We start from the raw sequence: 54,267 nt of genomic DNA on the forward strand, positions 1-54,267 counted from the left end.
GGGCGGAGCGAAAATGGTGGATTTCGAGAACCGGAGCGGAGCGTACTAAAAGTACGTGAGCACCGGAAGCGCAGAAAGCCGCCGTTTGCAGCCCGCCCTGGGCTGAATCCCCACACACCCTAGGCGGCGTCACACGCTATCGATATCGATCCCGTAGGTCTGCGCCGCCGTACCCGCGAACAAGGCCGATCGTTCATCCTGCGATGCCCCTGCACAGATAATCTTGAATGCGTTCCACAGGACTTTGTAGGAGCAGCTTCCCTTGTCGGGCGGAAAATTGCTTTCGAACATCGCGCGCGACGGGCCGAAAAGCGCGATGCATGTTTCGACATAGGGCCGCCACGCGGCGGCAAGCATCGCGGAATCCGGCGGACGTTCGGCATGCTCGAAACCGAAGCCCATGAGCCGCATGCCCATACCGCCGATTTTCACCTGAACATTGGGGCAATGACGAAGCCGATCGAGGGCATCGCGCCAATCCCGGAATACGGCGTCACGCTTCCCGCTGAACCGGCCGATGCCGATCGGCGCGCCGATATGATCGAGAATGATGGGAGTGTCGGGAAAAGCCTCCGCAAGTTCCACCAGATCGTCGAGTTGGTGATGATACAGGAACGCATCGAAACTGAGCCCCAGCTTCGACAACAGACCGAATCCGCGCCTGAAATCAGGCTGACGAAGCAGGTCGCGGGGCTTGGCGGCCGATGGAGCGATAATATCGGGATCGGAATCCCAGGCCGAGACCTGCCGGATTCCGCGAAACCGGCCGCCGCCTGCCGCAATCATGGCAACCAGCGCCTCTTCGGCGTCGGGATGTCGCAAATCGACATGGCTTACGATGGCGGCGCAAAGCCTGGTCGAACCGTATGCGCCGCTCCGCCCCATCGCCGCGATGCCGTTCGCAAATTCCACTTCACCGACCGCTTTTAAATGACCGGCGCCCGTGTCTCGATACATCGACCGGCAATCGACATAAACGGTCGCGACGATGCGATGTCCGCTCCCCACATCGGCGATCAGTTGCTCCGGCATATAGCGCGGTCTGGGCGTATCCCAGACATGGTGATGCGCATCGATGATCGGCAGATCGGGATCGATCACCGGCTCATCATGCAGCGCCAGCCAGTCCTCGCGATATGCCGAATAGGTCAGGGTTGCAGCCGGCACACTCATTCAACTTTCTAACCCTGCCGCCCGAGCCCGCCAAATATTTATCAAGCCGATGGCCGTTATGTGGACATTCTTTCCCCGGAAAGATGGAGCTTCGAGCCAGACGATCTACCGTGCCCGTATCACTGGACGGAGCCGACCAAGAATGGATCGCAGTATGACAGATACGACCTATTCCGAAATTTTATACGAGCAGATCGGCGCAATCGCGCGCATTTCTCATAACCGACCGGCAGCGCGAAATGCCGAAAGCAAGTTGCTGCTGAATGAACTGAACGACGCCGTTTTGCGCGCGGGCGCCGACGCCGACATCAGAGTGATAATCCTGGCGGGGGTTGGGGACCATTTTTCCGCCGGGCACGATTTGAAAGAAGCCCAGACCTCGCGTTCCGCCTTCACCGTGGAAGAGCGGTGGGACTACGAAATTCTGCATTATTTTGAGTTCGCGCTGCGCATCTGGGATTTGCCCAAGCCGGTCATTTCCCAGGTGCAGGGCGCATGCGTCGCCGGCGGGTTCATGGTCGCCAACATGTGCGATCTGATGGTCGCGTCCGAAGATGCATTCTTTTCTGATCCGGTTTGCCAGACTCTGGGCACGGCAGCGGTTGAAATCCTGATTCACCCCTGGGTCATGGGCTTGCGCCAGGCCAAGGATATGCTGTTCACCGGCCGCCGGATATCGGCGAAGGAAGGGTTCGAGATGGGCATGGTCAACCGCCTCGTCGCCCGCGCCGACCTCGAATCGACGACGCTGGCGCTGGCCGAGCAGGTCGCAAAAGCGCCGCCCTTTGCGCTACGCCTGACGAAACGGTCGCTCAACCGGGGCTACGACATGCAGGGGTTCCGGACTGCGCTGCAGGCGCATTTCGACACTCACCAACTCTCCCACAACAGCGCGGAATTCATGGCCGCGCGTGATAAAGGACTTGGCGGCGCGATCGCGGAGGGCAAGAATAGGTGATCGGCAGGCGATCGTACCGCCACAGTCGGCGATGCCGTATCTGGAGGATGCAATGCCCGCAGACAGTGTTGTGGAAAACGAGATCGCGGCGGACGGCGTTTCAGTCCAGTTGATCAGCCACGACTGGTCGTCGCCGGTCGAATGCGAGTTCGCCGAGGCCAGCACCGATCACGTCATCGCCCTGCAATGTCAGCCACCTCAGGCAGTCTCGATGGGTCGCTATATGGAGTCAGGTGACCGGGAATTCTCACGGATCGGACGCGTATTGGTGATACCGGCCGGGCAGGCACTTCACGTCCGGGCGACCGGCGGCCCGGTGCAGGCGGTGCGGTGTGCCGTTTCCGAGCAGGCCGTGAACCGGATCGCAGGTTTTGATGCAATCTTTCGCAGACGGACGATGCGCGAGGCACTGGACATCCGCGACCGCCGTATCGCCGACACCCTGAAGCGAATGGGAGAGGAGGTTCGCCACCCGGGCTTTGCCAGTACCATGCTGATCGATTCGCTATCGACGAGCCTCATCATCGACATGACGCGCCATCTGGAAATGACCTGCGGATCGAGCGAGAATCGCCATAAAGGTGGATTGACCGTGCGGCAGCTGAAGCTGCTCTCGGATTATATCGACAGCGCGCCGCCCGGCATGACCCTGGTATCGCTCGCAAGACTGGTGGGGCTGAGCCGGCGGCACCTGAGCCGTGCTTTCCGGCAATCGACGGGCCAGACGGTTCACGAATATGTGGAGTTGACGCGGTTCCGCCGCGCCTGCGAACTCTTGAGTACAACCGATCTGCATCTCAAGGAGATTGCCTGGCGTACCGGTTTCGGTAATCCGTGCAGTTTTTCCACCGCGTTCCGAAAGGTCGGCGGAGAAGCGCCGAGCGCTTTCCGTCGCCGAATGCAGCTGAAGTAAACGGTCTGCGACATTTTGCATCGGGGAATCCTGCTGACATTGTCGGCGCTTACGCCTAGAGGGCGGAACATGGGGTCACGGATCGACAAGACGCAGCTGGGCTGGGAGCTTTTCGCGCTTCTGGCGTTCTGCGCGCTGCTCGTCCGGGCGATCATACCCACCGGCTACATGCCGACCGTCTCTTCAGACGGTATCGTGATGACGCTTTGCACCGGCAGCGGTGCGATCGAGGCGTTCGTACCCTACGACGACGATGACGGCGGCGCCCACCCCCAACCTGCCGAGGGTGCGTGCGTGTTTGCGATGTCGATGGGCGGCCTGCTGACCATCGTGCCGCTGCTGCTCGCCGCGCGCATCATGGCTTCAATCGCGCCCCGAAGCCGGGCGATCGCCGATCTTACGGTTCACCGCCTCGCGGCGCCGCCTCCCCCCGCTCACGGACCGCCCGCGCACGCCTGAACAGGCTCGCGCGGCGGACGGACTCTTTCTCGTTCGCTGCTGACCGCATGCACCGCGCCGGGTGCTCTGCGCCCCGGACCCGCACGAGATCAGAGTTCCATGCTCACCAAACGGAAGGCGAAAGACGCCTTCACCGCCGGGCTGCGACAAGTGCGTCGTTCCCTGCGACAGATTCATCTGTGGCTGGGGCTCAGCCTCGGGGCGCTTTTCGTCGTGCTCGGGCTGACCGGATCGGCGCTCGTTTTCTACGTCGAGATCGATGCCGCGCTGCACCGCGACGTTCGCGCCGACGCGAGTCTCCCCGCGCCCGGTTGGGACTCGCCTGTCTGGGACCAGGCGCTGGCGACCGCCCGCGCGCATCGCCCGGATGCCCGCGGTGAGTGGGCATTCGAGGTGACGGGAGAAGGCGGCCCGATTCCGGCACGCTATTACCCGCCCTCGCCGCACCACGGCCATCACGCCGAGCGCGAGATGCTGTGGTTTTCGTCCGACGGATCCACGATCGTCCGAAGCGATGCCTGGGGCAGCTACCTGATGAGCTGGCTCTACGAGCTTCACATGCATCTGCTCGCGGGCGAGATCGGCCGTCAGATCGTCGGATGGTCGGGCTTTGCAATGCTCGTTCTGCTCGCCACCGGCATCGCGGTCTGGTGGCCGCGCGGGCACTGGCGCAAGGCGCTCGCGTTCAAGCGCAGCGCCGTGCCGCTCCGGCGGTTGCGCGATATTCACAAGCTCTCCGGCCTGTGGAGCGCGCTCCTGCTGTTTGCGCTGGTGGCCACAGGCGCGCTGCTGGCGCTGCCCGGCATCAAGACGCAGATGTTCGCGGCGGCGCGGGCGGCGCCCGATGAAATCCCCTCACCCCGGTCCGGCGCAGCAAGCGGCCCACAAATCCCGATCACGACCGCACTCGCCGCCGCGCACGCCGCGATGCCCGATGCCCGCCTCGCCTTCATCGACGTGCCCGGCATCGGCGACAAGCCGTTCCGGATGCGCGTTCGGGTTCCGGGAGATCCGCAGCAGCGCTTCCCCGGCAGCTTCGTTTTCGTCGATCAATATTCAGGTGAGGTGCTCGGCATCCACGACGTTCGGCTGGGGAACGCCGCAACGGCGGTGAACAGCTGGATTCGCCCGATCCACGACGGCTCGATCGGCGGCCTGTGGGGACGAATCCTCGCCGTCATCCTCGGTTTCGTTCCCCTTCTGCTTTTCATCACCGGTTTTCTTCACCGCCGCCGCCGCCTCGCCGCGCGTGCCGGGTTCCATTCAACAGGGAGTCTATCGTGAAACCATCGCTCATTGCCGTCGCCGCCTGCCTCGCCGTGTCTCCTGCCTTCGCCGACGAGGCGGACCGCGAAACGATCATCGTCACCGGCCAGCGCGCGCTTGAAGACAAGACCGAGATTTCCGGCCGCCTCGGCCTCTCCATCCGCGAGACGCCTGCCGTCGTCGATGTCGTCACCCAGCAGGATTTCCAGAACCAGGGCATCCGCAGCGCGATCGAAGCGATGAACAGCGCGCCCGGCGTAGCATCGGGCAATCTGCCGGGTTCGATCGGGTCGGTGTCCATGCGCGGATTCCACCGCGCGGTGAACTATCTCTACGACGGCGTCCGCATGCCGAATTCCGACGCCGGAATGCGCAACTGGGATGCCTGGTCGTTCGAGCGGATCGAGGTCATCAAGGGCCCTGCATCGGTTACGTCGGGCGAAGGCGCGCTGGCGGGAGCGATCAACTTCGTTCCGCGCCGCCCGAGGCTCGATGATCTCGGCGGCGAAATGCTCGCCAGCTACGGCAGCTTCGATACCGCGCGTCTGGCCGGCGATGTCAACGTGCCGCTCGGCGAAACCGTCGCGGTGCGCGCCAATGCATCGTGGTCGCGCTCTTCGGGCTGGATCGACGACACCGACAGCCGCACCTTCGCGGCATCGGGCTCGCTGCTGTTTCGCCCAGGCGACCGTTTCTCGCTAACCGTTTCGGTCGACTATTTCGAGGACCGGTTCTCGACCGCCTATTTCGGCACGCCGGTCGTGTCGCGCGCGATCGCCCGCGATCCCTCGTCGGTCGTTTCCGGCAGCGCGGGGCTGGTGCTCGACAAGGCGATGCGGCGCGTCAATTTCGATGTGACGGACAGCGACGTCAGCTCGGATTCCACATGGCTGCGCGCCCGCGCCGAATATGAACTGACCGACACGCTCAGGATCGTCAGCGACACCGCTTATTACGACAGTTTCCGTAACTGGCAGGATGCGGACGAATACACGTTCAACGCGGCGACCGGCCTGATCGACCGCTACACCACGATCATCACGCACGATCACCGGTTCTGGAACCAGCGCGTCCATCTGGCTTTCGACGGCAGGGTCGGCGGGATGCGCAACCGTTTCACCGCCGGTTTCGAAGTCGGCCAGACCGATTTCTTCACCCAGCGCCGGTTCGGTTCGGCCGCGTCGGTCGATCCGTTCGATCCGGTTCGCGGCACGTTCCCGGCTGACACGCCCGCCAACTTTTCCACCCGTCAGGATGTGACGGCGGATGTCGATCAACTGGCCTTCTTTGCCGAGAATGCGCTGAACGTGAAGGACGAATGGCTGCTGGTTGCCGGAATTCGCTACGACGACATCAAGCTGGACCGGCAGGTGGAAAACGTCACCAGCGGCGCCGTGCAGACCTACGGACAGACATACGACCCGATCTCGTGGCGGGTCGGCACGGTCTACAGCGTAACGCCGCAAACGCAGCTCTTCGCGCAGTACACCTCTGCCGTCACGCCGGTCACCGGGTTTCTCTTCCTCAGCGCCGCAAATGCCGCCTTCGATCTCACCACCGGCGACTCCTGGGAAGGCGGCATCAAGACCTCGCTTGCAGACGATCGCGTACAGCTGACCGCATCCGTCTTCCATATCCGGCAGGACGACATATTGACCCGCGACCCCACCAATCCCGCCGTCGTCTTCCAGGGCGGCCGCCTGGCGTCGAAGGGCGCCGAACTGGCACTCAACTGGACCCCGACCGACGAACTGAGCCTGGCGCTGAGCGGCACGCTTCTCGACGCCGAATTCAAGGAACTGGTGGAAGCCGGCGGTGTCGACCGAAGCGGCAATCGCCCGCCGAACGCGCCCGAGCGGATTGCCGATTTCGTCGCTACCTATTCGCCCGGGGGCCTGCCGATCACGATCACCGGCAGTGCCCGGTACAACGGCGGCTTTTACACATCGAACGCCAATACGGTGAAGCTGGCCGGTTTCACCACCGTCGATGCGGCGATTGCATGGAACGCGGACTTCGGCACGCTCGCCCTGCGCGGCCGCAACCTGACCGACAAATTCTACGCCGATTGGTCGGGCTATGCTTCGGGCCTTGTCTTCATCGGCGCGCCGCGCAGTGTCGATCTGACATTCACCAGGCGCTTCTGAGGAGAGACACGTGAAGGCGCAGTTCAAGGCTTGCGCGCGCCCACACCCCGCGCCACTGTCCTGGCCATGACCCTGCAGCCCTTTCACCTCGCCTTCCCGGTTGAAGACCTTGCCGCCACTCGCCGCTTCTACGGCGATCTGATGGGGTGCCCGGAGGGGCGATCGTCGGAAAGCTGGGTCGATTTCGATTTCTTCGGCCACCAGATCGTCGCGCACCTCGCCCCCGGCAGCGCGGTGCATCGAAACCCGGTGGACGGCGATCAGGTGCCCGTGCCGCATTTCGGCATCGTGCTCGACTGGGCGGGCTTCCACGCGCTCGCGGACCGGCTCGGCGCGGCGAACGTCCGCTTCGAAATCGCGCCGCATGTGCGTTTCGCGGGCGAGGCGGGCGAGCAGGGGACGATGTTCCTGTTCGACCCCAGCGGCAACGCGCTCGAATTCAAGGCGATGCGAAACCCGCAAAACCTGTTCGCGAAGGATTGAGCATGGCCTTGAACGGCAATCACGAGCGCAGCCCCAACATCGCGCTGCTCATCGACGCCGATCAGGGCGGGCAAAAGTATCTCGATGCCGTGCTCACCGTGCTTGCGGAACTCGGCACCGTGAATATCCGCCGCGCCTACGGCAACTGGTCGAAGCCCGAGCTGGGCACGTGGGAGCCGGTGTTTCACGCCTACGCGATCATGCCGATGCAGCAGTTCGATATCGCCAAGCGCAAGAACGCCACCGACATGGCGATGGCGATCGATGCGATGGACCTGCTCTATTCCGGCCGGGTCGATGGGTTCGGCCTGATGTCGTCGGACAGCGACTTCATGCCCCTCGCCATGCGCCTGCGCCAGAACGGACTGCCGGTTTACGGTTTCGGGCGCGTGAGCACGCCCGAATCCTTCCGCCAGGCCTGCACGCGCTTCATCGATGTCGATGCGCTGATGCCGGTTCCCGACAAGACCGCGAAGGGCGAGATCGACGACCAGCTCGTGGCGCTGCTCATCGATGCCTACGACGCCGTGAAACGCGACGATCAGGGCTATGCCCGCCTTGCCGAAGTCGGCAAGATCGCGGGCAACCGTTCATCCTTCGATGTCCGCAACTACGGTTTCAAGCGGCTTTCGGAGCTGGTTGAAGCGGTGCCGAACTTCGTCACGGAACGCCGGGAAGGCACCGTCTTCATCAGACGCGTGCGCTGATCAGCGCGCCATCACAGCGTAGAGCGCAACGGCGGCCGCATTCGAGACGTTGAGACTTTCAACGCGGCTGGAAATCGGCAGCTTCGCCAGCACATCGCAGTGCGCGCCGACGTTCTGGCGCATCCCCGGCCCTTCGGCGCCGAGCACGAGCACCGTCGGCATGTCGGCCATCGCGTCCGCGAGCACCTTGTCGGCATCGCCGGTCAGGCCGATGCGCCAGTAGCCCGCCTTCGCCAGCTCATCGAGCGCGCGCGACAGGTTCGTCACCCGCACCCACGGCACGATTTCGAGCGCGCCCGAGGCCGCCTTCGCCAGCGCGCCCGATTCCGCGGGCGAATGGCGATCCTGCGTGACCACCGCCGCTGCGCCGAACGCCGCCGCCGAGCGCAGGATGGCGCCGACATTGTGCGGGTCCGTCACCTGGTCGAGCAGGAGAATCGGCCCTTCAAGGCCGATCACATCCTCCAGATGCAGGTCGTCGAGCGGCTCCACCTCCAGCACGAGGCCCTGGTGCGGCGCGTCATCGGGCACGAGGCGGGCAAGGTCCGCCGCCTGGCCGATTTCCACGGGAAGCCCTTCGGGCAGGTGAAACTTCTGGGCGATGTCGCTTGTCACCCACAGCTTGCGCGGGGTCCGGTCCGGGTTCTCGAGAGCGGCCTCGACTGCATGTTTTCCGTAGAAGCGCGGGTATTTGAACGCGCCGCCGCCCTTCGCCTTGCCGGATTTGCCCCGTCTGCCCATTGTCTTCTTTCCGTTCCGGCGCCAAGCCGCGCATGTTTCCGGCTCCTTAACCCGCGCGCTCCGTCGCTCCAAGCGTCTCTTGGGCCAGAGGGGCCCGGCCGTCAGCGCGCATGCACGGCCCCTGCACAACACGCGTTGACATCGCCCCGGCCATTCGCCATCTAGCCCGCCTTCCGCGCCCGGCTTTCTGGCCGGGCTGCCCGCCCTGTGGAGGGGTGGCCGAGTGGTTAAAGGCAGCAGACTGTAAATCTGCCCGCGTAGCGTACGCTGGTTCGAATCCAGCCCCCTCCACCATCACCCGATCCCGATCCGCTGTGCCGGCCGTTTGATCGGCCGCATGACGATGCTCGATGTGAGGCTCCTCACGCTCGGCAGTTTCAGCAGCGTGTCCATCGTCAGCTGCGCCATCGCCGCCATGTCGCGGACTTCCGCCCGGATCAGTATGTCATGCTCCCCGGTGAGCGCGACGCACTCGATGATGCGGTCGTCGCGCGCGACGCGGTCGAAGAACATTTTCGCATCGGTTTCAATGCGCTGATCGAGATCGACCATGATGTAGAGCGAAATGCTGGGGCCGAGCGCGGCCGGGTCCACCACGGCAACATAGCCACTGATGACCCCGGCCTCCTCCAGCGCCCGCGTCCGCCGCAGGCATGTCGACGGCGACATGCCGACGCGCGCCGCGAGTTCAAGGTTGCTGAGGCGGGCGTTGCGCTGCAGTTCCTTCAGGATCTGCATGTCGCCGGCGTCGAGCGTTATGGTCATAATGTTCACATTCCAACAAAAAATGATTCAAACTATCCGAATATCGCGCGATTCATGGCATTTTCGGCAAGATTGTTCAACCGACGCGGTCTAATCTTCGGGGAAGCAACGAAAGAGCCCCATGCCGCACGACCGAACGCCCCGCATCGAAACCACCGCCGAAGCGCTGGAGCGCGATCCCTATCCGATCTTCAGGGCGATGCAGTCGGGATCGCCGATCGGCTGGGTGGAAGAGCTCAACATGTGGCTGGTCGCGGACTATGCAAACGTCGAAGCGATTCTTCGAAATACGCAGGATTTCGTCACGGGAACGCCGGATTCGCTCATTTTCGACACCTTCGGCGACCATATGCTCACCACGGAAGGCGCGCAGCACGAGCGCTTCAAATCCCGCTTCCGCGCCGCCTTCAGCCCCGCCCGCATCCGCGCATCCATGGCACCCGGCACAGCCGCCTGCTCGCGCATGCTCCTCGATAACTTCGTCAATTTCGGCCACACCGAATTCCGCGCAGCCTACGCCAGCCGCCTTCCGGTGCTGTCCATCCTCATGCTGTTCAACATGCCGCTCGAAGAAGAAAAAAACCTGCGAACCTGGTACGATGGCTTTGAAAAAGCGCTGTCGAATTTCGCCCGCCATCAGGACATCCGCGCCCGCGCGCGCACTTACGTCAGCGAGTTTCACGCCCTGGTCCGCCGTCACATCGAGCGCGTGCGAACAACACCCGACGACAGCCTGCTCAGCGAGGTCGTCCACGATCCGAGCGAAGACCGACTCGACGACACGGAGATTTGCCGAAACGCATCCATCATCTTCTTCGGAGGCATCTCCACGGTGGAAGCCGTTATCCTGAACTGCCTCTACGCGCTCTGCACATACCCGGATGAGCGCGACAGGCTCCGCCGGAATCCCGACATGGCTCCTCAAGCGATCGAGGAGACGCTGCGCTGGCTTGCCCCGGTACAGTCAGCGACGCGGCATGTGGTCCGAGACATTCGCGTGGGCGAGACCGTCTTCCGCGCAGGGGACACGGTCAACTGCATGCTCGGCGCCGCCAATCGCGATCCGCGCGTCTTCGAAGACCCTGATTCGTTCAGACCGGGCCGGGCGAATGTACGCAAGCACCTGGGCTTCGCGCTCGGCCCGCATTTTTGCCTCGGATCGAATCTCGCGCGCCTGGAAGCCACGACAGCCGTGCGGCATATCCTGGAACGATGCCCCGACCTTCACCCGTCCGCAGATCACCCGATGGAGATTCGGGGCTTTGAGTTTCGTCAGCCGACGGCCCTGCACCTGGAATGGCAAACATAAAGGTTTTCGACGCAGCATCCTTTGCAGCGCGCGAACAGGCCCTTATATTCGCTACCATGAGTATCGCGAAATCCATTGCCGCCTCATCGCCGCGCCTCGTGCTCTCCCTCGGCGAACCCGTAACGACGGCCAGCTTCGGCATCGGCGAGGTGGTGCGCCACCGGTTTTTCCCGTTCCGCGGCGTCATATTCGACGTCGATCCGGAGTTCGCGAACACCGAAGAGTGGTGGGAAGCCATCCCGGAAGACATTCGTCCGGCGAAGGATCAGCCGTTCTACCACCTTCTGGCCGAGAACGACGACCAAACCTATGTCGCCTATGTCAGCCAGCAGAACCTGCTTCCCGATGAAAGTCCCGCGCCAGTGCTGCACCCCGCCGTCCCCGAGATGTTTGAGCGGATGCCGGACGGCAGTTACCGGCTGAAGAACCGGCATCGGCATTGATACCCGAAACCGTGCGCTGAATCGGTTGACATTGCCACCCGTCGCCAGTAGCTAGCTGCGCTTTCCGCAGGCATCGGCGTGTTTTTCGCGTGGGTGTCTGTTGTTCAATTTCTGGGCCTAAGGTAGCCAAAAGCCATGTTCGCAGTCGTGCGCACGGGCGGCAAGCAGTATCGCGTCGCCGCCGAGCAGAAAATCATAGTCGACCGCCTTCAGGGTGATGTCGGCGACACCGTACAGCTGGGCGATATTCTTGCCATCGGCGAGGGTGGTGAACTCAAGGATGTGGCCGATCAGGTCGTGTCCGCCGAGATCGTCGCGCAGCCCAAGGGCGACAAGATCATCGTCTTCAAGAAGAAGCGCCGCCACGGCTATCGCCGCCGCAACGGCCATCGTCAGCTGCTGACGGTGCTGAAGATCACCGCGATCGGCAAGGCAGGCGCTAAGGCGCCGAAGGCCGCGAAGGCGGAAGCCGCTCCGGCAGCTGAAGCCGCCGAGCCGGCCGAAAAGCCCGCGAAGGCCGCCAAGGCCCCCAAGGCTGAAGCCGCCGAAACACCGGCTGCCGAGAAGAAGGCTCCGGCCAAGAAGGCCGCCAAGCCCAAGACCGACGCCGAATAAAGAGGAGTTTGAACCATGGCACATAAGAAAGCTGGCGGTTCGTCGCGCAACGGCCGCGATTCGGCAGGCAAACGTCTCGGCGTGAAGCGCTTCGGCGGTCAGGAAGTCCTCGCCGGCAACATTCTCGTCCGGCAACGCGGAACGAAATTTTACCCCGGTCGTAATGTCGGCATCGGCAAAGACCATACGCTGTTCGCACTCGCCGAAGGCCGCGTCGCCTTCCACGATGGCAAGCTCGGACGCAAATTCGTAAGCGTCGATCCAATGCCGATGGCAGCGGAATAGCGAGGCGGCCCGCTTGACATACGGCCGCCGGGAAGGCGGCCCCTGAACAGGTGCATTTGCACTGGGATAGGGAGATGGGTCGCCATCTCCCTTTTTTCGTCTCTCCCTTCCCGATCGGGCAAATGGAGCGAGACATGTTTGCGCGCACGAAACGGCTGTTTCTGAGACCCGCCTGGCCGGAGGACGCCAAGGCGCTCTCCGCCGCGATCGCCGATGAGGCTATCGTCCGCAATCTCGCCACCGCGCCGTGGCCCTATGGCATCAACGATGCCCGGCAAAAGATCGCACGCGATGCCGAAGCCCCGGCACGCGAAGCGAGCTGCCTCGTTTTCCTGCGTACGAACGGTGCTGCGGAGCTCGTCGGCGGCGTCGGCTTCGGACGCTGGAACGACAGCATCAACATTCCCGAGATCGGCTATTGGATAGCGCGGAGGCACTGGGGCAAGGGCATCGCGTTCGAGGCTGCCGAAGCTGTCATTGCGGCGGCGTTCCTGAGCGCGGGCAACACCATGCTCGGCGCGGGCCATTTCATCGACAATCCGGCTTCCGGCAAGGTTCTGAGAAAGCTCGGCTTCCTTCCTACCGGCGAGATCATTCCCTATCCCTGCCTGGCGCGGGGCTGCGAGATCGATTCGGTCGAATACCGCCTGTCACGGGATCGCTGGCTAGATCGCATCGGCATGTATAGGGAAGCGGCATGAAGTTTCTCGATCAGGCAAAGATCTACCTGCGCTCCGGCGGCGGCGGCCCCGGCGCCGTGTCGTTTCGCCGTGAAAAGTTCATCGAACAGGGCGGCCCCGACGGCGGCAACGGCGGCAAGGGCGGCGACATCATTTTCGAGGCCGTTGATGGACTGAATACGCTCATCGATTTCCGGTATCGCCAGCACTTCAAGGCACCGCGCGGCGATGGCGGTGCTGGACGCAACCAGACCGGCGCTTCAGCCGATGATCTCGTTATCCCCGTGCCGGTGGGCACGCAGATTCTCGCTGACGATGAAGAGCAGTCCCTGCTCGCCGATCTTACGACCGTGGGCGAGCGCATCACCTTCCTGCACGGCGGCATGGGCGGGCGCGGCAATGCATCCTACAAGACATCGACGAACCGCGCGCCGCGTCAGTCGCAGCCGGGTATTCCCGGTGAGGAAATGTGGGTTTGGCTGCGGCTGAAGCTGCTGGCGGATGCGGGTCTGCTCGGCCTGCCGAATGCCGGCAAATCCACCTTCATCAACGCCGTTACCAATACCAACGCCAAGGTCGGCGCCTATCCGTTCACGACGCTGAAACCGCAGCTTGGCGTCGTGTTGCACCGGGACCGGGAATTCGTGCTTGCGGATATCCCCGGTCTTATCGCGGGCGCCGCCGACGGCGTCGGTATCGGCGATCGCTTCCTAGGCCATATCGAGCGCTGCCGCGTGCTGCTGCATCTCGTCGATACAAGCGCAGCGTCTCCCACCAAGGCGTACCGCACCATTGTGGATGAACTGGAGGCCTATGGCGCAGGTCTTGAAGACAAGCCGCAGGTCGTCGCGCTGACCAAGATCGATCTTGTCGATGGACGGGCGCGCGCAGCCAAGCAGCGCGCGCTTGAAAAGGCGTGCGGACACGAGGTCCATCTGGTTTCGGCTGCGACAGGCGAAGGCGTGACAAGCGTGCTCGATGCTCTGCTGAAAGAAGTCGGCGAACGTGCGCGCTCAGGGAAGAAAGAGGCGGACAAGCAGGCAGCATGGTCACCGATCTGAGCCCCTTTTCACCGGGCAACTGCAAATGTCTGGTCGTCAAGGTGGGATCGGCCCTGCTGGTCGACGAGGACGGCAGGCTCCGCCGCGAATGGCTGCAAAGTCTCGCCGCTGACATCGCCGATCGCCGCGCGCGCGGCCAGCGTATCGTTGTCGTGTCGTCGGGCGCCATCGCGCTCGGTGCGCGGCGACTCGGACTGCCGAAAGGCGGACGCGCCTGCCTTGAGGACGCGCAGGCCGCTGCGGCAACCGGCCAGATCCTGCTGAGCCAGGCGTGGGCCGAACTGCTTGCCGACAGGAACATTACCGCCGCGCAGATGCTGCTGACGCTCGGCGATCTTGAAGATCGCCGCCGGTTCCTGAACGCCGCCGCCACGCTGGAGCGCCTGCTTGGGCTCGGCGTCGTCCCGGTGCTCAACGAGAACGACAGCGTCGCGACGGAGGAAATCCGCTTCGGCGACAACGACCGCCTCGCCGCGCGTGTCGGACAGGCCGCGACAGCGGAGGGCGTACTGCTGCTTTCCAACATCGACGGGCTTTTCACCGCCGATCCGCGCAGCGACCCGGAGGCGGAACTGATCGCGCGCGTCGATGATATCGACGCTGTTCTGAAGCGCGTGACGCTGGGCGAAAGTGCCGCGATGGGCTCGGGCGGCATGGGCGCCAAGGTCGCGGCGGCGCGCATTGCCTGCAAGAGCGGTATCCCGCTGGGCATCGCGCAGGGCACCGAGATCAATCCGCTCGCGCGGCTGGAGCGAACCGGCCGCTGCACGCTGTTCGCAGCCGTTTCTCCCAGCCGCGCGCGCAAGGCGTGGCTCGCAGGGCGCCTCACCTCCGCCGGTCGGATCACCATCGACGCGGGCGCGGCAAAGGCTCTCCAGCGCGGCGGCAGCCTGCTCGCGGCGGGCGTGCGGCAGGTGGAGGGCAAATTCGCGCGCGGCGACGCCGTCGAGATCGCCGACGAAAACGGCCATGTCCTTGCACGCGGGCTCGCGGGCTACGATATCGCCGATGCGCGCGCCATCGCGGGCATGCGTACGGAAGCGCAGGCGGAGATCCTCGGCTATGCGCCGCGCTCCGCAATGGTACACAGGGATCATCTGGTTCTGCTATGAATGACATCGAAGCCCGCATTGCCGCCATGGCCCGCGCCGCACGCGCTGCGTCCCGCACGCTCGCGGCGACGCCGACCGCGCGCAAGGCTGCCGCGCTGAAAGCTGCCGCAGAGGCCATCCGCGCCGCAGCGCCCGCGATCCTCGCCGCCAATGCCGACGATATGAAGGGCGCCGAAGCGCGCGGCACATCGGGGGCTATGCTCGACCGGCTGCGGCTCGATGACTCCCGCCTCGAAGGCATTGCGGCGGGTGTCGAGGCGGTCGCGAACCTGCCCGACCCCGTCGGCGCAACGATCAAGGGCTGGACGCAGCCGAACGGACTGAAGTTCGAACAGGTGCGCGTGCCGCTCGGGGTCATCGGCATCATCTACGAAAGCCGCCCGAACGTAACCGTGGACGCAGGCGCGCTGTGCCTGATGTCCGGCAACGCCTGCATCCTGCGCGGCGGATCGGAAGCGCTAGGCACCTCGCAGGCGCTGCACGCAGCGTTCATTTCCGGCATCACCAGAGAAGGGCTTCCGGCTGACGCGGTGCAACTGGTGGACACGCCCGACCGCGCTGCCGTCGGTGCGATGCTGGGGGCCGCAGGCCTTATCGACATCATCATCCCGCGCGGCGGCAAGGGCCTCGTCGCGCGCGTGCAGTCGGAAGCGCGCGTGCCCGTGCTCGCGCACCTCGACGGCATCTGCCACGTCTACATCGACAAGGACGCCGACGCGGACAAGGCCGAGGCCATCGCGCTCAACGCCAAGCTGCGCCGTACCGGCGTCTGCGGCGCAGCTGAAACGCTGCTGATAGACGAAGCCGCACAGGAAACCGGCGCGCGCGTCGTGAAGGCACTGCTCGACGCAGGCTGCGAAGTGCGCGGCGACGATACCATCCGCGCGATCGATGCGCGTGTCGTTGCGGCCGATGATGCGGATTGGGGCACCGAATATCTCGACGCGATCATCTCCGCGAAGGTGGTGGACGGCGTCGGCGGCGCTGCGGCGCACATCGCCCGCCACGGGAGCGCGCACACCGAGAGCATCGTCACTGAAAACACCGACACAGCGAACCGCTTCCTTGCAGGCGTGGACAGCGCCATTGTGATTCACAATGCCTCCACCCAGTTCGCGGACGGCGGAGAGTTCGGCTTCGGCGCGGAAATCGGCATCGCCACGGGCCGCCTGCACGCGCGCGGCCCGGTCGCGCTCGAAGGGCTCACCACATACAAAACGCTGGTGCGCGGCAACGGGCAGGTCCGCCCGTGATGGCCGCATGACCCCGCTTTCGATCCTCGACCTGTCGCCCGTCGTTCAGGGCAGCACCATCCGGCAATCGTTCGCCAATTCAGTAGCGCTCGCGCAGGCGGGCGAACGGCTAGGCTATCGGCGTCTCTGGCTCGCCGAGCACCATGGCATGCCGGGTATCGCGAGCGCCGCGACATCGGTGCTGATCGGCCACATCGCGGGCGCGACGTCTTCGATCCGCGTCGGCGCGGGCGGGATCATGCTGCCGAACCACGCGCCGCTGCTCATCGCCGAGCAGTTCGGCACGCTCGATGCCCTCTACCCCGGCCGTATCGATCTGGGTCTCGGCCGCGCACCCGGTTCCGATCAGAAGGTGTCGCAGGCGATCCGCCGCGACCTTCACGCCGCATCGGAGCGTTTTCCGCAGGAAGTGCAGGAAGTGCTTGCCTATTTCCGGGGGGAAGGGCCCGTGCCCGCAGTGCCGGGGAACGGCGCCGACGTCGATGTGTGGATTCTCGGCTCCAGCCTGTTCGGCGCGAGTCTCGCCGCGCATCTCGGCCTGCCCTACGCCTTCGCCTCGCACTTCGCCCCGCAGGCGCTCGGCCAGGCGATCGAGGTCTATCGCGGGCATTTCAAGCCCTCCGTCCATCTCGACAAGCCGTACCTGATGCTCGGATACAACGTGATCGCTGCCGATACGGACGAAGAGGCTTCCATCCTCGCAACGTCGCAGCAGCAGGCATTCGTGAATCTGGTTACGGGCCAGCCCGGCCGCCTGCCGCCGCCTGTCCCCGGATACCGCGAATCGCTGCCGGCCGATCTTCAGGCCCACCTGACCCGCACCCTCTCCTGCTCCGCCGTCGGCAGCGCCGAAACGGTGGCGAAGCAGATGCGCGCCTTCGTGACGGAAACAGGCGCGGACGAATTGATGGTCACAGGCATGATCTTCGATCAGGATGCACGGCTCCGTTCCTACGAGATTGCCGCGCAGGCGGCAGGGCTCTAGTGGCGCGAATCGGGCTTCTCGGCGGCTCGTTCAACCCTGCGCACGGCGGCCACAGGCACATCAGTATCGAGGCGCTCCGCCGGCTCGCGCTTGACGAGGTGTGGTGGCTGGTCAGTCCCCAGAACCCCCTGAAAGACAAGGCGGACATGGCGCCGCTTGCGGCGCGCATGGCCTCCGCCCGCCGCACTGCGCGGCATCCGCGCATCCGGCCCACGGATATCGAAGCGTCGCTGGGCACCGCCTATACCGACGATACCATCACCGCGCTGAAGCGCACCTTCCCCCAGCACCGGTTCATCTGGATCATGGGCGCAGACAATCTGTTGCAGTTCAGCCGCTGGAAACGCTGGCGCGACATCGCGCGCGAAGTGCCGATTGCCGTAATGGCGCGGGGAGACTACATTGGTCGGGCACGCCGGGCTCCGGCCATGGCGTGGCTTCGGCGGCATGTCCGCGGTGAAGCGCGTGCAAAACACTGGGCTGAATGGGAGCTGCCGGCGATTGTGATCCTTTCGATCCCGCTCGATCCCTCCTCCGCCACGGCGATCCGCACACGCGATCCGGGATGGGCGAGCCGAATTGGTGCAACGAACCCGAAGGGATAAGGATTGTCTCCCAGCAGCGCCGCGGCAACGCCCGGCGACCATGAAGGCGGAAGCTCCGAAGAGCTGCACGCCCTCATCCTGAAGTCGCTCGACGACGATCAGGCCGTCGATGTCATCGACATTCCGCTCAGCGGAAAGACGCAAATCGCCGATCACATGATCATCGCCAGCGGTCGCTCCACGCGGCAGGTGGCGTCGATGGCACAGAAACTCGCCGAAAAGATCAAGTCGGACCTCGGCCGGGGCGTGCGGATCGAAGGCCTTCCCGCAGCCGATTGGGTGCTCATCGACGCGGACGACGTGATCGTTCACCTGTTCCGACCCGAGGTACGAAGCTTCTACAACCTCGAAAAAATGTGGGCCTTCGACAAAACCCCGGCGGCAGCCGCAACCGCCTGAGGTGCTCCTCCATGTCATCGCGCGCGGACGCATCGGGCGCTGCCCGGAGGCCGATCTGGTCGAGCGGTACCGCGCGCGGATGAACTGGCCCTTTCGCATCACCGAACTTCCCGATCGCGGCGGGCGTGTACCGCCGCCCGCCGGCGATTGCCGGCTGGTGGCACTCGATGAGCGCGGCGACACCCTGCCCTCTGCCGCGTTCGCCGAACGACTTGGCCGCTGGCGAGACGACGGCGTGAGGGAGGCACGCTTCCTGATCGGCGGCGCCGACGGGCACGATGCGGAAACCCGGGCAGAGGCGGACCTTCTCATCAGCTTCGGCAAGGGAACATGGCCGCATCTGCTGGTGCGCGCGATGCTTGCCGAGCAACTTTACCGGGCGACATCGATTCTCGCCGGTCATCCCTACCACCGCGAAGGCTGATGCGCGCTGCGGCCCTCGCCTTCCTGCTCCTCGCTGCGGCCGCACCTGCGGACAAGGCGGAGCAGGATGCACTGAGTGCCGATTCCCGCGCAGCAGCCCTGCGCCGCGACGCCGATGCAGCCGACGACAGGGCGCGCACGGCGCGGCATTCGGCGATCGAACTGGCACGGCGCATCCAGAACGGCGAGGCGCGCGTGAGCACCATCGAGGCCGGAACCGCCCGGCTGGAACGGATGCGGCGTCAACAGCGCGCGCACCTCGCCGCGCAGCACGGCGAGATCAGCCGTCTTCTCGCAGTCCTCCAGACCTTGAGTCGCAGACCTGCGGGCCTTGTCCTTCTCGAACCGTCGTCCGCGGTCACGACGGCCCGCGTGAGCGCGCTGCTGGAAGCGGTTCAGCCCACACTGCGGGACCGGACCAACGTCTATCGCCGCGACCTTGCCCGGTCCCGCGCCTTGCAGACCCGGCTCGATACATCGAAGCGGCAGTTGCTTGCCGCCAACACCGACCTTTCGCTCGCAATTCGTCAACTCGACACCGTGCAGACCGACCTGCGTGCTGCGCGCGACTCGCTCGATCGCGAAGCAGACGAGGAGCGCGGACGCGCGCGGACGCTTGCCGCGCAGGCGATGGACCTGCGCGGGCTTGCCGGCGCGTTCGACGACGGCGTGAGCACCAACAGCCGTCGGCTCGCGCCGCCCCGGCCCGTCCGGAACGCGGCGCCGCTTCCCTTCCCTTATCTGCGACCTGCGGCGGGAAGCATCGTGGAGGGATTTGAAGACATGAGCCATGTCGGTGTCCGCGCGCGCGGAATGACGCTGTCGACGCGAAAGGGCGCGCAGGTCGTGGCCCCGGCACAGGGCCGCATCGCCTATGCCGGGCCGTTCCGCACTTACGGGGACATCGTGATCGTTCAGCACCCGGGCGGACTGCTGAGCATGATGTCCGGTCTCGAACGCGTCGATGTGCTCGTCGGTGAGACGGTATCGGCGGGAACGCCGATCGGCCGCATGGGATCGCTCGATCCCGAACTCTACCTCGAACTCCGCCGGGACGGACGCCCGATCGACCCCGCGCAGCATGTTCGAAAAACCGGTGGCGACGGCTGAAATCCGTTACTCGTAAATTCATCGGCGTATGGCTATGATGGCACGAATGCGCTGGGACTGGGGCCGCACCGCCGGCCACGACAAGGAAGAAGTGATGTCTCGTAAGCTTTTGCACACGCTGATCCCCGCCGTGGCGATCGCGCTCATCCCCTCGACGACTGCCGTGCAGGCGGCGAACCCGGCGAGCACGTATCGCCAGCTGGATCAGCTGATGGATGTGTTCGAGCGGGTGCGCGCTGAATATGTTGACGAAGTTACCGACGAGAAGCTGATCGAGGGCGCCATCAACGGGATGCTCTCCAGCCTCGATCCGCACTCGAGCTTTCTCAACATGCGGAATTTCGAGCGGATGCGGACGCAGACCGAGGGCGAGTACGGCGGGCTTGGGCTGACCGTCAGCCAGGAGGACGGCGTCGTGAAGGTGATCGCGCCGACCGACGATACGCCCGCCGCGCGCGCGGGCATCAAGGCTGGTGACTACATCACGCACATCGACGGCGAACTGATCTACGGCCTGTCGCTCGACGACGCCGTCGACAAGATGAAGGGGCTGCCGGGCACCACCGTGAAAATCTCCGTCGTCCGCACCGGCCAGCAGAAGCCGATGGAGCTGACGCTGAAGCGCGAGATCATCTCGCTGAAGCCGGTGAAGCACGAGGTGAAGAACAACATCGGCATCCTGCGCATTTCCGCCTTCAACAAGCAGACCGGCGAGGCGACGCGTCAGGCGATCGCCGAGATGGAGAAGCAGGCAGGCAGCAAACTGCTCGGCTTCGTCGTCGATCTGCGCTCCAACCCCGGCGGGCTGCTCGATCAGGCCATCGAAGTGTCGGATGCGTTCCTGGAACGCGGCGAAATCGTTTCGCAGCGCGGGCGCCGCAAGGGCGACGTGCAGCGCTATTACGCGCGCGAGGGCGACGACACGAAGGGCAAGCCGATCGTCGTGCTCGTCGACGAGGGATCAGCCTCCGCCGCAGAGATCGTCGCGGGCGCGCTGCAGGACCACCGCCGTGCGCTCGTCCTCGGCCAGCGCAGCTTCGGCAAGGGTTCGGTGCAGACGCTGATCCCGATGACGCAGGACACTGCGCTGCGGCTGACGACAGCGCGCTACTTCACGCCTTCCGGCCGATCCGTGCAGGAGGAAGGCATCGAACCCGATATCATCGTGCCGCAGCTTTCGGACACCGACTACAAGGAACGCCGCGTGATCCGCGAGGCTGACCTCCGCCAGCACCTGCGCAACGACGCGGTGAAGGACAACAAGATCATCGAGGAAGACGACAAGGAAAACCCGCGCTTCGTGCGGACCGCCGCCGATCTCGAAAAGGCCGGGGTCAGCGATTATCAGCTCGACTACGCAATGAAGATCATTGGCCGGCTCGGACCGGTGCAAACCGCAGAGGTGTCCCGCTGAGCGACGACATCGCCCCACGTCGGGGCCGGGGACTGCTGCTCGCGCTCGGCGGAGCCGTGCTGTTCATCGGCCTTGCGACCGCATTCGTGGAACTGCTGCGGCCGTTCGCGCCGAGCCACGCCGCGCAGACGGGCGAGGCGGCCCGCCCCGCGCCGACGCCCGAAATCAAGGCCCCGGCAAAACCCGTGGTCGCGCAAGCTCCAGCGACCGCGAGCCCGCCCGCCGACAAGCCCGATATCGACGAAATCCAGCGCGCGGCGCGCGATACACCGCCCGCAGCCGCCATTCCGGCCGGGCCGATCGTCGCGATCATCCTTACCGAACTCGGGCCCAATGCGACCGCGGCGAAGGCCGCGATCGATCGCTTGCCCGCCGCGGTGAGCCTTGCCTTCTCGCCCTACGCCGACGCCTCCCGCGAGCTTGCAAAAACCGCCAGGGCGGGCGGGCACGAGGTGTGGCTTTCGGTGCCGATGCAGCCCAAATCATATCCGCGCGTCAATCCGGGCAAGAACGTGCTGCTTACCGCGCAAACCCCGGCGGAGAACATACGGCGGCTGGACTGGGCGCTTTCCCGCGTCGAAGCGCCGGTCGGCATCACCAACATGATGGGCAGCGCGTTTACCGAAAGCGCCGCCGCGATGCGCCCGTTGCTGGGCGCGGTGAAGGCCCGGCAGCTGTTCTATCTGGACGCCCGCTCTTCGGGACGCTCCGTGGGCGAGACGGAAGCGCGCGCGATCGGTCTTGCCGCCGCCACCAACGACCGCTTCCTCGACGAACCCGAAACCACCGCCAACATCCGCCGCAACCTCGACGACCTGGTCGCCACCGCCAAGCGGCGGGGCTACGCGGTGGGCTATGCCCGCCCCGTCTCCGCGACGATCGGCGAGATCGAGCGGTGGTCGGCGGAGCTTGAAGCCAAGGGCGTGACGCTTGTCGGCGCGAGCCTTGTGGCGCGGAAGGCCGGGAATGGCTGAGCGGCTGCGCCTTGCGCATCTGACCCTGCTGATCGGCCCCGCCGCGCTGCTGGGCGGTGCGTTCGCATTCCAGCATATCGGCGGGCTTCACCCGTGCGAGATGTGCATCTGGCAGCGCTGGCCGCACGCCGCCGCGCTTGTTCTCGCCAGCCTGGCGCTGTTCGTGCCGGGCACAGGCAGACGCGCGCTGCTGCTGCTCGCGGCGCTTGCCGAACTCGTCACCGCCGGGATCGGCGTCTTTCACGCCGGTGTCGAACAGCGCTGGTGGCAGGGGCCGAGCGCGTGCAGCGCGACCGACCTCGGCACGGGCGATTTCCTTTCGAGCGTGCTGGCGACGCCGGTTGTGCAGTGCGACCAGATCGCGTGGTCGCTGGCGGGCATTTCGATGGCCGGTTACAATGCCATTCTTTCCGGGCTGATCGCGGGAGTCGCGCTGTGGCTGATCCTGAAACGCTGAAACATCCGCTTCCCGGTGATCGCGGCGCGGACACCGCTTCGATGCTGCGCGTCGATCAGGCGGGCGAATACGGCGCGGCGCGCATCTATGCGGGGCAGCTCGCGGTGATGGGAAACCGCCACCCCGACAGCGCCGAGATCGCGCGGATGCGCGCGCAGGAACAGCACCACCTCGACGTCTTCAACAAAATGGTCGTGGCACGCGGCGTGCGCCCGACCGCGCTGGCGCCCTTCTGGCACGTGGCCGGCTATGCACTCGGCGCAGCGACGGCGCTGATGGGCCCGCGCGCGGCGATGGCGTGCACCGCCGCCGTCGAGACCGAGATCGACCGCCACTACCGTGAGCAGGCCGACGCGCTCGGCGACAGCGACCCGGAGCTGAAGGCCCGGATCGAGGCGTTCGCCGAGGAAGAACGCGAGCACCGCGACATCGCCATCGCCCACGGCGCCGAACAGGCCCCCGCCTATCCGCTGCTTTCCGCCGCGATCCGCACCGGATGCAGGGCCGCGATTGCGATTTCCAAGCGGGTTTGAGGCATTCGATACTGAGGCTCTGCGTCCCTCGACTTCGCTCGGGATGATGATCGTAGAGTGAGAGTCGTTGGGATTCTGATCGACTCTCCGAAGCCCCTCCACTTCAGGGGAGGGGTTGGGGTGGGGCGTTTCCGCCCGGCGCTGCGTGTGGGGATAGGCCCCACCCCCCGGCCCCTCCCCTGAAGAGGAGGGGGGAAGGACTGTGCCCTTCAGTTCGCCGGTTCGAGCCTGTCGTTGACGAGGCGGCCCTGTCGCGTGAGCCGCGCGACGACGACCATCGGTTCACGGCGCAGCATGTCTTCAAGTTTCGGGGCGCTCGTTTCGGAAACGAAGATGCGGCTTGAAAATTCCGGGGGCTCGACTTCGCTCGGGATGATGCACGTAGAGTGAGAGTCGTTCGGATTCTGATCGACTCTCTGAAGCCCCTCCACTTCAGGGGGGTTGGGGTGGGGCATCTCCGCCCGGCGCTGCGTGTGGGGATAGGCCCCACCCCCGGCCCCTCCCCTGAAGAGGAGGGGGGAAGGACTGTGCCCTTCAGTTCGCCGGTTCGAGCCTGTCGTTGACGAGGCGGCCCTGTCGCGTGAGCCGCGCGACGACGACCATCGGTTCGCGGCGCAGCATGTCTTCAAGTTTCGGGGCGCTCGTTTCGGAAACGAAGATGCGGCTTGAAAATTCCGGGGGCTGTGTCGCGGCACGGAACTGCTTGATGTTGCTGCCGTTTACATCGATGTACGCGGGGCAGGCCGTGCCCGGCGCCGCGATCGTCGCGGCAATCTCTCCCGCCTCTTCGGACAGGCAGAGGCCGCACGCTGCGCCCTTGCAGACGGCAGGATCGCCCACGACGCGCCAATCGTAGCGGAACTGGATGAAGCGGCCCCGGATCGGATCGCGCGGATCGAAGCCCGCGATCGGAATGCGCCACTCGCTCGCGCCCGACAGCCCCGCCTCGCGCGCAGCGATGCTGAGCATGAGCCCGACGAGCGGGAGCAGCAGGGCGAAGGCGAGCCGGCGCTTCATGCGCGCGCCCTTCCCACGAGCGCAAAGACGCGCCGCCAGCCGAGCGCAAGCGCGATCAGCAGCACGCCGCCGATGATGAGCCCGGCGCCGGTGGTCGCAAGCGACCCGAACAGCTCGAAATAGATGATGAAGATGCGGATGCCGACGGCAGCGACGGCAACGCCGAACAGCGCGCGCCAGCCCGATGCGATCGCGGCGCGGGCGATGAGCCCCCACATCGCCATGTAGATAAGCGCGCCCGCGAGGCGCGCGGGCCAGCCGTCCGCGTGGGGAACCACCGTGGCGAGCAGCAGCGCGGCCATCGGCGCGGCGATGATCGGCAGCAGCATCGCGCGGGGGATCATCCGCCAGCGGCGCCCGGCCCATACGGCCCCTGCGGCAACGACCACCGGTACGACAAGACGCACGGCCATGTCACCGGCCTCGGTAGGCGTGACCGTGCCGGCCCACACGAAATGCGCCAAGCTGACGCCGCCGAGCCAGAGGAGAACGCCCACCTCGCGAAGCCCGTCCGCGAAGCTGAGACGGCTGCGCCACGGCAGAAGCGACAGGCCGATGAGGATGAGCGGACCCGCGATGGCGAGGCCGTGCACGAAATACCAGAGGCCGTGCGCGTGCTCGTTTTCCAGGGCGAGCGCCGCCAGCGTCCACAGCAGCATGCCCGACCAGCCGTAGGCGACAAGGCGCGTGCTGCCCGCGATCAGCATCGCGGGGGTCATCAACAGGAGCCAGGGCACGAGCGCCTGCCACATCGGCCCGGTGAGCTGATAGACCTGGGAGTGCAGCGCGATCCCGGCAAGCACGAGCGCCGCCAGCAGGAACAGCGCGCCTTCCTTCAGCCAGCGATTGCCGCGCGCCGCGCCGAACCAGACGGCGGCGGCAGCAGCGGCTGTCAGCGCGAGATGGGCGCCGAGCTTCAGCCAATCGGCAATGACATCCCAGTTCGCCGCGACGATGAGCGCGAGGCCGAGCGCGAGCGCGAACAGGCCGAGCCCGATGATGGCCCAGAGCACATAGGGGCGATCCCCCGCCTCTTCATGAGCGCGGATACGCGCGGCGGTATCGGTATCGATGAGACCGGCGGCAACCCACGTGTCGAGCTTGCTTTCCAGCGACATGGCGCGGACTGTGGCGGAGTGCGCGCGGCCTGTCCAGACAAGGCTCAGGTCGCGCAGCTTGTATATAATGACGGTCATGCTGAACTTGTTTCAGCATCCATTTCGGCGGGGGCATTCGAGGCGTGCGCAGCATGGATGCTGAAACAAGTTCAGCATGACGTACGCCATTAAACGGCTCTATCCGGTACGCGTCAGGCCGCCAGCATTGCCTTTTCTTCCGCGATGACGCTTGCGAAGGACGGGCGCGACAGGATCGAGGGCAGCCACGCGCCGAGCCGGGGGTGCTTCGCGCAATCGACATCGATCGCGCAGTGCGAGAGGTTCACGAACGGGCTCGCCACGGCGATGTCGGCAAGGCCGAAAACGCCGCCGACGAGGAAGCCGCCGGGATCGGGGACGACGCCTTCGAGATAATCGAACAGGCGGGGCAATTCGGCGATGCCCTGCTGCACCGTGTCCTCGTTCCCCGGCTGCTTGAGGAAGCGCGGCCCGACCACGCGGTTGAAGAAGATCTTGCCGCCCGAAAGCGCCACCAGCGTATCGCCGAACTCGTCGAACCAGATCGCGCGCGCGCGATCTTCAGGCGCGGCGGGAATGAGGGCGGGGTCGGGATATTTCGCATCGAGATAGTGAAGGATCGCGGAAGAATCGGCGATGCTGAAATCGCCGTCGCGAAACGCGGGCATCTTGCCGAACGGCGAGATGGAGAGAAAATCCGGATTGCGCGATCTGAGCGAGACGGGAGCCAGTTCGAAATCGAGCCCCTTTTCGGTGAGCGCCACGACGACCTTGCGCACGAAAGGCGAGATTGTCGCCCCGTAAACCTTCATCATCGGGCTCTCCTCTATTCGGTCAACTCATCCCACTTGGCACGAATTTTCGCGAAGAAGCCGTGGCTTTCGGGGCAGCTTCCGGCCTCCGGCTCCAGCGCCTGGAACTCTTCGAGAAGTTCGCGCTGCCGCTTGGAAAGCCGCGTCGGCGTTTCGATCTCCACCTCTATGATGAGATCGCCGCGCCCGCCGCCGTTCAGCGCCGGCATGCCCTGCCCGCGCCGCGAGAACTGCTTGCCGCTCTGCGTGCCGCCCGGGATTTTAAGCTCGACCACGTCCCGATCGATCGACGGCACCTCGATCGTGCCGCCGAGCGCCGCGAGCGTCATCGCCACGGGCACCTTCACATAAAGGTTGGTGCCGTCGCGCTCGAAGATGTCGTGCGCTTCGAGATGCACGAAGATGTAGAGATCGCCCGGCGGACCGCCGCGCGCACCGCCCTCGCCCTCGCCCGTCAGGCGGATGCGGGTGCCGTCGTCGACACCGGCGGGAATGCGCACGTCGAGCGACTTGTGCTTGTCGACGCGGCCCGCGCCGTGACACGCCTTGCAGGGATCGGAGATGACGCGCCCGGCGCCGTGGCAACTCGGGCAGGTGCGTTCCATCAGGAACATGCCCTGCTGCACGCGCACCTTGCCGTGACCGCCGCAGGTGCCGCACGTGCTGGCGGTGGCGCCCGGGGCCGCGCCCGAACCGTCGCAGGGCGCGCAGACGGCGGCGACATCGATCTCGATGGTCCGCGTATTGCCCGCGAAGGCTTCCTCCAGGCTGAGATTGAGATCGTAGCGCAGGTCCGCGCCGCGCATCGCGCTGCTGCGCTGGCGCTGGCGACCGCCGCCCATGAAATCGCCGAAAATGCCTTCGAAAATGTCGGCGAAGTCGCCGAAGCCAGCGCCGCCGCCGCCGTTGCCGGGGCCGCCGTTCTGGAACGCCGCCTTGCCGTAGCGATCGTAGGCGGCGCGCTTCTGATCGTCTTTCAGGCAATCATAGGCTTCGCTGATCGCCTTGAACTTCGCTTCGGCGTCTGTGCAGCCGCCGTTCTTGTCGGGGTGGTACTGCATCGCGAGCCGCCGATAGGCCGACTTGATCGTCGCGCCGTCGGCCGTGCGCTCGATCCCGAGCAGTTCATAGTAATCGGCTTCAGCCATACGTCCGGTCTGCCCCCGCCGGAACGGCCACCGCCCGCAGAGCGGCGGCCGCTACCGTGCTTACGCTTTCTTGTCTTCGTCGACTTCCGAGAACTCGGCATCGACCACATCGTCGTTCGATGACGTGGAGGCCTGCGCGTCCGCTTCGGGTGATGCGGCCGCGGCTTCCGCCTTGTAGACCGCCTCGCCGAGTTTCATCGCTTCCTGCGCGAGCGCCTGCGTCTTGGCGTTGATGTCGTCGACGTCATCCGAATCGAGCACCGATTTCAGCGCGGCGATCGCGGTTTCGATGCCGCCCTTCGTGGAGGCATCGACCTTGTCGCCGTGCTCGGCGAGTTGCTTCTCGGTCGAATGGACGAGGCTGTCCGCCTGGTTGCGGGCCTCGGCCTTGGCGCGGCGCTTCTTGTCGTCTTCGGCGAACTTCTCGGCGTCCTTCACCATCTGTTCGATGTCGTTGTCGGAAAGACCGCCGGACGCCTGGATGCGGATCTGCTGCTCCTTGCCGGTGCCCTTGTCCTTGGCCGAGACGTTGACGATGCCGTTCGCGTCGATGTCGAAGGTGACCTCGATCTGCGGCACGCCGCGCGGCGCGGCGGGAATGCCGACGAGATCGAACTGGCCGAGCGCCTTGTTGTCCGCCGCCATCTCGCGCTCGCCCTGGAAGACGCGGATCGTCACCGCGCCCTGATTGTCCTCGGCGGTCGAATAGACCTGGCTCTTCTTGGTCGGGATTGTCGTGTTGCGATCGATCATGCGCGTGAACACGCCGCCCAGCGTCTCGATGCCGAGCGACAGCGGCGTTACGTCGAGGAGCAGCACGTCCTTGACGTCGCCCTGCAGCACGCCCGCCTGAATGGCGGCGCCCATCGCGACGACCTCATCGGGGTTCACACCCGTGTGCGGTTCCTTGCCGAAGAACTTCTTCACCTCTTCGCGGACGAGCGGCATGCGCGTCATGCCGCCGACGAGGACGACCTCGTCGATCTTGTCCTTGTCGAGCCCGGCGTCTTTCAAAGCCTTGCGGCACGGCTCCAGCGTGCGGGCGACGAGATCGCCGACGAGCTTTTCAAGGTCGGCGCGCGTGATCGTCTTCACGAGGTGCTTCGGGCCGGTCTGATCGGCGGTGATGAAGGGCAGATTGACCTCGGTCACCTGCGCCGAAGACAATTCGATCTTGGCCTTCTCGGCCGCTTCCTTGAGACGCTGGAGCGCCAGACGGTCGCCGCGAAGATCGATGCCTTCGTCCTTCTTGAAACCGTCGGCGAGATAATCGACGATCTTGGCGTCGAAATCCTCGCCGCCGAGGAACGTGTCGCCGTTGGTGGACTTCACCTCGAACACGCCGTCGCCGATTTCCAGCACGGACACATCGAAGGTGCCGCCGCCCAGATCGTAGACCGCGATGGTCTTGCCGTCGTTCTTCTCAAGCCCGTAGGCGAGCGCCGCGGCGGTCGGCTCGTTGATGATGCGCAGCACTTCAAGCCCGGCGATCTTGCCGGCATCCTTGGTGGCCTGGCGCTGGGCGTCGTTGAAGTAGGCGGGCACGGTGATGACGGCCTGCGTGACGGTCTCGCCGAGATAGCTTTCGGCGGTTTCCTTCATCTTCTGGAGGATGAAGGCGGACACCTGCGACGGGCTGTAATCCTCGCCGCCGGCCTTCACCCACGCATCGCCGTTGCCGCCCTTCACGATGTGATAGGGAACGAGCGCCATGTCTTTCTTGGTGACGGGGTCGTCGAAACGGCGACCGATGAGGCGCTTCACCGCGAACACCGTATTGTCCGGGTTCGTCACCGCCTGGCGCTTCGCCGGCTGGCCGACGAGGCGCTCGCCATCCTTGGTGAAGGCGACCATCGACGGCGTCGTGCGCGCGCCTTCGGCGTTCTCGATGACCTTGGGCTTGCTGCCCTCCATCACGGCGACGCAGCTGTTGGTCGTGCCAAGGTCGATACCGATTACCTTGCCCATATCTTCCGTGTTTCCTCTTTCAGATTCCAAGCAGGAACAGACGATTGACCCCGGCGCCGCGCAAACGTGCCGCAGCGTCGTCGGTCTACGCGGGCGATGTAGGAACAGCGCGCACGCCATACAAGAGCGCGCAGCCGCAGCCGCTGCGATTCCCGCGCCTATGAGGACGAGCTGCCGCATGGCGCAGCCCGCACCGAATGTGGCATGACACGCGCAAGCGGAACGATGGATTCGTCAGGCAAAGGATACAGCAACGTGGCGCGCACCGACAGAAACCTTGGAATTGCAGCCTATGCGGCAGCCCTGCTGCTGCTCGTGGCCGCAGCAGTCGGCGGTCGGGCGATGGCCGCCCCCCCCAATGCTGGCCCCAATGCGCCTGCCGTGAGCAACGCCTGGGTTCGGCTGCCCGTCGTTTCCGGGCGCCCGGCCGCCGCCTATGCGACGATCACGGGCGGCGCGATGGCGGACCGGCTGATCGCCGTGGAAGGCCCCAAGCCCGCGCGGTTCGAGCTGCACACGACGAAGGCCGAAAACGGCGTGATGCGCATGCTCCCGCTCGTCGCGCTTCCCGTGAAGCCGGGCCAGAAGATCGCGATGAAACCGGGCGGCATGCACGTGATGGTGTTCGGCCTGCCCGCCACGAAACCCGATTCGCGCGTGCCGCTGACCTTCGTGTTCGAAAAGGCCGGACGCGTCGCCGTCTCCGCGCACGCCATGAGCGCGACGGCGCCCGAGATGAAGGCCAAGGCCGGAGAGCATTCGCATCATTAGAGCGCTGACCGACGGTGAACGCGCGATGGCGCGCCGGGCGTTCGGCGACGCGATCGATCTTGCGCGCGTTTCCATCCGGCGGGCCAAATGGTGGTGGCTGCAACCGGCGTGGGTGGTGATGGCGCCCGACGGGCACATCTGGTTCCACCCCAACAACAGCGCATGGCGCGAGGATTTCAGCGAGGCCTCGCTGTTCCTGCAGGGACTGATCGTTCACGAGCTGGCGCACGTGTGGCAGCACCAGCAGGGCGTGAACCTGATCCTGAAACGCGGACCGCTGGCGCGCTACGACTATCTGCCGCTGAAGTCGGGCAAGGTTTTCCAAGACTACGGACTGGAACAGCAGGCCGAAATCGTTCGCGACGCCTACGTGAAGCGCATGGGCGGCGACGTACCGGGCACCCCGCCGCTCGCGACCTATGATGCGCTGCTGCCTTTTCGTGGGGCGGCGGGTCGAGGGATGGCGTGAGGATTTGGGGGGGGGGCGGGATGCTGTTCCCGCAGGGTGCGTCCCTCGACTTCGCTCGGGATGAAAGCCCTTTATAGGCTACATTTGTCATCCCGAGCGAAGTCGAGCGACGCACAACCTGATGGCTCGCGGGGTCGACCTAAACCGCGCGCACCCAGATCAGATCGTGGAAGAACTCGGCGCCGGAGCGGCTGGTTTCCGGCGGGGTGCGGAGCAGAAGCCGGCCTTCGCCGGTGGGGTCGAACTCCATGATGCGGCGGGTGAGCGTGGTGCCGACCCAGCGCGCGACCGTGGCGTGCTCGACGGCGTGGTGGATATCGTCGCCCTCGCGCCGCCAGCGGCCCGCATAGGCGATGACGAGCGGATGGCCGTCCACCTGCCGCGTGAGGATCGCGCTCATGTGACCTTCGGGATCATAGAAGATGCGCCCGCCCGCATCGAGCACGTAGGGATCGCCGTCGCGGAACTCGACCCACTGATCGAGTTGCCACACGCCGCAGATCGGATCGGGCGTTGTCATCGGTTCATCCCGCCTTCGCGACAGTGACCATCGCGGGACGCAGCAGGCGCTCCTTGAGGACATAACCGGTTTGCAGCTCGGCAACGATGGTGCCGGGCTCGGCGCCTTCCTGCTCCACCTCCAGCATCGCCTGATGCCGGTTCGGATCGAGCTTCTGGCCGACGCTTTCGATGCGCGCGATACCGTGTTTGTCGAACGCCTTCAGGAGTTCCTTTTCCGTGATCTCGACACCCGACAGCAGCGGACTGGCCACGACATCGTCCTTGGCGGCGGCATCGAGCGCGCGGCGGAGGTTATCGGCAACGCCGAGCAGGTCGCGCGCGAAGCCCGTGACGGCATAGGCGACCGCGTCCGCCTTTTCACGTTCGAGACGGCGGCGCACGTTTTCCGTTTCCGCGACGGCGCGCAGCATGCGATCCTTCAGATCGGTGATCTCCGCGTCTTTTTCCGCCAGCGGGTCGGGCTCCGGCGTTTCCACCGGCTGCTCTGCGGCAGCGATATCCTCGGGGGTCAACTTTTCGTTTTCGTCAGTCATCCTATCAGCCTGCTGAGGGTTCGGGCGGTATAATCCACCATGGGTACGATGCGTGCGTAGTTCAGACGCGTGGGGCCGATGACGCCCACGACGCCCACGATCCGCCCTTCCGCACCGCTATAGGGGGCGGCGATAACCGATGAGCCGGAGAGCGAGAAGAGCTTGTTTTCCGAGCCGATGAAGATTTTCATCGCCCGCGCCTCGCGCGCGTCATCGAGAACGCGCAGCATTTCGACCTTGTCGTCAAGATCGGCGAGCAGCGAACGCACGCGCTGAAGATCCGCCTCCGCCGCATCGTCGAGAAGATGCGACTGGCCGCGCACGATGAGCACCGAGCGATCCGCATCGTCCGCCGACCAGCTCGCGATGCCGCGCGCGATGAGATCGTGCGTGGCGCTGTCGATCAGCGCGCGTTCGGTTTCGATCTCGCGCTGCAGCCGCGTGGTGGCGTCGGCAAGCGTTCCGCCCGCAAGGCGCGCGGTCAGATAGTTCCCGGCTTCGACGAGCGCGGCGGAAGACACGGGATATTCCAGATCGACGATGCGATTCTCGACCGTGCCGTCGTCGGCCACGAGGATCGCGAGGATGCGCGTGGGCGACAAGGCCGTGAAGCTCGCCTGGCGCAGCACGCGCTCGGTGCGCGGCACCATGACCACCGCCGCGCAGGACGAGAGCCCGGAAAGCACCGCCGTCGCGCGGGAAAGCACGTCTTCGACGACGCGGTCCGATGCGGTGAGCCCCGCCTCGATGGCGGCGCGCTCCTCCGCGCCCGCCTCGCTTGCCTGCATCATGCCGTCAACGAACAGGCGCAGGCCGAAATCGGTGGGAATGCGCCCCGCCGACGTGTGCGGGCTGCCGAGCAGGCCGCCGCGTTCCAGATCGTGCAGCACCGAGCGGATCGATGCGGGCGACAGGCCGAGACTGTCCGGGCGGGTCGCAAGCGTCTTCGACCCCACCGGCGTGCCCGACGTGATATATTCCTCGACGACCTGCCGGAACACGGCGCGGGCGCGATCGGATAGCTCTGTTATGGTCGGGCCGCTTGTCATCGCGCTGGAATGTAGGGTGGCGGCGGCCTCCTCTCAAGTGATCTGGACCCACGCACCCCAAGCCGGTACACGGCGCGGCACATACCATTCCCCGCACAGGAGTTTTCATGCGACCTTCCGGCCGCGCGCCCGACGAGATGCGCACCATCGAAATGATCCCCGGCTTTTCCCGCCACGCCGAAGGATCGTGCCTCGTGAAGTTCGGCGATACGCACGTGCTGGTGACGGCGAGCCTGGAAGAGCGCGTGCCGCCGTTCCTGCGCGGCAAGGGCGAAGGCTGGGTGACGGCCGAATACGGCATGCTGCCCCGCGCCACGCACACGCGCGGATCGCGCGAGGCGGCGAAGGGCAAGCAATCCGGCCGCACTCAGGAAATCCAGCGGCTGATCGGGCGTTCGCTGCGCACGGTCGTGGACATGAAGGCGCTCGGCGAGCGGCAGATCACCATCGACTGCGACGTGCTGCAGGCCGACGGCGGCACGCGCACGGCGGCGATTTCGGGCGCGTGGGTGGCGCTGCGCATCGCGATCGACAAATTGATGGCGGACGGAGTGCTGACGGTCGACCCCATTCGCGCGCAGGTCGGCGCGATCAGTTGCGGCGTCTACGAGGGTACGGCGGTGCTCGACCTCGACTACCCGGAAGATTCCGCCGCCGAGACCGACGCCAACTTCGTGATGACCGACAAGGGCGGCATCGTGGAAGTGCAGGCCACGGCGGAGCGCGATCCGTTCGACGAGGAGACGCTGCTGCGCATGATGCGCCTCGCGCGGATCGGCTGCGGCAAGATCTACGCGGCGCAGGCGAAGGCGACGGGACGCTAGACCCGTGGCGCGGACGCTCCTCCCCGGCACGCTGATCGTGGCGAGTCACAACCCCGGCAAGGTGCGGGAAATCCGTGATCTGCTGGCGCCCTTCGGCATCGCGCCCGTATCGGCGGGCGATGCGGGGCTGCCGGAGCCGGACGAGACGGAAACGACGTTTCGCGGCAATGCCGAGCTGAAAGCGCTCGCCGCCGCGCGCGGATCGGGGCTTCCGGCGCTGGCCGACGATTCGGGGCTGAGCGTTCACGCGCTCGGCGGCGATCCGGGCATCTATTCGGCGCGCTGGGCGGGACCGGAGAAGGACTTCGGCCTCGCGATGCGCAAGGTGCACGAGGCGCTCGGCGATGCCGGGGACCGCGGCGCGCACTTCACCTGCGCGCTGTCGCTGGCGTGGCCGGACGGGCACGTCGAAACCTTCGAAGGCCATGTCCACGGCGCGCTCGTGTGGCCGCCGCGCGGCGAGAAGGGCTTCGGCTACGACCCCATGTTCGTGCCCGAAGGACACGACATCAGCTTCGGCGAGATGGCGCCGGACGCCAAGCACGCGATGAGCCACCGCGCGCGCGCGTTCACCCAATTGGTTGAGGCATGCCTGAAATAGCAGGGCCGCTCGCGCTTTACGTCCACTGGCCGTTCTGCGTCTCCAAATGCCCGTACTGCGACTTCAACAGCCACGTGCGCGAGCGCGTGGACGAAGCGGCGTGGCGCGACGCGCTGATCGCCGACATGGAATACGAGGCGCGCCTGACACCCGCGCGGCGGCTTTCGAGCCTGTTCTTCGGCGGCGGCACGCCTTCGCTGATGTCGCCCGCAACCGTGGCCGCGATCATCGATGCCGCCGACCGTCTGTGGGGCTTCGAGAACGCCGAGATCACGCTGGAGGCGAACCCTTCGAGCGTCGAGGCGGAGCGGTTCGCGGGCTTCGCGGCGGCGGGCGTGAACCGCGTGTCGCTGGGGCTGCAGGCGCTCGATGACACGGCACTGAAGGCGCTGGGCCGCGCGCACGATCTTGACGAAGGGTTTGCCGCGCTGGGCGTGGCGCAGCGGCATTTCCCGCGCGTGAGCTTCGATCTCATCTACGCGCGCGAGGGGCAGACGCCCGGCGAATGGGAGGCCGAACTGTCGCGCGCGCTGGCGTTCGGCACCGAGCATCTGTCGCTCTACCAGCTGACCATCGAACCGGGCACGGCGTTCGCGACGCGCGCGCGGCTGGGGCGGCTGAGCCTGCCGGAAGAAGACGCCTCGCTCGGCATGTTCGAGATGACGCGCGCGATGACGGCCGCGGCGGGGCTGCCCGCCTACGAGGTTTCGAACCACGCGCGGCCGGGCGCGGAAAGCCGCCACAACCTCACCTACTGGCGCTACGGCGACTACGCGGGCGTCGGCCCCGGCGCGCACGGGCGGCGCGGCGGCATGGCGACACTGCGGACGCGGCTGCCCGAAGCGTGGCTGAAATCGGCGGTCGCGAGCGAAACGCCGCTCGACGGGCCAACCCGCGCCGACGAGGCGCTGATGATGGGGCTGCGGCTGCTTGAGGGTATCGATGAGGCGGTGTTTGCCGAGCGCACGGGGGTCGGGCTCGGCGATGTCGTCAGCGATGCGGGCCTCGAGGAGACCACGCGGCTTGGGCTCGTCGTCTGGGGAAATGGGCGTTTGCGGCTGACCGACAAGGGCCAGCCGCTGCTCAACGCCGTGGTTTCAAGGTTGCTGACATAGGCAGGGTGCGTCAGGCCCCCGGACGCTTCGCGAAGGTGCGCGGCGCGGGGGAGACGACGGTGGCGCCCGAGGCGCCCACCTGCCCCACTTCGAGGCCGCGATCGGCGATGCCCGATGCGCCGAAGCGGAAGATGCCGTCCACGCCCGCGAAGCCGTCCGAATCGCGCAGGCGGGCTTCGGGGAAGCTGGAGCCGATCGTCCAATCACCCGCGATGGCGTTCACCAGCAGCACCGAATCGTAGCCGAGGCTGGCGAGCCGCGACGGCGCGCCGCCGAACTTCGCACGGTAGCGCGAGGCGAGCTGCTGGAACCGCGTGTCGGGCACGCTGGCGTACCAGGCGCCGTGCAGACCCTGCACGCTGCGGATGCCCGGCTCGGCGTTCCAGAGTTCGGGGCCGAGGTAGCGGACCTTGCCCGGCCCCGCGCCATATTGCGTGAGCGGGCCGAGGAAGGCGGACGCGATCTGGCTGCCGTCCGCGATCAGCAGCGCCTGGAAGGAGACCGGCCCGAGCCGTTCCTGAACGGGCGCAACCGTGCCGTCGGCGCGAACGATGCCGCCCTGGCTCGCCCGCGCAACGCGCGCTTCATAGTCCGTAAGGCGGCGGACGGCGGCCTGCAGCTTGGCGCGCGAGCGCTCGTAGGTTTCCACCGCCGTGACCTTGCCGCCTGCATCGCGCACCGCGCGCAGCATCGCGCCCGACGCGCGCTGGCCGTAGTTGCCTGCGGGCACGAGCGCCCCGAAGCGCTCGACGCCCTGCGCGCGCGCGTAGCGCACGACGCGGTCGATCGACTGATCGGGCTGGTAGCCGAGGATATAGACGCCGTTTCCGGCGACAGTGGCGTCGTTCGAATAGGAGATGATGGGAATGCCCGCCGCCTTGGCGACGCCGCGAACAGCGGTGACATCGGGCGCGAGCAGCGGCCCGAGGAAGAGCTTGTTGCCCTCCGCCACCGCGCGGCGCGCCGCCGCCGCCGCACCGGGCGCGGTATCATAAACGGTGAGCTTGATGTTCGTGGCCTTCACATCGAGCAGCGCCATGTTGGCGGCGTTCGCGAGCGACTGGCCGACGCGCGCGGTGCTGCCCGACATCGGCAGCAACAGCGCGACGCGGTTCTGCGGAATTTCCCTGGGCGCTTCCACGGTCGGCGGCGGCGGCGGCGGCGCCTCGACTTCCGGCGCTTTCTGCACGGTTTGCGTACATGCGGCGGCGGCAAGCGCCGCAAGCGGCAGCAGCGTTTGCTTCAAGCCCGAAAAACAGCGATTCCAAAATCGCCCGCGTCGCTCCATGCTGTAGATCGACATGTCCATGGCACCCTTACCCCTTGATCTGGAACCCGGCCTTTACATCGTGGCGACGCCCATCGGCAACCTGGGCGACATCACGCTGCGCGCCGCCGACGTGCTGAGGGCCGCCGGCTTAATCGCCGCTGAAGATACGCGAGTGACAGCAAAGCTGCTTGCGCGCATCGGCAGCGACCGCCCGATGGTGCCCTACCACGACCATAGTGACAGCCGTGCGCGTGCGCGGCTGCTGGAACGCATGCGAAACGATTCGGTCGCGCTGGTCAGCGACGCGGGCACGCCGCTGATCTCCGATCCCGGCTTCAAGCTGGTGCGCGAGGCGCGCGCGCAGCACATACCGGTCACGACGATTCCCGGGCCGTGCGCGGCGATTGCTGCGCTGACGCTGGCGGCGCTTCCCACCGACCGTTTCCTGTTTGCCGGGTTCGTTCCCGCCAAGGCGAAGGCGGCGGCGGATACGATCGCCGAACTCGCCGGGCTCGACGCCACGCTGGTGTTCTACGAATCCGGAAGCCGGCTCGGGCGAACGCTCGCAGCCTTGAAGGCAGGGCTCGGCGACCGGCCCGCAGCCGTTGCGCGCGAGATCACCAAGGCGTTCGAGGAAACCGTGACGGGCACGCTCGGCGACCTTGCCGCGCGCTACGCGGACGCGCCGCCCAAGGGCGAAATCGTGATCGTCGTCGGCCCGCCCGAACCGGCCGCGCCGGCGGATGCCGAGACGCTCGACGCGGCGCTTGCCGCCGCGATGGACGCGCAGCCGCTGAAAACCGCCGTTGCCGAGGTGAGCGCCGCGCTCGGCCTCCCCCGCAAGCAGGTCTATGCCCGCGCGCTCGAACTGCGCGGGGCGCAGTGAAGCGGCAGGCGGCCGAACGGCACGGCCGCCGCGCCGAACGCATCGCCGCGCTGTGGCTGAAACTGAAAGGCTACCGCATCCTCGGGCAGCGCATCCGCACACCGGCGGGCGAAATCGATATCGTGGCGCGGCGCGGCCGCCTGCTGGCGTTTGTGGAAGTGAAAGCGCGCAACAGCGATCTGGATGCGTCCGCCGCGCTGGAGCCCGCGCGGCTGCGGCGGGTTACGCGCGCGGCCAATCTCGTGCTCGGCCGCTACATCGCGGGCTGCGACGGCGCGCGCATCGATGCGCTGGTGATTTCGAAGGGCCGCCTGCCCCGCCACTTCGAAGGCGTGGTCGACGGCGATTGGGCTTAGCTGCTAGAGGGCCGTTCGAATCGAAGGGATTTTCCATGAGCCTCAACGTCGCCGTCCAGATGGACCCCATCGCGCACATCAACATCGCGGGCGATTCGACCTTCGCGCTGATGCTGAAGGCGCAGGAGCGCGGCTACACGATGTGGCATTATCTCGCCGATGAGCTTTCCTGGCGCGGCGGCCGCGTGATCGCCCATGCGCGGCCGGTTTCGGTGCGCGCCGTCGCGGGCGACCATTATACGCTGGGCGAAGCGCGCGATCTCGATCTGGGCAGCGATGTCGATGTCGTGCTGATGCGGCAGGATCCGCCGTTCGATATCGGCTACATCACCGCCACGCACCTGCTCGAAATGCTCGACGGCGAAACGCTGGTGGTGAACAACCCGCGCGAGGTGCGCAACGCCCCTGAAAAGCTGTTCGTCACCCAGTTCGCCGATCTGATGCCGCCGACGCTCATCACGCGGCGGCTCGAGGAGGTGCTGGCGTTCCGCCGCCGCTACGGCGCGATCGTCATCAAGCCGCTGCACGGCAACGCCGGTGCCGCCGTGTTCAAGCTGGGCGAGGACGACGGCAACCTGCCCGCGCTCGTCGAGCTGTTCTCGAGCGTGTGGCGAGAGCCGTTCATGGTGCAGCGCTTCCTTCCCAAGGTAAGCGACGGCGACAAGCGCATCGTTCTGGTGGACGGCAAGGTGGCGGGCGCCATCAACCGCCTGCCCAAGGCCGGCGAGATCCGGTCCAACCTGGCGGCGGGCGGCAATGCGGCGAAAACGCTGCTCACCGCGCGCGAAGAGGAAATCTGCGCGCGACTGGCGCCCGAGCTGGAACGGCGCGGGCTGCTTTTCGTCGGAATCGACGTGATCGACGGCTATCTCACCGAGATCAACGTCACCTCGCCCACCGGCATCGTCGCCATCGACCGCTTCAACGGCACCGACACGGCAGGAATGATCTGGGATGCGATTTTGAGGAGGCTCGACCGCTGATATGGGTGAATGGGTACAACAGCTGATCGCCGAGACCGGCTATCTCGGCATCGCCTTCCTGATGTTTCTCGAGACGGTGTTTCCGCCGATCCCGAGCGAAATCATCATGTCGTTCGCAGGGCTGGAAGCCGCGAAGGGGGCGTTCAGCCTGGTCGGCGCGATCATCGCGGGAACGACGGGCGCGATGTTCGGCAACATCTTCTGGTATCTGCTCGCCAAGCAGATAGGCATCCACCGCTTCGATCCCATCGTCCGGCGCTTCGGCCGCTGGCTGACCGTCAGCATCGGCGACATCGAGAAGGCGCACAAATGGTTCGACCAGCACGGCGCGGCCTTCGTGCTGTTCGGGCGCATGTTGCCGACGCTGCGCTCGCTCGTCTCCGTGCCCGCAGGCTTCATGGAAATGAACTTCCGGCGCTTTGTGATCTATTCGACCATCGGCACCGCGGGATGGACGACGCTGCTCGCGGTCACGGGCTATAAGCTCGGGCAGGATTATGCCGAGATCGAAGCCTATGTCGGGCCGGTCGGCACTGCCGTGATCGTGGTGTGCCTGGCGGGCTATGTGTGGCGCGTCATCACCTGGAAGCCGCACGCCTAAGCGCGCGGATGCGCGTGCCGGTAAACATCGAGCAGGCGCGCCGCGTCGACCTCCGTATAGACCTGCGTGGATGACAGGCTGGCGTGGCCGAGCAGTTCCTGAATCGCGCGCAGATCCGCGCCCCGCGCAAGCAGATGCGTCGCGAAACTGTGGCGCAGCGCGTGCGGGGTTGCGGACGGCGGCAGGCCGAGCGCGGCGCGCACGGCGCGCATCGCAGCGCGGATCATGCCCGGCGACAGCGCGCTGCCCTTCGCGCCCCGGAACAGCGGCGTGCCCGGCGCGGGGCTGAACGGCGCCAGTTCGAGATAGGCTTCGATCGCCTCGCGCACCCTGGGCAGCACGGGCACGACGCGTGTTTTTCCGCGCTTGCCCGTCACGGTGATCGCCGCGCCGATCGGCAGCACGTCGCCGGTGAGCGACAGCGCCTCGGCGATGCGCAGGCCCGAGCCGTAGAGCAGCAGCAGCACCGCCGTATCGCGCGCGCCGATCCACGGCTCGCGCGCCGCATCTCCGGCGAGATCGGCGACACCGGCGGCGTCAGCCGGCGCGAGCGGGCGCGGCACGCGCTTTTTCAGGCGCGGCGAGGCCAGCCCCGCGATCGCCTTGCAATCGATGCCGCGATGCTTTCGCGCCCAGCGAAAGAAGCTCCTGAGCGACGCCACCTCGCGCGCGACCGAGGCGTTCGCCAGCCCTTCGGCGCGGCGGTGCGCGAGATAGGCGCGGAGGTCGGCGAGGCTGAGCGCGGCAAGCGCGGCATCGTCGACAGGGCCACCGAGGTGCCCGCCCAGGAAATGGACGAAGCCGTTCAGGCTCGTCTGATAGGCGCGGAGCGTGTGCGCGGAGCGGCGCTCGGCAGCTTCGAGGTGGCCGAGCCATTCCGCGACGCGGGCGTGCGCGGGCTGGTTCAGCGCACGCGGGTCTAGGGCTCGATCTGCATCCACCGCGCGATCATGCGCGAAACCACGTCGCCGAGGAAGGCGAGAAGCTCGCTGCCGTGATAGTCGCCGAAATTGTGAGGCGCGCGCGAACCCAGCGCAATGATGCCGGTGGGCGCGGGCGGCGTGGGGCGCAGCGCGATCAAAGCCTCGGAGCGGATGAGATCGGCGGCGGGGCCGAACACGGGCGCGCCGTGCTTGACGCTGCGCGCCTGCCCCACGGGAAGCAGATGGCACCACAGCTCGACCTGCTCGGGATCGATGAACTGCACGCCGCTGGCGCTCGCCCTGATGCCCTGCCCGCTGGTGGTGAGGCCCATTCCGATCGCATCGACGCGCAGGATATCCACCCAATCCTGCGTGACCACATGGATGAGATGTTCGAAGCTGCTTGCATCGAGCGCGGCGAGCGCGGCGGCGTGAATCTGCTGCACGGCACCGGCATGACCGCGCGCATAGGCGAGCAGATCGCTGTTCGCCTCGCCGAGCGCGGCGACACGGGTGCGCAGGCGAACGAGCGCTTCGGACTGGAAATCGAGAACAGCCATGGCCACAACCCTATCGCGGACATGGTTAAGAGAAGCTGAGCGGCGGGGGAGCCCTTTCCTCCTCGCCACTTCAGGGGAGGGGTCTATCCTCAAACGCTGCGCCGGGGGGGACCGCCCCACCCCAACCCCTCCCCTGAAGAGGAGGGGCTTCGGTTAGAGGATGGACTGGCCGGTCTTTTCCCAGTCGGCGAGGAAGCCGGCGATGCCTTTTTCGGTGAGCACGTGATTGAACAGCGCGCGGATCACCGCCGGGGGGGCCGTCATCACGTCCGCGCCGATCTTCGCCGATTCGAGCACGTGGATGGGGTGACGGACGCTGGCGACGAGGATCTCGGTCGCATAATCATAGTTGTCGTAGATGAGGCGAATGTCGCTGATGAGCTGCATGCCGTCGGCGCCGTTGTCGTCGTGACGGCCGACGAACGGCGAAATAAAGGTCGCCCCCGCCTTCGCCGCGAGCAGCGCCTGATTCGCCGAGAAGCAGAGCGTGACGTTGACCATCGTGCCGTCGCGCGTCAGCGCCTTGCAGGTCTTGAGGCCGTCGATGGTGAGCGGCACCTTGATCGCGATGTTGTCCGCGACCTTCCGGAGAACCTCGGCCTCCTTCATCATCGTTTCGTGATCGAGCGCGACGACTTCGGCGGAAACCGGGCCTTCGACGATCTTGCAGATTTCGGTCACGACCTCGACGAAGCCACGCCCGGACTTGTGGATCAGCGACGGGTTCGTCGTTACGCCGTCGAGAAGGCCCGTGGCGGCGAGGTCTGCGATTTCCCTGGTATCGGCGGTATCGACGAAGAATTTCATGGCGGGGGCTTTCGGAGCTGGAGCGTTTCAACAGCCCTTAGCGATACGAATCGCTTGGCGTCCATAGCGCGGCTTTGCCTTCGCGGGCGCGCGCTTACATAAGAGCGCGATGCCTGCCCCCCGTCCCGCTTCCCGTCTGCGCGTTCTCACCCGCAACGCCGCGCTCGGCCCGCTCGACTACCGCGCGCCCGCCGAAGGCGTGCCGGTGGGCAGCGTGGTGCGCGTGCCGCTGGGGCCGCGCGAGCTGCACGGCGTGGTGTGGGAGGCGGAGAGCCTGCCGGCGGGCGAGGTTGCCGACGCCAAGCTGCGGGCGATCCTGGGCCCCGCGCCGGTGCCGCCGATCCCCGCGAGCGTGCGGCGGCTCGTCGAGTGGGTGGCGGCCTATTATCTGGTGCCGCCCGCCGCCGTGCTGCGCATGGTGCTGTCGGTCCCCGCCGCGCTCGACGGCGCGCGCACCGTCACCGAATACCGCGTTTCGGGCCAGCTTCCCGAACGGATGACCGAGAAGCGCGAGGCGGCGCTTTCCACGCTCGGGCACGCGCAGGGGCTGGTGCGCGAACTTGCCGAATGGTCGGGCGTGTCGGACGCGGTGATTCGCGGGCTGATCTCGGCGGGCGCGATCGAGCCGGTGACTGTGTCGGTGGACCGTACGCCGCCGCTGCCCGACCCCGCGTTCGACCCGCCAACGCTGGAGCCGGAACAGGCGGCGGCGGCAGCGGCGCTGGTCGAGGCCGTCCACGCGCACGACTTCGCGCCGTTCCTGCTCGACGGCGTGACGGGCTCCGGCAAGACCGAGACCTATCTGGAAGCGGTCGCCGCCGCGCTGGAGGAGGGCGGACAGGCGCTCGTGCTGCTGCCCGAGATCGCGCTGACCGAGCCGTTCCTGCGCCGCTTCGAAGCGCGCTTCGGCTGCAAGCCGGTGCAGTGGCACAGCGACCTGCGTGCCTCCGAGCGCCGCACCGCGTGGCGGGCGGCGGCGAGCGGCGCGGCGAAGGTGGTGGTGGGGGCGCGCTCCGCGCTGTTCCTGCCCTACCCGGACCTGCGGCTGATCGTGGTGGACGAGGCGCACGAGACGAGCTTCAAGCAGGAAGACGGCGTGCCCTATCATGCGCGCGATGTCGCGGTGATGCGCGCGCAGATCGAGGCGATCCCCATCGTGCTCGCCACCGCGACGCCCGCGATCGAGACGCTGGCACAGGTGACGCGCGGCCGCTACCGCCACCTTGAACTGCCCAGCCGCTACGGCGGCGCGCAGATGCCCGGCATCGAGGCGATCGACCTTCGCGTCACCCAGCCCGAGGCAGGCCGCTGGCTGGCGCCGCCGCTCGTCGAGGCGATGAAGACGACGCTGGCGCGCGGCGAACAATCGCTGCTGTTCCTCAACCGGCGCGGCTATGCGCCGCTGACGCTGTGCCGCCACTGCGGCACGCGCATCGAGTGCCCGAACTGCACGGCGTGGATGGTGGAACACCGGCTGGTGAAGCGGCTGCAATGCCACCACTGCGGGCTGGTGGAGGCAGTGCCCGACGCCTGCCCCGAGTGCGGCGAGGAACACAGCCTCGTCGCCTGCGGGCCGGGCGTGGAGCGTATCGCCGAAGAGGTCTCCGCGCTGTTCCCGGACGCGAACGTCGCGCTTGTCACCTCGGACACGATCCACTCCCCCGCGCAGGCGAAGGCATTGGTCGACAGCGCGCTCGCCCGCGAGATCGACATCTTCATCGGCACGCAGCTCATCACCAAGGGCTACCACTTCCCCGAACTGACGCTCGTGGGCGTCGTCGACGCGGACCTTGCGCTGAAGGGCGGCGATCTTCGCGCGGGCGAGCGCAGTTTCCAGCAGATCAGCCAGGTGGCGGGGCGCGCGGGGCGCGGCGAAAAGCCGGGGCACGTCTATATCCAGACGCACCAGCCCGAAGCGCCCGTGCTCGCCGCGCTCGTCGCCGGGGACGCGCCGGGTTTCTATGCCGCCGAGACCAAAGCGCGCCGCGCCGCCGCGATGCCGCCGTTCGGGCGGCTGGCCGCGATCATCGTTTCCGGGCCGGACGAGGCGCAGGTGGCGGCGACAGCGCGCGCGATCGGCCGCGCCGCGCCCACGGGCATCGACGGCCTCACCATCCTTGGCCCCGCGCCCGCCCCGCTGTCGCTGCTGCGCGGACGCTTCCGGCACCGGCTGCTGGTCCACGCGGCGCGGCGGGCGGACGTGCAGGGGCTGATCGCGGACTGGCTCACGCGCGTAGAGGTGAATAGAAACGTGCGCGTAACGGTCGATATAGACCCCTACAGCTTCGTGTGAAGCGCGCTATATTGAGCGCATGCGACGCCGCGAACTTTTGGGATTCGGCGCGGGCCTGCTGGGCGCGGGGCTTGCCGCGCGCTGGGCGTTCGCCCGGGGCGAACCGCCGGCCGGAACCTTCGAAATCCGCTACAGCGACGCGGAATGGAAGCGCCGCCTGACGGGCAGGCAATATTACATCCTTCGCGAATCGGGCACCGAGCGGCCGGGCACGAGTCCGCTGCTGAAGGAAAAGCGCAAAGGCGTGTTCGCCTGCGCGGGCTGCGCGCTGCCGCTTTACCGCTCCGCCGACAAGTACGACAGCGGCACCGGCTGGCCGAGCTTCACACGCCCGCTGAAGGACGCCGTGGGCACGGCGCGCGACGTCACCCTCGGGATGGTGCGCACGGAAGTTCACTGCCGCCGCTGCGGCGGGCATCTGGGACACGTCTTCAACGACGGCCCGCCGCCCACCGGCAAACGGCACTGCATCAACGGCGACGCGCTCGATTTCGTCCCCGCCGGGAGCGCATGACAGGAAGACCATGGACACGTCACTGACCGAGACCGAATGGAAGGCGCGCCTGACATCCGAACAATATCGCGTCCTGCGCGAGGCCGGAACCGAGCGGCCGTGGTCCAGCCCGCTGAACGGAGAGAAGCGCGAGGGCGCGTTCGTCTGCGCGGGCTGCGGCGCGGTGCTTTACCGTTCCGCCGACAAGTTCGACAGCGGCTGCGGCTGGCCGAGCTTCACGCGCGCGAACGGCGAGATCATCGAGCGTCCCGACCATAGCCACGGCATGACCCGCACCGAGCTGCTGTGCGGCAACTGCGGCGGGCACCTGGGCCATGTGTTCGACGACGGCCCCCTGCCCACCGGCAAGCGCCACTGCATCAATGGCGTGTCGCTGGCGTTCGAGCCCGAAAGCCCGGAATGAAACGCGCCGCCGCGCTGGCGCTGATCGTCGCCGCCGGATTCGCGCCTGCGGAAAGCCCGCGGCGCGCGGAGGCGATTTTCGCGATGGGCTGCTTCTGGTCGGCCGAAGCCGCGATGGAAAAGCAGCCCGGCGTGATAACCGCGGTTTCCGGCTTCGCGGGCGGGCATGTGAAGAACCCCACTTACAGGCAGGTCACGCGGGGCGGCACCGGCCACCTGGAGGCCGTGCGCGTCGTCTACGATCCGCGCAGGACGAGCTACGCAAAGCTGCTCGACGCCTTCTGGCACAACATCGATCCGTTCGATCCGGCAGGCCAGTTCTGCGACAAGGGCGCGGCCTATCAGACCGCCGTTTTCGCCGCAAACGCCGACCAGCGCACGCTGGCGGAAGGCGACAAGGCGCGAATCGGCAAGCGGTTCGGCAAGCGCGTCGCGACCGACATTCGGGGCGCCGCCACGTTCTACCCGGCGGAGGCTTACCATCAGGACTTCGCCAAGCGGAACGCGCGGCACTATGGCGCCTATCGTTCGGGCTGCGGGCAGGACCGGCGGCTCAAGGCCATTTGGGGGTAGCACAACCTTAGTATTGCACCCGCTCTGCTGCGATCGGGCACCATTTCTCGTCGTATTCGCCGCGTTTGCGGGCAGCGTCGCACTTGCGGCGCGCCTTGCCGATCCGTTCTTCCTGCTTCCTGATTTCGCGCCCGCGCTTTTCGTCGGCTTCCGACTGGCTGGTGGTCACGGCATCGACACCCGCGCCGACCGCCTTCACGGGAAGCGTGACGATATCGACCGCCGTGCGCGCGATGCAGGCCGGAAGCAGCGGCGCGGCCAGCGGCAGGATCAATCGGGGCGAGGCGAATCGGGCGAAGCGCACAGCAACACATCTCCAGCGGAAGACACACGCATCCTTACGCGCAACCCGATGAACAATCGCGCGGCATCGCGCTTTTTCGGCGCGCATCGGGGGCATTTCGTCGCGTGCCCGTCGGCCCGTGTTTTCCGCCTCTTGTTGCCTTGCAACATGGAGGGGTGCGTGCTAGTCGGCCCCCGCCGGTCGTGAAGGGGGTGCATTCGCGCGCCCTTCGGTTATGCGCAGGCAATTCGACATCCGGGCTTACACCGAACGAGACCCAAGAGGACGCGTGGATACAGGCAATACAGGGAGCAGGGCACACGGACTTTCGGGGCGTTACGCCACCGCATTGTTCGATCTGGCCCGTGACGGGAAAGCGATCGAGGCTGTCGAGGCGAGCCTTGCCTCGGTTCGCGCGGCGCTTTCCGAATCGGAAGATTTTCGCGGGCTGACGGCATCGCCGCGCATCGCACGCAGCGATGCAGCGAAGGCCGTGGCCGAAGTCGCAAAGGCGCTGAAGCTCGATCCGCTCACCACGAAATTCCTCGGCGTGCTTGCCGAAAACCGCCGTCTCGGCGCGCTTTCCGCAATCATCCGCGATTATAACGGCCTTGCCGCCGCCTACCGCGGCGAAGTGACCGCGCAGGTGACGGCGGCACAGGCGCTGACCGCGAAGCAGCAGGATGCGCTCAAGGCAAAGCTGAAATCCGGTCTCGGTCGCGACGTGGCGCTCGACGTGAGCGTCGATCCCGCCATCCTCGGCGGTCTCGTCGTGCAGATCGGCAGCCGCATGATCGACAGTTCAATCCGTACCAAGCTTGGCGCGATGGCGCAGGCGATGAAAGGCTAAGGCAAGATGGATATCCGCGCCGCCGAGATTTCGGCCATCATCAAGGATCAGATCGCGAACTTCGGCACCGAAGCGCAGGTCTCTGAAGTCGGCCAGGTGCTGTCGGTGGGTGACGGCATCGCGCGCGTCCACGGGCTCGACAACGTCCAGGCGGGCGAAATGGTCGAGTTTCCCGGCGGCATCATGGGCATGGCGCTGAACCTGGAAGTCGACAACGTCGGCGTCGTGATCTTCGGATCGGATTCGACCATCAAGGAAGGCGACACCGTCAAGCGCACCGGCGACATCGTCGACGTGCCGGTCGGCAGGGGCCTTCTGGGCCGCGTCGTCGATGCGCTCGGCAACCCGATCGACGGCAAGGGTCCGATCGAATCGACCGAGCGCCGCCTCGTCGAGGTGAAGGCGCCGGGCATCATCCCGCGCAAATCGGTTCACGAGCCGGTGCAGACCGGCCTCAAGGCGCTCGACGCGCTGGTTCCCGTCGGCCGCGGCCAGCGCGAACTCATCATCGGCGATCGCCAGACCGGCAAGACCGCCGTGGCGCTCGACACCTTCATCAACCAGAAGGGCGCCAACACCGGCACTGACGAGTCCAAGAAGCTCTACTGCATCTACGTCGCCATCGGTCAGAAGCGTTCGACCGTGGCGCAGATCGTGCGCGCACTCGAAGAGAACGGCGCGATGCAATATTCCATCGTCGTGGCCGCCACCGCCTCCGAGCCGGCGCCGCTGCAGTTCCTCGCGCCCTACACGGGCTGCGCGATGGGCGAATATTTCCGCGACAACGGCATGCACGCCGTGATCGTGTACGACGACCTTTCCAAGCAGGCCGTCGCCTACCGCCAGATGTCGCTGCTGCTGCGCCGCCCGCCGGGCCGCGAAGCCTATCCGGGCGACGTGTTCTATCTCCACTCGCGCCTGCTGGAGCGCGCCGCGAAGCTCAACGAAGCGAACGGCAACGGCTCGCTGACCGCGCTGCCGATCATCGAGACGCAGGCGGGCGACGTTTCCGCGTACATCCCGACCAACGTGATCTCGATCACCGACGGCCAGATCTTCCTTGAAACCGACCTGTTCAACGCCGGTATCCGCCCGGCCATCAACGTCGGCCTTTCGGTCAGCCGCGTCGGCTCCGCCGCGCAGACCAAGGCGATGAAGAAGGTCGCGGGCTCGATCAAGCTGGAGCTGGCGCAGTACCGCGAAATGGCGGCGTTCGCGCAGTTCGGCTCGGACCTCGACCCCTCCACGCAGCGGCTGCTGAACCGCGGCGCGCGCCTTACCGAGCTTCTGAAGCAGCCGCAGTTCTCGCCGATGCCGGTGGAAGAGCAGGTCGCATCGATCTTCGCGGGCGTGAACGGCTACCTCGACGGCATCCCGGCAAACGCCGTGACCCGCTTCGAGAGCGCATTCCTTTCGGACCTGCGCGCCAACAACGGCGAGATCCTGCGCAGCATTCGCGAGACAGGCGCGCTTTCCGACGAAACCACGGCCAAGCTGCACGAAATCCTCAAGGAATTCGTGCGGACCTTCGCATAAGGCCGACACCTAGATGGCAACCCTCAAATCTCTCAAGCTGCGGATCGCCTCGGTCAAATCGACCCAGAAGATCACGAAGGCGATGAAGATGGTGGCCGCCGCCAAACTTCGGCGCGCGCAGGAAGCCGCCGAGGCGGGTCGCCCCTACGCGAGCCGGATCGAAGCGGTCGTCGCCTCGCTGGGCGCAAGCATCACGCCGGGCCCGCAGACCTCGAAGATGCTGACGGGTTCGGGCAAGGAGGAGACCTATCTCCTCGTCGTCTGCACATCGGATCGCGGCCTCGCCGGCGCGTTCAACGCGAACATCGTGAAGGCGGCGCGCGTGCGCGCGCAGGCGCTGGTCGCGGCGGGCAAGACGGTGAAGTTCTATCTGGTCGGCAAAAAGGGCGGCGCGGTCATCCGCCGTCTGTTCCCCGGCACGATCATCGCCTCCACCGAGTTCGCGGGCGTCAAGCAGATCGGCTTCGAAAACGCCGCGCCGATCGCCGAAGACATCGCCGCGCGCTATGAGGCGGGCGAGTTCGATATCGCCTACATGTACTACGCCCGGTTCCAGTCGGCGCTGGTGCAGGAGCCGACCGAGCAGCAGATCCTTCCCGTTCCGGTCTCCACCGGCAGCGGCGAAGCGGCGGCAGGGGCTTCGGCCGCGGTCGAGTACGAGCCGGACGAGGAAGCCATCCTCGCCGACCTTCTGCCGCGCAACCTTTCGGTGCAGCTGTTCCGCGCGCTGCTGGAAAACGCCGCATCGGAGCAGGGCAGCCGCATGACCGCGATGGACAACGCCACGCGCAATGCCGGCGACATGATCAACCGCCTGTCGATCCAGTACAACCGGCAGCGCCAGGCAGCGATCACCACCGAACTCGTCGAGATTATTTCGGGCGCCGAAGCGCTCTAGTCAGATACGAAGGCAAGGAAGACACCCATGGCCAAGACGACCAACAACACCGGCCGCATCGCGCAGGTCATCGGCGCCGTCGTCGACGTGCAGTTCGACGGCGCGCTGCCCGCGATCCTTTCGGCGCTCGAAACGACGAACCAGGGCAAGCGCCTCGTGCTCGAGGTTGCGCAGCACCTCGGCGAGAACACCGTGCGCACCATCGCCATGGACGCCACGGAAGGCCTGACGCGCGGCCAGCAAGTCAGCGACACCGGCTCGCAGATCCGCGTCCCCGTCGGCCCGCAGACGCTCGGCCGCATTCTCAACGTCATCGGCGAGCCGATCGACGAGCGCGGCCCGGTGAACACCGATCTCACCGCGCCCATTCACGCCGACGCTCCGCTGTTCGTCGACCAGTCGACCGACAGCAGCATCCTCGTCACCGGCATCAAGGTCATCGATCTGCTCGCGCCTTACTCGAAGGGCGGCAAGATCGGCCTGTTCGGCGGCGCGGGCGTTGGCAAGACCGTGCTCATCCAGGAGCTGATCAACAACATCGCCAAGGGCCACGGCGGCACATCGGTGTTCGCGGGCGTCGGCGAGCGCACCCGCGAGGGCAACGACCTTTATCACGAGTTCCTCGACGCGGGCGTCATCGCCAAGGACGCCGACGGCAACCCGACGCCGGAAGGCTCCAAGGTCGCGCTCGTGTTCGGCCAGATGAACGAGCCGCCGGGCGCGCGCGCGCGCGTCGCGCTGTCGGGCCTGACGATTGCCGAATATTTCCGCGACGTCGAAGGCCAGGACGTGCTGTTCTTCGTCGACAACATCTTCCGCTTCACGCAGGCGGGCTCGGAAGTGTCGGCGCTGCTCGGCCGCATTCCTTCGGCGGTGGGCTATCAGCCGACGCTGTCGACGGACATGGGCCAGCTTCAGGAGCGCATCACCTCCACGAACAAGGGCTCGATCACCTCGGTGCAGGCGATCTACGTGCCCGCCGACGATCTTACCGATCCGGCGCCGGCAACGTCCTTCGCCCACCTCGACGCGACGACCGTGCTCAGCCGCGCGATTTCGGAGCTGGGCATCTACCCGGCGGTCGATCCGCTCGACTCCACCTCGCGCGTGCTCGAACCGCGCGTCGTCGGCCAGGAGCATTACGAGACGGCCCGCCGCGTTCAGGAAATCCTGCAGAAGTACAAGTCGCTGCAGGACATCATCGCCATTCTGGGCATGGACGAGCTTTCCGAAGAGGACAAGCTCACCGTCAGCCGCGCCCGCAAGATCCAGAAGTTCCTGTCACAGCCGTTCCACGTCGCCGAAGTCTTCACCGGCATCCCCGGCAAGTTCGTGGCGATCGAGGACACGGTGAAGTCGTTCAAGGCTGTCGTCGACGGCGAATACGACCACCTGCCGGAATCGGCCTTCTACATGGTCGGCGGTATCGAGGAAGCGGTCGAGAAGGCCAAGAAGATGGCGGCGGAAGCGGCCTGACATGGCAGACCTCCACTTCGAACTGGTGAGCCCGGAGCGGCTTCTGCGTTCGGGCGACGTCCACATGGTCGTAGTGCCGGGCACGGAAGGCGACTTCGGCGTGCTTGCCGGGCATGCGCCGTTCATGTCGACCATCCGCCCCGGCGCGATCGACGTTTATGAAACCGCAAACGGCCCGGCGACGCGCATCTTCATCGACGGCGGCTTCGCCGAGGTGAACGACAAGGGCCTCACCATCCTCGCCGAAAACGCGGTTCCGATCGCGGACATCAAGGCCGACGAGGTTTCGAAGATGCTCGCCGCCGCGCGTGAGGATGGACGCCTCGCCAAGACGGAAGGCGAACGCATCGTCGCCGAGAAACTGGTCGCCCGCTACGAGGCGATGCAGGCCGCCGCCGCCAACTGAGCCAGCTCTCCTCTCCCGCAGGCGGGCGAGGATACGAAGCGTTGGCCGCAGGCCTACGCGCAGTTGGTGAAGGCCTTTCCCTCACCCTCCCACCGCTTCGCGGCGGGCCCTTCCCTCTCCCGCAAGCGGGCGAGGGTATTAACGGTAGTGCGCCCAGCCGCCATCGGGCTGTGCCAGCCGATCGGCGATGATGCGAAGCACATCGGCGTTCCACGCAAGCCCGATATGCGTGCCGCCCACCTTCAGCGTTTCCCATGTCTCGCCGTTGCCGATGTCGGCGCTGCCCGGCGCGACGATGCCGTCGAACGGCGTCAGGATCGCGGTGAGCGGCACGGGGGGCAGTTCCAGAAGATTGGTATCGATCGGCGGCGCATCCACCGTATGATCGTTCAGCCGCTCATAGAGCCGCCAGGCATTGTTGGCATGCAGATCGTGCGCGGCGGGCGTGCCCATCGTCACCACCAGGCGCACGCGGTCGGGAATGCGTTTCGCGATTTCGCGCGCATAGAGACCGCCGAGGCTCCAGCCCAGCAGGCTGACCTTGCGTTTCTGCCCCGCGTGCACCGATTTCACATAATGCACCATCTGCGCGAGCAGGCCCGGCTTCAGGCCCAGATTCGTGCCGAAACGCCACCCCGCGTTCCAATAGCCGAGCCCGCCGAGGCGGCGGCGCAGCGGCCAGGTGAACGCATCCCCGGCAAGGAACCCCGGAAACACGATCACGGGATGGCCGTCGCCCTTGGGCAGCCCCTGTGTCCGCCCTTTCATGACGAACCGGCAAAGTTCGGGAACGGCCTTCACCTCGAGCGCGAAGCGCCCCAGAGGGGGCGGCGCAAGACCCGGCGGCGGCGTCAACGCAGGTTCGCGTCGATCCACGCTCTCACCTCCGGTCCGATGTCTTCGCGTTCGAGCGCGAGCGCGATGTTCGCGGTCACGTATCCGGCCTTGTCGCCGCAATCGTAGCGCGTGCCGTTGAAGGGAAGCGCATGGAAAGGCGAACCGCCGATCAGTTCGGCCATCGCATCGGTGAGCTGAATCTCGTCGCCCGCGCCGCGCTTGCGCGCCTCCAGCTTGTCCATCACGGCGGGTTCGAGGATGTAGCGGCCGATCGCGGCCATCGTTGAGGGCGCATCCTCGGGTTGCGGCTTCTCCACGAGCCCGAGCACTTCGGTAAGCGGGCCGCGCTGCGCGCCGGGGGACACGATGCCGTAGCGGTGCGTGTGTTCGCGCGGCACATCGAGCACGCCGATCAGGTTGCCGCCGACCTCGGCGTGCGCCTCTATCATGGCTTTCAGGCAGGGCTGCGCCGGATTCCAGAGCAGTTCATCGGGCAGCAGCACGGCAAACGGATTGTCGCCGATAAGGTGCCGCGCGCACCAGACGGCGTGCCCGAGCCCGAGCGGTTCGCGCTGGCGAACGTAGGCGATGGTGCCGGCGGCAAAGCGCGTGCCGTCGAGCTGCGCCAGCGTTTCCTCCTTGCCGCGCTCGCCGAGCGTCGCTTCAAGTTCGAAATGCCGGTCGAAATGGTCCTCGATCGCGTTCTTGCCGCGCCCGGTGACGAAGATCATCTGCTCGATCCCCGCGGCAACGGCCTCGTCGACGGCATATTGGATGAGCGGCCGGTCGACGACGGGCAGCATCTCCTTGGGCATCGCCTTGGTCGCGGGGAGAAACCGCGTGCCGAGACCGCCTACGGGGAAAACCGCTGTCCGAACCTTGCGCATCCCTGCTCCCATTCTAGAACCGCTTGAGAAGCCTTAGGTAATAGCCCCGTTCCTCCTCGGAACGCGAGGGGTCGCTTGCACGGTCTTCAAGAATCTTTCGGATTTGCTGAATGCGCCGCACGTCCGCCTGATCCGGCAGTTTGACCGCGCCCTGCCCGAACCCGGTGCCGGGCCGCCCGAGCGGATCGAGGCCGGAGCCCGCCGCACCCGGCTGCATCGCGCCCGCACCCGCCGCCTGCGCCATCTGCTGCGCCGCCGCCTCCGCCGCGTTCGCGGCCTGCCGCAGCAGATCGAGCGCCCGCGTCTGCGCGCGTATCGCCCCGCCCGCGTCTCCGGCGCCCAGCGCGCCTGCCGCCTCGCCCATCGCCTTTCCGGCGGCGCCCAGCGGCTGCGGCGCGGGCATTCCCGCAGCGCCGAACTGCTTGACGAGCGCCTGCGTATCCGCGCCAAGCGCGCGCTGCGGCGGCGCATTCTCGCGCAGGCCGCTGTCGCTTCCGAACGAGGATTCGATCATGTCGGCAATCGTCGCATCGCGAAGCGCGCCCTGCCGCGCCTCGATCGCGCGGAGCGCCTCGGCGGCCTCCGCCGCCGCTGCGGCGCGGGCCTGCGCTTCGGAATCGGGCGCCGCGCTTCCGAAGCGGATCGTTTCCATCAGCTGCCGCAGATTGGCGAGCGCTTCGGCCGCGCCCGCCTTGTCGCCTGCCGCGAGCCGGTCGCGCAGGTCCGAGAACATCTGGTCGAGGAAGCCCAGATCAACCGAAGCCCCCGCACCACCGGCGGACGGCGGCGGCGGCGCGCCGCCTTCGGCAAGCGCCGCCATGATCTGCCGGCTGAGATAATCGTTCATCGCCGCTTCCAGCTGATCGGCCATCGCAGCGAGCGACTGATCGTTTTCGGTGCCGATACCGCGCGCCAGATCCTCCATCGCGCGGCGCATCGCGTCCATCGCCTGCGTCGCGCCGCCGTCTTCAAGATCGGTGGCGATATCCCAGAGCAGCCCCGCGATGCTTTCGCGGGCATCCTTGCGCCGATCATGCACCAGCCGCCACGTCGCGGCGCGCAGCCCGGCGAACACACCGAGATCACCTTCAAAGGCCGGATGATCGGCGGCGAGCGCGGCGAGACGCCGCGCCGTCGCGCTTCGCTTCGCGCCCGCAAGCAGATCGGCGCGAACCGCAACGATCGCCTGCGCAAACTGGTTGGCGAAGCGGCGCTGCGGCAACGTGATGCGGATGGGCGGCGAAACGCCCTCCTGCCCCGCGCCGTCCGTCGCCACCAGCATCAGCTCCACGGGCGATCCGGCAAAGACATGCGGGGTGAGATCGGCAAAGACGCTGCCGCGACCGGGCGGGACACGCATTTCCAGATCGACGTCGCGCGTCTCCTTGCCGCGCCGCAGCCGCAGCGACAGCGCCGAAACGCCGTGATCGTCGCGCAGGCGGTAACCCAGGCGAAGCGCGCCCGTCGGCGTGACGGCGGGTTCGCCGCTGAAATGGATCGCGGGCCTGAGATCGGCGGCAAGCGAAAGATCGAGCGCGGCGATGCGGCGCGCGCCCTGCTGCACGCGGTATTCGCCCGCGCGCTCCAGCGGGAAGGATACCCGCCCGCCGCTCGCCGCCGCTTCCACCCCGGGTCCGGTGACGTGCCAGCCTTCGAGACCTTCGACGCGGATCGAAACGCGGCTCGCGGCA

Annotated in this window: 62 protein-coding genes and 1 tRNA gene (1 of these 63 only partly in view); 43 read left to right on the forward strand and 20 right to left on the reverse strand. The window is 66.5% G+C overall.

Going from position 1 to position 54,267, the window contains the following annotated elements:
- Positions 1-129 precede the first annotated feature (129 nt).
- Entirely contained in the window at positions 130-1,173 is a 1,044-nt protein-coding gene (locus tag GGQ98_RS06380) for an amidohydrolase family protein (RefSeq protein WP_184066788.1), read from the reverse strand.
- A gap of 154 nt (positions 1,174-1,327) precedes the next feature.
- Between GGQ98_RS06380 and GGQ98_RS06385 the strand changes: the two genes are divergently transcribed.
- The 7 genes from GGQ98_RS06385 to GGQ98_RS06415 all read left to right on the forward strand — a co-directional run bounded on the left by GGQ98_RS06385 (position 1,328) and on the right by GGQ98_RS06415 (position 8,106).
- On the forward strand, positions 1,328-2,131 hold the full coding sequence (locus GGQ98_RS06385; protein ID WP_207791290.1) for an enoyl-CoA hydratase: 804 nt from the start codon (positions 1,328-1,330) through the stop codon (positions 2,129-2,131).
- Positions 2,132-2,183: 52 nt separating this feature from the next.
- Positions 2,184-3,044: a helix-turn-helix domain-containing protein gene (locus GGQ98_RS06390; protein WP_184066795.1), complete on the forward strand. Its 861-nt coding sequence runs from the start codon at positions 2,184-2,186 to the stop codon at positions 3,042-3,044.
- 69 nt (positions 3,045-3,113) lie between these two features.
- Positions 3,114-3,503 carry a hypothetical protein gene (locus GGQ98_RS06395; RefSeq protein WP_184066798.1) on the forward strand — a complete coding sequence of 130 codons (390 nt, stop codon included), beginning with the start codon at positions 3,114-3,116 and terminating at the stop codon, positions 3,501-3,503.
- 99 nt (positions 3,504-3,602) lie between these two features.
- Positions 3,603-4,787 carry a PepSY-associated TM helix domain-containing protein gene (locus GGQ98_RS06400; RefSeq protein WP_184066801.1) on the forward strand — a complete coding sequence of 395 codons (1,185 nt, stop codon included), beginning with the start codon at positions 3,603-3,605 and terminating at the stop codon, positions 4,785-4,787.
- Positions 4,784-6,916 (forward strand): TonB-dependent siderophore receptor, encoded by a 2,133-nt coding sequence (locus GGQ98_RS06405; protein ID WP_207791291.1) that lies wholly within the window; start codon positions 4,784-4,786, stop codon positions 6,914-6,916. Before GGQ98_RS06400 ends, GGQ98_RS06405 begins: the two co-directional genes overlap by 4 nt.
- A 66-nt stretch (positions 6,917-6,982) precedes the next feature.
- Positions 6,983-7,399 carry a VOC family protein gene (locus GGQ98_RS06410; protein ID WP_184066803.1) on the forward strand — a complete coding sequence of 139 codons (417 nt, stop codon included), beginning with the start codon at positions 6,983-6,985 and terminating at the stop codon, positions 7,397-7,399.
- A 2-nt stretch (positions 7,400-7,401) separates the two neighbouring features.
- The gene (locus GGQ98_RS06415; protein WP_184066805.1) at positions 7,402-8,106 is read left to right on the forward strand and encodes an NYN domain-containing protein; all 705 of its coding nucleotides are present in this window, start codon (positions 7,402-7,404) and stop codon (positions 8,104-8,106) included.
- Here the strand turns inward: GGQ98_RS06415 and rlmB are convergent, their stop codons facing one another.
- A complete protein-coding gene (gene rlmB, locus GGQ98_RS06420; RefSeq protein ID WP_184066807.1) occupies positions 8,107-8,847 on the reverse strand; it encodes a 23S rRNA (guanosine(2251)-2'-O)-methyltransferase RlmB in 741 nt (246 codons plus the stop codon).
- A 209-nt stretch (positions 8,848-9,056) separates the two neighbouring features.
- Between rlmB and GGQ98_RS06425 the strand changes: the two genes are divergently transcribed.
- Positions 9,057-9,141, forward strand: a tRNA-Tyr gene (locus GGQ98_RS06425).
- Here the strand turns inward: GGQ98_RS06425 and GGQ98_RS06430 are convergent.
- Positions 9,142-9,612, reverse strand: a complete 471-nt coding sequence (locus GGQ98_RS06430) for an Lrp/AsnC family transcriptional regulator (protein WP_184066809.1) — start codon at positions 9,610-9,612, stop codon at positions 9,142-9,144.
- A 121-nt stretch (positions 9,613-9,733) separates the two neighbouring features.
- Here GGQ98_RS06430 and GGQ98_RS06435 point away from each other — a divergent pair, with 121 nt between their 5' ends.
- From GGQ98_RS06435 to GGQ98_RS06515, 17 genes are all read left to right on the forward strand, one after another.
- Positions 9,734-10,921 (forward strand): cytochrome P450, encoded by a 1,188-nt coding sequence (locus GGQ98_RS06435; protein WP_184066811.1) that lies wholly within the window; start codon positions 9,734-9,736, stop codon positions 10,919-10,921.
- 56 nt (positions 10,922-10,977) lie between these two features.
- On the forward strand, positions 10,978-11,364 hold the full coding sequence (hspQ, locus tag GGQ98_RS06440; protein WP_184066813.1) for a heat shock protein HspQ: 387 nt from the start codon (positions 10,978-10,980) through the stop codon (positions 11,362-11,364).
- Between the two features lie 135 nt (positions 11,365-11,499).
- Positions 11,500-11,979 (forward strand): 50S ribosomal protein L21, encoded by a 480-nt coding sequence (rplU, locus tag GGQ98_RS06445; RefSeq protein ID WP_184066815.1) that lies wholly within the window; start codon positions 11,500-11,502, stop codon positions 11,977-11,979.
- 15 nt (positions 11,980-11,994) lie between these two features.
- The gene (rpmA, locus tag GGQ98_RS06450; RefSeq protein WP_184066818.1) at positions 11,995-12,264 is read left to right on the forward strand and encodes a 50S ribosomal protein L27; all 270 of its coding nucleotides are present in this window, start codon (positions 11,995-11,997) and stop codon (positions 12,262-12,264) included.
- A gap of 134 nt (positions 12,265-12,398) precedes the next feature.
- Positions 12,399-12,965, forward strand: a complete 567-nt coding sequence (locus GGQ98_RS06455) for a GNAT family N-acetyltransferase (protein WP_184066821.1) — start codon at positions 12,399-12,401, stop codon at positions 12,963-12,965.
- Entirely contained in the window at positions 12,962-14,005 is a 1,044-nt protein-coding gene (obgE, locus tag GGQ98_RS06460) for a GTPase ObgE (RefSeq protein WP_184066824.1), read from the forward strand. The genes GGQ98_RS06455 and obgE overlap by 4 nt, the downstream gene beginning before the upstream one ends.
- The gene (gene proB / locus GGQ98_RS06465; protein WP_184066827.1) at positions 13,990-15,117 is read left to right on the forward strand and encodes a glutamate 5-kinase; all 1,128 of its coding nucleotides are present in this window, start codon (positions 13,990-13,992) and stop codon (positions 15,115-15,117) included. The genes obgE and proB overlap by 16 nt, the downstream gene beginning before the upstream one ends.
- Positions 15,114-16,370 (forward strand): glutamate-5-semialdehyde dehydrogenase, encoded by a 1,257-nt coding sequence (locus GGQ98_RS06470; protein WP_184066830.1) that lies wholly within the window; start codon positions 15,114-15,116, stop codon positions 16,368-16,370. Before proB ends, GGQ98_RS06470 begins: the two co-directional genes overlap by 4 nt.
- Positions 16,371-16,377: 7 nt before the next feature.
- Positions 16,378-17,355, forward strand: coding sequence for an LLM class flavin-dependent oxidoreductase (locus tag GGQ98_RS06475; RefSeq protein ID WP_184066833.1), 978 nt, complete (start codon positions 16,378-16,380; stop codon positions 17,353-17,355).
- Positions 17,355-17,960, forward strand: a complete 606-nt coding sequence (locus GGQ98_RS06480) for a nicotinate-nucleotide adenylyltransferase (RefSeq protein ID WP_184066836.1) — start codon at positions 17,355-17,357, stop codon at positions 17,958-17,960. Before GGQ98_RS06475 ends, GGQ98_RS06480 begins: the two co-directional genes overlap by 1 nt.
- A gap of 3 nt (positions 17,961-17,963) precedes the next feature.
- A complete protein-coding gene (gene rsfS, locus GGQ98_RS06485; RefSeq protein WP_184066839.1) occupies positions 17,964-18,359 on the forward strand; it encodes a ribosome silencing factor in 396 nt (131 codons plus the stop codon).
- A 1-nt stretch (position 18,360) separates the two neighbouring features.
- Positions 18,361-18,783: a 23S rRNA (pseudouridine(1915)-N(3))-methyltransferase RlmH gene (locus GGQ98_RS06490; protein ID WP_184066842.1), complete on the forward strand. Its 423-nt coding sequence runs from the start codon at positions 18,361-18,363 to the stop codon at positions 18,781-18,783.
- Complete coding sequence (locus GGQ98_RS06495; RefSeq protein WP_184066845.1) at positions 18,783-19,892, forward strand: murein hydrolase activator EnvC family protein; 1,110 nt, start codon at positions 18,783-18,785, stop codon at positions 19,890-19,892. The genes GGQ98_RS06490 and GGQ98_RS06495 overlap by 1 nt, the downstream gene beginning before the upstream one ends.
- 94 nt (positions 19,893-19,986) lie before the next feature.
- Positions 19,987-21,306: a S41 family peptidase gene (locus GGQ98_RS06500; protein ID WP_184067030.1), complete on the forward strand. Its 1,320-nt coding sequence runs from the start codon at positions 19,987-19,989 to the stop codon at positions 21,304-21,306.
- Positions 21,307-21,362: 56 nt separating this feature from the next.
- Positions 21,363-22,280, forward strand: coding sequence for a divergent polysaccharide deacetylase family protein (locus GGQ98_RS06505; protein WP_184066848.1), 918 nt, complete (start codon positions 21,363-21,365; stop codon positions 22,278-22,280).
- A complete protein-coding gene (locus tag GGQ98_RS06510) occupies positions 22,273-22,737 on the forward strand; it encodes a disulfide bond formation protein B (protein ID WP_184066850.1) in 465 nt (154 codons plus the stop codon). Before GGQ98_RS06505 ends, GGQ98_RS06510 begins: the two co-directional genes overlap by 8 nt.
- Positions 22,738-22,778: 41 nt before the next feature.
- Positions 22,779-23,270 carry a demethoxyubiquinone hydroxylase family protein gene (locus tag GGQ98_RS06515; protein ID WP_184067032.1) on the forward strand — a complete coding sequence of 164 codons (492 nt, stop codon included), beginning with the start codon at positions 22,779-22,781 and terminating at the stop codon, positions 23,268-23,270.
- Between the two features lie 209 nt (positions 23,271-23,479).
- On the opposite strand, the gene GGQ98_RS06520 is transcribed toward GGQ98_RS06515, so the two are convergent.
- From GGQ98_RS06520 to dnaK, 6 genes are all read right to left on the reverse strand, one after another.
- Entirely contained in the window at positions 23,480-23,725 is a 246-nt protein-coding gene (locus GGQ98_RS06520) for a hypothetical protein (protein WP_184066853.1), read from the reverse strand.
- 79 nt (positions 23,726-23,804) lie between these two features.
- On the reverse strand, positions 23,805-24,287 hold the full coding sequence (locus GGQ98_RS06525) for a GDYXXLXY domain-containing protein (protein ID WP_184066856.1): 483 nt from the start codon (positions 24,285-24,287) through the stop codon (positions 23,805-23,807).
- A complete protein-coding gene (locus tag GGQ98_RS06530; protein WP_184066859.1) occupies positions 24,284-25,483 on the reverse strand; it encodes a DUF2157 domain-containing protein in 1,200 nt (399 codons plus the stop codon). Before GGQ98_RS06530 ends, GGQ98_RS06525 begins: the two co-directional genes overlap by 4 nt.
- A gap of 113 nt (positions 25,484-25,596) precedes the next feature.
- On the reverse strand, positions 25,597-26,238 hold the full coding sequence (locus tag GGQ98_RS06535) for a glutathione S-transferase family protein (RefSeq protein WP_341534151.1): 642 nt from the start codon (positions 26,236-26,238) through the stop codon (positions 25,597-25,599).
- Between the two features lie 11 nt (positions 26,239-26,249).
- Complete coding sequence (gene dnaJ / locus GGQ98_RS06540; protein ID WP_184066862.1) at positions 26,250-27,383, reverse strand: molecular chaperone DnaJ; 1,134 nt, start codon at positions 27,381-27,383, stop codon at positions 26,250-26,252.
- A 60-nt stretch (positions 27,384-27,443) separates the two neighbouring features.
- A complete protein-coding gene (dnaK, locus tag GGQ98_RS06545; protein WP_184066865.1) occupies positions 27,444-29,351 on the reverse strand; it encodes a molecular chaperone DnaK in 1,908 nt (635 codons plus the stop codon).
- Between the two features lie 255 nt (positions 29,352-29,606).
- Between dnaK and GGQ98_RS06550 the strand changes: the two genes are divergently transcribed.
- Together GGQ98_RS06550 and GGQ98_RS06555 are read left to right on the forward strand one after the other, a co-directional pair.
- A complete protein-coding gene (locus GGQ98_RS06550; RefSeq protein WP_184066868.1) occupies positions 29,607-30,122 on the forward strand; it encodes a copper chaperone PCu(A)C domain-containing protein in 516 nt (171 codons plus the stop codon).
- Between the two features lie 25 nt (positions 30,123-30,147).
- Positions 30,148-30,591: a vgr related protein gene (locus tag GGQ98_RS06555; protein ID WP_184066871.1), complete on the forward strand. Its 444-nt coding sequence runs from the start codon at positions 30,148-30,150 to the stop codon at positions 30,589-30,591.
- A 139-nt stretch (positions 30,592-30,730) separates the two neighbouring features.
- Here the strand turns inward: GGQ98_RS06555 and GGQ98_RS06560 are convergent, their stop codons facing one another.
- Genes GGQ98_RS06560 through hrcA form a run of 3 tightly spaced genes read right to left on the reverse strand, consistent with a single transcriptional unit; the run spans position 30,731 to position 32,695 of the window.
- On the reverse strand, positions 30,731-31,111 hold the full coding sequence (locus tag GGQ98_RS06560; RefSeq protein WP_184066874.1) for a lipocalin-like domain-containing protein: 381 nt from the start codon (positions 31,109-31,111) through the stop codon (positions 30,731-30,733).
- 4 nt (positions 31,112-31,115) lie between these two features.
- A complete protein-coding gene (gene grpE, locus GGQ98_RS06565) occupies positions 31,116-31,646 on the reverse strand; it encodes a nucleotide exchange factor GrpE (protein WP_184066877.1) in 531 nt (176 codons plus the stop codon).
- On the reverse strand, positions 31,643-32,695 hold the full coding sequence (gene hrcA / locus GGQ98_RS06570; protein WP_184066880.1) for a heat-inducible transcriptional repressor HrcA: 1,053 nt from the start codon (positions 32,693-32,695) through the stop codon (positions 31,643-31,645). Before hrcA ends, grpE begins: the two co-directional genes overlap by 4 nt.
- A 107-nt stretch (positions 32,696-32,802) precedes the next feature.
- Here hrcA and rph point away from each other — a divergent pair, with 107 nt between their 5' ends.
- From rph to hemW, 3 genes are read left to right on the forward strand one after another with little or no spacing between them, the layout of a single operon-like run.
- Positions 32,803-33,519: a ribonuclease PH gene (gene rph, locus GGQ98_RS06575; protein ID WP_184066883.1), complete on the forward strand. Its 717-nt coding sequence runs from the start codon at positions 32,803-32,805 to the stop codon at positions 33,517-33,519.
- 4 nt (positions 33,520-33,523) lie between these two features.
- Complete coding sequence (gene rdgB / locus GGQ98_RS06580; RefSeq protein ID WP_184066886.1) at positions 33,524-34,120, forward strand: RdgB/HAM1 family non-canonical purine NTP pyrophosphatase; 597 nt, start codon at positions 33,524-33,526, stop codon at positions 34,118-34,120.
- Complete coding sequence (gene hemW, locus GGQ98_RS06585) at positions 34,108-35,235, forward strand: radical SAM family heme chaperone HemW (protein ID WP_184066889.1); 1,128 nt, start codon at positions 34,108-34,110, stop codon at positions 35,233-35,235. The genes rdgB and hemW overlap by 13 nt, the downstream gene beginning before the upstream one ends.
- 10 nt (positions 35,236-35,245) lie before the next feature.
- Here the strand turns inward: hemW and GGQ98_RS06590 are convergent, their stop codons facing one another.
- Positions 35,246-36,481 (reverse strand): penicillin-binding protein activator, encoded by a 1,236-nt coding sequence (locus GGQ98_RS06590; RefSeq protein ID WP_243451738.1) that lies wholly within the window; start codon positions 36,479-36,481, stop codon positions 35,246-35,248.
- A gap of 61 nt (positions 36,482-36,542) precedes the next feature.
- Here GGQ98_RS06590 and rsmI point away from each other — a divergent pair, with 61 nt between their 5' ends.
- From rsmI to GGQ98_RS06610, 4 genes are read left to right on the forward strand one after another with little or no spacing between them, the layout of a single operon-like run.
- Positions 36,543-37,391, forward strand: a complete 849-nt coding sequence (gene rsmI, locus GGQ98_RS06595; RefSeq protein WP_184066892.1) for a 16S rRNA (cytidine(1402)-2'-O)-methyltransferase — start codon at positions 36,543-36,545, stop codon at positions 37,389-37,391.
- A complete protein-coding gene (locus GGQ98_RS06600; protein WP_184066895.1) occupies positions 37,388-37,747 on the forward strand; it encodes a YraN family protein in 360 nt (119 codons plus the stop codon). Before rsmI ends, GGQ98_RS06600 begins: the two co-directional genes overlap by 4 nt.
- 35 nt (positions 37,748-37,782) lie before the next feature.
- Positions 37,783-38,730, forward strand: a complete 948-nt coding sequence (gshB, locus tag GGQ98_RS06605; protein ID WP_184066898.1) for a glutathione synthase — start codon at positions 37,783-37,785, stop codon at positions 38,728-38,730.
- 1 nt (position 38,731) lies between these two features.
- A complete protein-coding gene (locus tag GGQ98_RS06610; protein ID WP_184066901.1) occupies positions 38,732-39,331 on the forward strand; it encodes a DedA family protein in 600 nt (199 codons plus the stop codon).
- Here GGQ98_RS06610 and GGQ98_RS06615 read toward each other — a convergent pair.
- The 3 genes from GGQ98_RS06615 to fsa form a co-directional block, all read right to left on the reverse strand.
- Positions 39,328-40,272 carry a tyrosine recombinase XerC gene (locus GGQ98_RS06615; protein ID WP_424141351.1) on the reverse strand — a complete coding sequence of 315 codons (945 nt, stop codon included), beginning with the start codon at positions 40,270-40,272 and terminating at the stop codon, positions 39,328-39,330. The genes GGQ98_RS06610 and GGQ98_RS06615 overlap by 4 nt on opposite strands.
- Positions 40,251-40,814, reverse strand: a complete 564-nt coding sequence (locus tag GGQ98_RS06620) for a DUF484 family protein (protein WP_184066904.1) — start codon at positions 40,812-40,814, stop codon at positions 40,251-40,253. The genes GGQ98_RS06615 and GGQ98_RS06620 overlap by 22 nt, the downstream gene beginning before the upstream one ends.
- Positions 40,815-40,967: 153 nt before the next feature.
- Complete coding sequence (gene fsa / locus GGQ98_RS06625; protein WP_184066907.1) at positions 40,968-41,621, reverse strand: fructose-6-phosphate aldolase; 654 nt, start codon at positions 41,619-41,621, stop codon at positions 40,968-40,970.
- A gap of 109 nt (positions 41,622-41,730) precedes the next feature.
- Between fsa and GGQ98_RS06630 the strand changes: the two genes are divergently transcribed.
- The 4 genes from GGQ98_RS06630 to msrA are packed head-to-tail and all read left to right on the forward strand — an operon-like array spanning position 41,731 to position 45,403.
- Positions 41,731-43,914, forward strand: a complete 2,184-nt coding sequence (locus GGQ98_RS06630) for a primosomal protein N' (RefSeq protein ID WP_184066910.1) — start codon at positions 41,731-41,733, stop codon at positions 43,912-43,914.
- Positions 43,915-43,933: 19 nt separating this feature from the next.
- Complete coding sequence (gene msrB, locus GGQ98_RS06635) at positions 43,934-44,428, forward strand: peptide-methionine (R)-S-oxide reductase MsrB (RefSeq protein WP_184066913.1); 495 nt, start codon at positions 43,934-43,936, stop codon at positions 44,426-44,428.
- 10 nt (positions 44,429-44,438) lie between these two features.
- On the forward strand, positions 44,439-44,831 hold the full coding sequence (gene msrB, locus GGQ98_RS06640; protein ID WP_184066916.1) for a peptide-methionine (R)-S-oxide reductase MsrB: 393 nt from the start codon (positions 44,439-44,441) through the stop codon (positions 44,829-44,831).
- Complete coding sequence (gene msrA, locus GGQ98_RS06645) at positions 44,828-45,403, forward strand: peptide-methionine (S)-S-oxide reductase MsrA (RefSeq protein ID WP_184066919.1); 576 nt, start codon at positions 44,828-44,830, stop codon at positions 45,401-45,403. The genes msrB (GGQ98_RS06640) and msrA overlap by 4 nt, the downstream gene beginning before the upstream one ends.
- 7 nt (positions 45,404-45,410) lie before the next feature.
- Here msrA and GGQ98_RS06650 read toward each other — a convergent pair whose 3' ends face one another.
- The gene (locus tag GGQ98_RS06650; protein ID WP_341534152.1) at positions 45,411-45,707 is read right to left on the reverse strand and encodes a hypothetical protein; all 297 of its coding nucleotides are present in this window, start codon (positions 45,705-45,707) and stop codon (positions 45,411-45,413) included.
- A 268-nt stretch (positions 45,708-45,975) separates the two neighbouring features.
- Here GGQ98_RS06650 and GGQ98_RS06655 point away from each other — a divergent pair, with 268 nt between their 5' ends.
- From GGQ98_RS06655 to GGQ98_RS06675, 5 genes are read left to right on the forward strand one after another with little or no spacing between them, the layout of a single operon-like run.
- Positions 45,976-46,536: a F0F1 ATP synthase subunit delta gene (locus tag GGQ98_RS06655; protein ID WP_341534153.1), complete on the forward strand. Its 561-nt coding sequence runs from the start codon at positions 45,976-45,978 to the stop codon at positions 46,534-46,536.
- A gap of 6 nt (positions 46,537-46,542) precedes the next feature.
- Complete coding sequence (atpA, locus tag GGQ98_RS06660) at positions 46,543-48,072, forward strand: F0F1 ATP synthase subunit alpha (RefSeq protein ID WP_184066925.1); 1,530 nt, start codon at positions 46,543-46,545, stop codon at positions 48,070-48,072.
- Positions 48,073-48,085: 13 nt separating this feature from the next.
- Positions 48,086-48,970 carry a F0F1 ATP synthase subunit gamma gene (locus GGQ98_RS06665; RefSeq protein WP_184066928.1) on the forward strand — a complete coding sequence of 295 codons (885 nt, stop codon included), beginning with the start codon at positions 48,086-48,088 and terminating at the stop codon, positions 48,968-48,970.
- Positions 48,971-48,997: 27 nt separating this feature from the next.
- Positions 48,998-50,446, forward strand: a complete 1,449-nt coding sequence (gene atpD, locus GGQ98_RS06670) for a F0F1 ATP synthase subunit beta (RefSeq protein WP_184066931.1) — start codon at positions 48,998-49,000, stop codon at positions 50,444-50,446.
- Between the two features lies 1 nt (position 50,447).
- Positions 50,448-50,852, forward strand: a complete 405-nt coding sequence (locus GGQ98_RS06675; protein WP_184066934.1) for a F0F1 ATP synthase subunit epsilon — start codon at positions 50,448-50,450, stop codon at positions 50,850-50,852.
- 138 nt (positions 50,853-50,990) lie between these two features.
- On the opposite strand, the gene GGQ98_RS06680 is transcribed toward GGQ98_RS06675, so the two are convergent.
- The 3 genes in view from GGQ98_RS06680 to GGQ98_RS06690 are tightly spaced (at most 13 nt apart) and all read right to left on the reverse strand, a layout consistent with a single transcriptional unit that may run on beyond the window.
- A complete protein-coding gene (locus GGQ98_RS06680; RefSeq protein WP_184066937.1) occupies positions 50,991-51,728 on the reverse strand; it encodes an esterase/lipase family protein in 738 nt (245 codons plus the stop codon).
- On the reverse strand, positions 51,704-52,576 hold the full coding sequence (gene galU, locus GGQ98_RS06685) for a UTP--glucose-1-phosphate uridylyltransferase GalU (protein WP_184066940.1): 873 nt from the start codon (positions 52,574-52,576) through the stop codon (positions 51,704-51,706). The genes GGQ98_RS06680 and galU overlap by 25 nt, the downstream gene beginning before the upstream one ends.
- 13 nt (positions 52,577-52,589) lie before the next feature.
- On the reverse strand, positions 52,590-54,267 hold the 3' portion of the coding sequence (locus GGQ98_RS06690) for a DUF4175 family protein (protein WP_184066943.1). It continues 671 nt past the right edge of the window; only the last 1,678 of its 2,349 coding nucleotides appear in the window; the start codon falls outside the window, past its right edge; its stop codon occupies positions 52,590-52,592.

Source organism: Sphingosinicella soli (assembly GCF_014199685.1).
Classification (GTDB): domain Bacteria; phylum Pseudomonadota; class Alphaproteobacteria; order Sphingomonadales; family Sphingomonadaceae; genus Sphingosinicella; species Sphingosinicella soli.

Bases quoted from the DNA above. Each gene is read 5' to 3' on its own strand.
- hrcA (WP_184066880.1), bottom strand. From the start codon at position 32,695: ATGACAAGCGGCCCGACCATAACAGAGCTATCCGATCGCGCCCGCGCC.
- GGQ98_RS06430 (WP_184066809.1), bottom strand. From the start codon at position 9,612: ATGACCATAACGCTCGACGCCGGCGACATGCAGATCCTGAAGGAACTG.
- msrB (WP_184066916.1), top strand. From the start codon at position 44,439: ATGGACACGTCACTGACCGAGACCGAATGGAAGGCGCGCCTGACATCC.
- GGQ98_RS06395 (WP_184066798.1), top strand. From the start codon at position 3,114: ATGGGGTCACGGATCGACAAGACGCAGCTGGGCTGGGAGCTTTTCGCG.
- GGQ98_RS06410 (WP_184066803.1), top strand. From the start codon at position 6,983: ATGACCCTGCAGCCCTTTCACCTCGCCTTCCCGGTTGAAGACCTTGCC.
- dnaJ (WP_184066862.1), bottom strand. From the start codon at position 27,383: ATGGCTGAAGCCGATTACTATGAACTGCTCGGGATCGAGCGCACGGCC.
- GGQ98_RS06535 (WP_341534151.1), bottom strand. From the start codon at position 26,238: ATGATGAAGGTTTACGGGGCGACAATCTCGCCTTTCGTGCGCAAGGTC.
- GGQ98_RS06520 (WP_184066853.1), bottom strand. From the start codon at position 23,725: ATGCCCCACCCCAACCCCCCTGAAGTGGAGGGGCTTCAGAGAGTCGAT.
- GGQ98_RS06620 (WP_184066904.1), bottom strand. From the start codon at position 40,814: ATGGCTGTTCTCGATTTCCAGTCCGAAGCGCTCGTTCGCCTGCGCACC.
- GGQ98_RS06470 (WP_184066830.1), top strand. From the start codon at position 15,114: ATGAATGACATCGAAGCCCGCATTGCCGCCATGGCCCGCGCCGCACGC.
- GGQ98_RS06555 (WP_184066871.1), top strand. From the start codon at position 30,148: ATGGCGCGCCGGGCGTTCGGCGACGCGATCGATCTTGCGCGCGTTTCC.
- rsmI (WP_184066892.1), top strand. From the start codon at position 36,543: ATGGCACCCTTACCCCTTGATCTGGAACCCGGCCTTTACATCGTGGCG.
- rph (WP_184066883.1), top strand. From the start codon at position 32,803: ATGCGACCTTCCGGCCGCGCGCCCGACGAGATGCGCACCATCGAAATG.
- atpD (WP_184066931.1), top strand. From the start codon at position 48,998: ATGGCCAAGACGACCAACAACACCGGCCGCATCGCGCAGGTCATCGGC.
- GGQ98_RS06435 (WP_184066811.1), top strand. From the start codon at position 9,734: ATGCCGCACGACCGAACGCCCCGCATCGAAACCACCGCCGAAGCGCTG.
- GGQ98_RS06385 (WP_207791290.1), top strand. From the start codon at position 1,328: ATGACAGATACGACCTATTCCGAAATTTTATACGAGCAGATCGGCGCA.
- obgE (WP_184066824.1), top strand. From the start codon at position 12,962: ATGAAGTTTCTCGATCAGGCAAAGATCTACCTGCGCTCCGGCGGCGGC.
- gshB (WP_184066898.1), top strand. From the start codon at position 37,783: ATGAGCCTCAACGTCGCCGTCCAGATGGACCCCATCGCGCACATCAAC.
- hemW (WP_184066889.1), top strand. From the start codon at position 34,108: ATGCCTGAAATAGCAGGGCCGCTCGCGCTTTACGTCCACTGGCCGTTC.
- GGQ98_RS06500 (WP_184067030.1), top strand. From the start codon at position 19,987: ATGTCTCGTAAGCTTTTGCACACGCTGATCCCCGCCGTGGCGATCGCG.
- GGQ98_RS06525 (WP_184066856.1), bottom strand. From the start codon at position 24,287: ATGAAGCGCCGGCTCGCCTTCGCCCTGCTGCTCCCGCTCGTCGGGCTC.
- msrB (WP_184066913.1), top strand. From the start codon at position 43,934: ATGCGACGCCGCGAACTTTTGGGATTCGGCGCGGGCCTGCTGGGCGCG.
- dnaK (WP_184066865.1), bottom strand. From the start codon at position 29,351: ATGGGCAAGGTAATCGGTATCGACCTTGGCACGACCAACAGCTGCGTC.
- msrA (WP_184066919.1), top strand. From the start codon at position 44,828: ATGAAACGCGCCGCCGCGCTGGCGCTGATCGTCGCCGCCGGATTCGCG.
- atpA (WP_184066925.1), top strand. From the start codon at position 46,543: ATGGATATCCGCGCCGCCGAGATTTCGGCCATCATCAAGGATCAGATC.
- GGQ98_RS06380 (WP_184066788.1), bottom strand. From the start codon at position 1,173: ATGAGTGTGCCGGCTGCAACCCTGACCTATTCGGCATATCGCGAGGAC.
- rpmA (WP_184066818.1), top strand. From the start codon at position 11,995: ATGGCACATAAGAAAGCTGGCGGTTCGTCGCGCAACGGCCGCGATTCG.
- GGQ98_RS06400 (WP_184066801.1), top strand. From the start codon at position 3,603: ATGCTCACCAAACGGAAGGCGAAAGACGCCTTCACCGCCGGGCTGCGA.
- GGQ98_RS06675 (WP_184066934.1), top strand. From the start codon at position 50,448: ATGGCAGACCTCCACTTCGAACTGGTGAGCCCGGAGCGGCTTCTGCGT.
- GGQ98_RS06515 (WP_184067032.1), top strand. From the start codon at position 22,779: ATGCTGCGCGTCGATCAGGCGGGCGAATACGGCGCGGCGCGCATCTAT.
- GGQ98_RS06510 (WP_184066850.1), top strand. From the start codon at position 22,273: ATGGCTGAGCGGCTGCGCCTTGCGCATCTGACCCTGCTGATCGGCCCC.
- GGQ98_RS06530 (WP_184066859.1), bottom strand. From the start codon at position 25,483: ATGACCGTCATTATATACAAGCTGCGCGACCTGAGCCTTGTCTGGACA.
- GGQ98_RS06610 (WP_184066901.1), top strand. From the start codon at position 38,732: ATGGGTGAATGGGTACAACAGCTGATCGCCGAGACCGGCTATCTCGGC.
- GGQ98_RS06475 (WP_184066833.1), top strand. From the start codon at position 16,378: ATGACCCCGCTTTCGATCCTCGACCTGTCGCCCGTCGTTCAGGGCAGC.
- GGQ98_RS06455 (WP_184066821.1), top strand. From the start codon at position 12,399: ATGTTTGCGCGCACGAAACGGCTGTTTCTGAGACCCGCCTGGCCGGAG.
- GGQ98_RS06665 (WP_184066928.1), top strand. From the start codon at position 48,086: ATGGCAACCCTCAAATCTCTCAAGCTGCGGATCGCCTCGGTCAAATCG.
- rplU (WP_184066815.1), top strand. From the start codon at position 11,500: ATGTTCGCAGTCGTGCGCACGGGCGGCAAGCAGTATCGCGTCGCCGCC.
- hspQ (WP_184066813.1), top strand. From the start codon at position 10,978: ATGAGTATCGCGAAATCCATTGCCGCCTCATCGCCGCGCCTCGTGCTC.
- GGQ98_RS06495 (WP_184066845.1), top strand. From the start codon at position 18,783: ATGCGCGCTGCGGCCCTCGCCTTCCTGCTCCTCGCTGCGGCCGCACCT.
- GGQ98_RS06390 (WP_184066795.1), top strand. From the start codon at position 2,184: ATGCCCGCAGACAGTGTTGTGGAAAACGAGATCGCGGCGGACGGCGTT.
- fsa (WP_184066907.1), bottom strand. From the start codon at position 41,621: ATGAAATTCTTCGTCGATACCGCCGATACCAGGGAAATCGCAGACCTC.
- proB (WP_184066827.1), top strand. From the start codon at position 13,990: ATGGTCACCGATCTGAGCCCCTTTTCACCGGGCAACTGCAAATGTCTG.
- grpE (WP_184066877.1), bottom strand. From the start codon at position 31,646: ATGACTGACGAAAACGAAAAGTTGACCCCCGAGGATATCGCTGCCGCA.
- rlmB (WP_184066807.1), bottom strand. From the start codon at position 8,847: ATGGGCAGACGGGGCAAATCCGGCAAGGCGAAGGGCGGCGGCGCGTTC.
- galU (WP_184066940.1), bottom strand. From the start codon at position 52,576: ATGCGCAAGGTTCGGACAGCGGTTTTCCCCGTAGGCGGTCTCGGCACG.
- GGQ98_RS06560 (WP_184066874.1), bottom strand. From the start codon at position 31,111: ATGACAACGCCCGATCCGATCTGCGGCGTGTGGCAACTCGATCAGTGG.
- GGQ98_RS06415 (WP_184066805.1), top strand. From the start codon at position 7,402: ATGGCCTTGAACGGCAATCACGAGCGCAGCCCCAACATCGCGCTGCTC.
- GGQ98_RS06630 (WP_184066910.1), top strand. From the start codon at position 41,731: ATGCCTGCCCCCCGTCCCGCTTCCCGTCTGCGCGTTCTCACCCGCAAC.